Genomic DNA, 57,671 nt, shown 5'->3' with positions numbered 1-57,671 from the left:
TTTGGCAAAGTTAAGTGACCGATTGTGGCAGGCAGGCGTGTTGCCGTATTATTTGCACGTGTTGGATAAAGTGGCAGGGGCAAGCCATTTTTTGCTTGAGGATGAGCAAGCGGTGGCAATCCATCGCCAGTTACTTGCTAAATGTGCAGGCTATCTTGTGCCAAAATTGGTGCGTGAGATGCCTCAAGTGGCGTATAAAATGCCGATTCAGTGAAATAATAGCAAACCAATATGTTTTGATTCACAAGTTTTTGCTAAAAATGGGTTGGTAATGTCATTGAATTCATGGTATTTTATTATTTGACCAACTTATTTTTACTATGATGTGTTTTTACTATAATTAACAAGCTATTGGCAGGCAAGACGATGATTATTCGGGATACTGATTTACACGCTTTTTTGACAAGCCACGAAAGAAATGCGGTGCGTCCCCTTGAGTTGCAATTTATTGGCAATCAAGGTGAGGGATTGTTGCAATGGCAGGTGCATTTCAATCAGCTTTCTGTCACGGAAATGTATAATGAATATAAAATCGTGATTAATCAGTTGATGGTTGCGGAGATGGCTGAAGCCAAACGCTTGCAATTGATGAATCAAGTCAATAAAGTCGCCGTACGCTTGATGGGGCAGTTACGCCTAGAATATCAAAACCAGTTGGGTTTTTTGAATGAACGCCAACAGCAAACGTTGGATAGTGTGCTGTCGATTTATTATTTAGGGGTGATGTTTTATCATAGTGTGTGGCAACGTATCGCCGAGCAACCCCAAGCCGAGGCCAAAGGCTTTTTGGGAGGCTTGTTTGGGACAAAGTCTGATTCTAATGATGGGCTGATTGAGCAGTGTATTTATGGGATGGTGAATTGTTTACGCTTGGCGTTATTAGAAAAGCATGTGGGTTATCGCCGTGATACGCATATATTATGGAGTTATTTACACCAGTGTTATCGGTTGGTGTTGCTCAATCAGTGGCAACATTTTAGCGTTGCGTTAGTGAGTTTTGAAAAGTCCAATAGTGTATTGACGCAGTCACCATTACAATTGGGGCAGTTGTATCGGCATTGTATTTTGAATGAATTACTCAATCCTTATGCTTGTCGCCGTCCTGATTTGTTAGCACTGCAAGCTTTGAGCGAGCATTGGGTAGATGATATTCGTGTCGAAGCCGATAACTATAGTGAACCGTATATTTTTGTGGATTTGCAAGGCAATCAACCACCACAAATCATGCACACAGGGCTAGATATCAATCCATTTGCCAAACATAGCGAATGTCTATTTATTAGCTTAGATAAACTGGATCAAAAATTAAATAATATCATTGCCAAACGTGAACAAAGCGATGATATGGAAGTGATTTTGAATGCCCGCCATGCCAAGCTGATGTATGATAATTTGGTCAATGCGTTAAATCCACCCATTCAATATAAACCTGTCGATGAGCCGTATCAAGTGGTGGTTGGCTTTAAGCAGATTCATTATATGGTCGCCAATCGTACCAGTCTTGGCAATTTAATCCATGCCCATGAATTACCAGAACGCTACCGTCCTAGCCACCAAAACATTGAGAAACTCAATAAATCCAAAGCCGTTAGCTTAGTCGGACAGCAAGACAACCATTATCATTTTACCCATGATTATCATTATGAAAGTGATGAACTTAGTCAACATATTAGTCAGTCACGCACCGCACAATACACAGCGATTGGTCAGTTGCAAGTCAAATCACTGATTGCTCTTCGGCATACCAATGACCCACAAAAAACATGGTATTTAGGTTATGTACAGTCTGTCTGTCAATCACTACAACGTAGCCCTTCAGACGAGCGTTCGGTGAAGGTCAGTATTGATACATGGGTAGACATCTTTGCCAGTAATATGGTTGCCTGTGGCATTCGTATCCAAAAACATGGCAATCGTCAGCCAAACTTTATGCCAGCCTTGGTTATCCCACAAAATGTAAGCTTAAACCGCCAAAAAACTACCATCATCATGGCTCGTTATGGTTATAATCTTGAAGATAAGTTAATTTTACGTATTGATAATAAAGAAGTCATTATTCGACTGACTAAATTAGTCAGCCACACAGATGATATCGAAGAATATATGTTTGTAAGGGTGCAATAACATCTTACAGCGGATTATCTCAAGTTACCATTTGTGTGATGTAAGTTATAATATTAGCAAAAAACTTACACAGTTAATGGTAGGTGTTTGTTAAAATGAGAGGGGGGAGCGTAGCATCCTAACAATATTACCTCTGTCAAAAATATTACGATTGTAACAATTAAAAAGATTGGATAATTATTTTATGAAATCACCCAACCAGCTGAATTTATTGATTATTGATGATAATCAACTATATGCTGAACAACTGATTGATTTATTACAGACCAGTTATTATAAAAAAGTAAATCTGGGATTTTTGGATGCCAAGGATGAGCTTCTAAAATTACTGCGTCAGTCATGGGATGTACTGATTATGGGTAAGGCGTATGATTTGTCCCTAGCAGAAGTTGTGCAAATTCTTAAAGAACAACAAATCGACTTGCCTGTGATTGGTATTTTACCAGAGGCTGGCATCGACACCCATGCCCTTACTGCCAAAGAGCAAGCACAACTTGCGTTTATTAAAGAAGACGACCTGACCAACCCTGCTCAAGTTTTATTTGAATATTGGGGGGCAGTGGACGTGTTACCCAAAACCAAACTCATGGCAATGGCAATGCGAGTATATCGTGAACATTATCAACTTCAGACCCGTGAGGAGCTGGCAAGCCTTAAAAACGTACTCAATGATGCCGAACAACGTGCCAATATTCTCATCAAAAACTCCAAAAGTGCCGTTGCCTATATTGAAGATGGTTTGCATATCTATGCCAATGACCCCTACCTTGAAATGTTTGGCTTTAAGAGTCTTGAGGACTTGATGGGCGTGCCAGTGGTGGATTTGATTGCCAGTAACAACATCAAAGACTTTAAACATTTCCTTAAAGATTTTGAAAAGGGCAATCGTAATAACGTAGAATTTAAATTTGAAAGTGTGCGAACTGATAGCTCGACCTTTGCTGCCAAACTGCAACTTGCCGCCGCCACCTATGAAGGTGAACCTTGTCAGCAAGTTATCATTCAGCCCAATGAGCAAGGCAATAGTGCCGAACTTGCCAAAAAAATTGCCATTATGGAGCGTATTGACCCACTTACAGGTATGTATAATCGCCGTGGCTATGAGCAAGTGCTAAATGCCATCCGTGATACCGCTGTTCAGCAGTCTTTAACTGTGGGCTTGCTAGCCATTCGTATTGATAATATGGGTAAAATTAGCTCCAGTGTGGGTATTCAAGGGGTGGATACCACCGTTATTGCCATTGCCAATCTACTAAAACAAAAAATTATTGCCATACTCGGTGAAGATAGCGTTAAAAAAGGCTATATCAGTCGCTTTAGCGATAGCCACTTTATGCTATTTATGCCCAACGCCATACAAGAGCAGGTGGAAGCGTGGGCAAAACAACTATTAGAAGAAGTTGAAAATAGCCTCATCGAGGTTGGACATCGTACCATTAAAGTGACGGTGACGATTGGTGCGACTATGATTAACTCTAGCTCGCCAGATAGTGATACTTTGACCAATCGAGTCACACAAGCGGTAAATATCGCTGTCAAAAATAACAATAACGAAGGCAATGCGTTTTATTTATATGACCCATCCGCCTTTGCCAGCAGTGATGATGCTTCACTACTCGAAGCATTGCGTACCACTTTAGAGCAGGGTAAATTCAACCTTATGTATCAGCCCATCTATGATGTGGAAAAAGATACCAGTAATATGTTTGAGGTGTTTTTACGCTTACCATTGGCAGATGGCACACTGATGCCCCCTGATAAGTTTTTGGCAGTGGCAGAGCAACATGGACTGATGGACAAAATTGACCGTTGGGTGTTGATTCGAGCGTGTAAAGACTTAAAGCAGTACCGCAGTCAGGTAGACCCAACGGCTCGAATTTTGGTACACCTTAGCCCCAGTTCATTAGTGGATGAAACCTTGCCTGCCTTTATCTCTCAATTATCCAAAGCAGTGGGTGGGCAAGACCGAGAAGTGATTGGGGTGCAGTTTAGCGAAGCCATGTTTAATGATTATTTGGCGGTTGGTGCGAAACAAACCGATGACCTCAAACAGGTGGGGTGCCAAGTGGGGATTTATAACTTCGGTTCGGCACTCAATGGCATCGAGTTGTTGGACTTTGTCAAACCTAATCTTGTGCGTCTTGACCGCAGTTATGTCAAAGATTTGGGTAATAGCGAAAATGTGGAAACCATTTCATCATTGGTCACACAGGTCAATGAACGTCATGTGAATTGCTTAATGGCATTTATTGAAGACCCAGCTGCCATGTCGGCGGCTTGGACGATTGGGGCAAGATATTTGCAAGGTAACTATTTACAAGCCCCTAGCGAAACCATGCACATTGAAACAGAGTCAGCCTAATTATCTCGGACTTATGCAAAAATGTCATTTTTAGGTTGGGTAAAAGGATGACACCCAAAAATTATTTTAGTGAGTGAGTGGTATGATAAAAAATTCATTGGGTATGGTGTGTGCCATATTGTTACCCATAGTCGGTCTAACGGCATGCCAACGTCCTGCACCGACTGAGCGTCCATCTGTAACCTTGCCTGTGTATACCCAAGGTAATGCCGAGCAAGGTAAAAAAGATTACCAACAACACTGCCAAAAATGCCATAAACTACAATTGGGTGACAATGAAAAAGGCCCACAACTTTCTCGTATTTATGGGGCGAAATCAGCGCTGTTGGCAGAATATCAATACACCGATGCCCTAAAAAATAGCCAACTGACGTGGACGGCAGATAATTTGGATAATTATATCGCCAATTCTAAGCAAGCCGTGACAGGCACACGTATGCGTTCCGACCCCATCGCCGACCCTAAAACACGTCAAGACATCATTGCCTATTTATCAACCTTGCGTTAATTAACCTGAGTTTGATGTAATGTAAGGTGCGTCATACGCACCAATTGAATATATTGCTTTGAATGGTGCGTAGAACGTACCTTACGATTTGAGATGTTATAGTAAAACGCTTTCAAAGTAGAATAAATCGTAGCGTGGGTTAGCCGTCTTTTTGGCGTAACCCACAGAATTTAATGTGCTATTGTGAACTTAAATGACGATAAAAATAAGAGAACTTGTAGAGGTGTATTGCATACGCCCTGTTTGAAATTACAAATATTGGGCGTATGCAATACGCCCCTACCTGTCTTATTGCTAACTTAAATGCCGATACAAGGACAGTCATGCTCCAAACTTCTTCCCATATTCAGCAAAATGCCACTGCCCCAAATGTTGAAACCAATGCTCAATTGCAAATGCGGTTTGCTCAGATGTTGGGCAGTATCAATCGGATTGTCCTTGATAAGTCAGAAGTCGTTAAGCTATCGGTGGCGTGTTTGCTTGCGAATGGGCATTTGCTGTTACAAGATTTACCCGGTATGGGAAAGACCACGTTGGCACACGCCATTGCCAATCATTTGGGCTTGGGGTTTAATCGGGTGCAGTTTACCAGTGATATGTTGCCTGCGGATATTTTGGGGATTTCGCTGTATAAAACCGACACAGGCACGTTTGAGTTTCGTGAAGGCCCGATTTTTTGTCAATTGTTATTAGCAGATGAGATTAACCGCTCTAGCCCAAAAACCCAATCCGCCTTGCTTGAGGCGATGGAAGAACGCCAAGTGTCACAAGATGGCATGACACGTCCGCTACCTAATCCATTTTTTGTCATTGCTACCCAAAATCCCACCCAACAAGCAGGGGTGTTTCCGTTACCAGAGTCACAACTTGACCGTTTTTTGATGTGTTTATCATTGGGTTATCCATCACGCCAAGCCGAGCGAGAGCTGTTGATGGGGCGAGATAGACGGCAAATGCTGACTCATATCAGCCCTATGCTGTCTGCCCATGAGCTATTAACCGCCCAACAACAGGTCAAAAATGTACACTTGGCGGATGTGGTGGTGGATTATTTACAGCGGTTGGTCGCTAAAACTCGTGAAAGCCGAGATTATCATGGCTTATCGACTCGTGGTGTGTTGGCTCTCAAACAAGCTTCGCAAGCCTATGCCTATCTTGGGGGCTATCAAGAAGTGACGCCAGAAGATGTGCAAGCGGTATTTTCTGCGGTGGTGAATCACCGTTTGGGACAGCCGTTTGTGCCGTTTAATCACCTTGGTGGCGGTGAGCCTGTGACGCTTGCCAGTGAGCTGTTACGCCAAGTGCCTGTGATGACCACGTTATGAGCTGTGAGGGCGTGTGATGTGGGATATGCGAGGGGAGTTGGCACAGCGGTTTGAGGGTTGGTTTAAACGCCGTTCACCCCGCACCACCGAGGCACAATTAAATTTACGCAATGTGTATATTTTTTTGAGCCGTGAGGGGGTGATGTATGTGCTGTTGTTGGTGATTACCTTTGTCGCAGGGATTAATTACGGCAATAACTTGGTATTGGGGCTGTGTTTTTTATTGGCAAGTTTGCTCGTCATTACCATTCATTATACCTTTGCTCATTTGGCAGGGTTGCACGTCAAATTAATCGACATTCAACACGCCACGGTGGGCGAAAAAGTCCAAGTACGTTTACAAGTCAGTAGCCAATCCAAACAACCGCACCGCCAAATTCGTTTTAGCTTTGGTAAAGCGTCATTGAATATCAAACAACCTTTGTTAAACACGGCTATTCCCCAAGCCTTGCCACAGTCATCATTTCAGTCAGCAAACGATACTTATATCGAAGTCGCCCAAATCAAAGAACCGCAAATCATCAGTTTATGGCTCGATGCCAGTCAGCGAGGGCGGTTGCCTTTACCAAAATTGACCATTAGCACTGTGTATCCGTTGGGGATTTTACAGGCGTGGTCGTATGTGTTTTTGGCAGGCGAGGCGTGGGTGTACCCAGACAGTTTGGCGTATAAGGTGCAAGGCAAGCAGTTCACGCTCACCGCCGATGAGCAACAAGCTTCACAGCAGACCCAAGCAGGGCAAGAGGATTTTGACCAACTTGACAGCTATGTGGCAGGTGAGTCGATGGGGCGGATTTCGTGGGGGCATTTGGCAAGAGGGCAGGGCTTGCTATCCAAACGCTTTGTCGATAATGTCGGACAGCAACAAGTATTAGATTATTACCAAATGACGGCTTTGACGCATGAAGATAAACTGCGTCAACTTCGCTATGGTGTGGATAGTTTGGCAACAGCTCAAGTGGCGTTTCGTCTGCGATTGCCAGATGGCGAGGGCGTAGTGGGACAGGGGCAAGCCTTTGTGCAAGATAGCTTGCTAAGGTTGGCAAAAACACCATGACCACACAGCCACTGATTTCACCAAGTTTATCCAAATCGACTTTACGCAGTCGATTCGCCAGTTTATCTGCCTACCAATGGGTGCTGATTTCACAATTATTTGTGGTGATTCCCCATGCCAAAAATTTACCTGCTTGGCTATTGGGTTATGCGTTGGTGATTATTTTGATGCAATTACCGCCATTACGCCAGTGGTTTCCCTCAATATTGTACCGCCCTCGCACCTTGCGAATGATTCAATATGTGGGGTTTATTGGCAGTTTGTTTGGGTTGTATTTGACCTATCGCACCGCCTTTGGGCTGGATGTCGGCATTGCTTTTTTGTTGTTATGTGCGGTGAGTAAATTGCTAGAACTGCATACACGTCGTGATGCGTATGTGGTATTGAGCTTGTCGATGTTTGTATTGGCAGGGCTGTTTTTGGTTGACCAAAATCTCACCACCACTTTAATCGTGGCGTTGGGGGCGATGATGGTGTTGTTTGCCATGATTAGCCTCAATGATGATGGCACAGGACGCTATCGCACGCTTGGGCTATTGGTCGCTCAAGCCATCCCTTTGACCATCGTGCTGTTTTTATTTTTCCCACGCTTACCGCCCTTGTGGTCGGTGCAGTTAAGTGGCAAACAAGCCACCACAGGGATGTCGGACACCATGTCACCGGGAGATTTTGCCAATTTAAGCCAATCCACCGAATTGGCATTTCGAGTGGAATTTGCAGGTCAAACGCCCAATCGCAGTCAACTGTATTGGCGAGGCTTGGTGTTTAGCGATTTTGATGGTATAACGTGGCGAGCCAGTCGTTTGCCACCGCAGTTTTGGCTGGCACAGCAAGGCAAAGCCCCAGACTGGCTGACTCAAACCCTCAATATCGCCAAACCGCCACAGCCCAATGACGGTAAAAGCTACCGAGTGATACTCGAACGCACAGGGCAACCGTGGCTGTTTGGGTTGGATTATCCGATTACCCAACAGCGTGGCATTGGCTTGAGTTCGGATTTTACCTTGCGATATTGGGATAATGTCAACCAACGGCTGACCTATAATGCCTATCAAATCAACGATGCACCGATTGATTTGACCTTATCCGATACCCAACGCCAAATCAACCTCGCCCTACCCGCCACAGGCAATCCGCAAAGCCAACAGTTTGCTCGCCAGTTATTTGAGCAGGTGGGGCGTGACCCGATTCGCTACGTCAATGCCATTCAGCAATGGATACATACACAAAATTTCCGCTATACCTTGTCACCGCCTTTGTTAAAAGATAACCGCATTGATGAGTTTTTATTCGCCACTCGTGCGGGCTTTTGTGAGCATTACTCATCCAGTTTTACCTATCTCATGCGGTCGGCAGGTATCCCTGCTCGTGTGGTGGTCGGCTATCAAGGCGGTGAGTTGGGGCGTGATGGCAAAAGTTGGGAAGTGCGTCAAATGGATGCCCACGCATGGAGCGAAATTTGGGTTGAGGGTCGAGGTTGGGTACGCATTGACCCCACAGCATTTATCGCCCCAGAGCGAGTGGAAAAGGGCATGGATAATTTGACCCAAACCGCAGGGGCGATGATGTTTGGTGATGGCGTGGCAGGGCAAATCAGCTACCAACAATTCCAAATGCTTCAACAAGCCAGACGCTTATTTGACCAAGCCAGTTATTATTGGCAACGTGATGTGGTCGGCTATGACCAAGACAGCCAAAAATCGTCTATGCTAAAATGGTTTAACATCCAGTCGGTATATCAGCAAGTGATGATAATGTTTGGCGGTATCGTGATGTTGGTGAGTTTGGTCGCCTTGATGCTGTGGTGGCAACGCCGTAAAGTGTGGGATAAAACTGATGTATTGATGGTGCAATTGTCCCAACGCCTTGCCAAACAGGATAAAAGTTTGGCTCGAGCTGAAAGTGAGGGTGTTTTACATTGGCTGAATCGTATCCAAGGCGAAGTGACCGATGTGGATAATGTAAAACAACTCTCAACCATTTACCGTCATGCAAGATATGCCAAAGCTGTAGATATTGATAAAAATAATAAGGAAATCAAGACTTTGGTGGAAAAAATCAAATTAAGAGCAAGGTCGTGAGTTTAGTGTTAATAATAGGAAGTGTTACGTTTGTCTAGTTCAGAAATTTCTCATTCATCCAGCCTTGCCCTCATCGGTAGTTTACAGGTGATTGTTGCCTCAATCAGTTGGGGAACGTTAGGGATATTTACCACTTATTTGCACCAATTGGGCTTTGATAGTGTGCAAATTGCGATACTGCGGATTGTGACTTCGGCAGTGATTTTATTGAGTTTATTGCCGTCATTGTGGTCAACACTCAAGCAATTAACCCCTGTCGAAATTATCCAAATGGCGGTGCAGTCATTGGTCGGTGTGTTGGGGATGACCCTCAGCTATTTTATGGCGGTGAATTATGTGGGGGCAGGGATAGCGGTGTCTTTGCTGTATATGGCCCCTGTGTTTAGTTTGGGTTTGGCGTATGTGTTGTTAAAAGAGCAAATCACCACCAAGGCATTGATTTTGGCGGTGGTGGCGGTATTGGGCGTGATGCTCACCATGATGGGGAATACCGTTAAATTTAATTGGGGCATTGTATTTGGATTGTTGGCAGGGCTATTTTATTCGTTGTTTGGTATTTTGGGCAAAAAGATGATGCACAAAAATTATCCATCGAATTTGGTATTTTTTAGCTCAGTGATGATTAGTGCGATGGTGTTATTATGTTTACCAAAAACCTATCACACCTATGCCATGTTATTAAATATGCCCATCAAAACATGGCTGTGGGTGTTGGGGCTGACCTTTCTCGGTACGATTATTCCGTTTTTTTTATATATGTCAGCGTTGCACAAACTACCTGCCACCAAAGTATCGGTATTTACCGTATTTGAGCCATTTACGGCGATTGTATTATCCATAGTGTTATTACATCAAAATTTGAACGCCACACAATATGTGGGCATGGGCTTGATATTATTTGCAACTTTGGCAAATGCGATGCCAGCCAAAAATAATGCAAAAACGTGATAAATACAGCGTCTAAAATTGCAAAAATCCTATAGTCTTGTAAACAAAATTAGGCTATGTTTAATATTTTAACCGAGCAAGTGATGTTATGGCAATCGACCTATCCAATACCCTCATTGTGGCAATTTCTGCCACCGCCTTATTTGATTTGACGGACGCAGAACAGCATTTTCAACAACTGATTTTGGACGACCCAGATACCGCCATTGAGCGATTTCGCAGTTATATGTACGAGCGAGAAAACCTACCCCTCAATACAGGCACAGGCTATCCGCTGATTCGAGCATTGCTAAACCTCAATCGCTACCAACCGCACCATCCCAGTGAGGCGGATAAAAAGACCATTTCACCGTTGGTCGAGGTGGTGATTATGTCAAAAAGTAGCCCAGACACAGGCATTCAAGTGCTAAATGCGTTACGCACACATGGCATTCCCATCAGCCGTTCGGCATTTACCTCAGGTGAGCCAGTGGCGGATTATGTGGAAGATTTTAAGGTGGATTTATTTTTGACCACCAATCATGCCGATGCCCAAAGCGTCACGGATAAAGGCGTTTGTGCCTGTGCGATTTTGGACGCACCGCCTGTGGATATGAAAGAGCTAGATACCGAACAGCTTCGCATTGCCTTTGATGGCGATGCGGTGCTGTTTGATGAACAAGGCGAATTATTGTCGCAAACCAAAGGGCTAAAAGCTTTCCATGATTATGAAGCCAAATTTAGCGATACGCCCATGCAAAAAGGCCCATATGCCGACTTTTTGATTAAGCTATCGAAATTACAAAAACGCTTGCCCACGGTGTTGGATAATCCACCGATTCAGATTGCCCTTGTCACTGCACGCAATGCCCCTGCCGATTTGCGAGCGATTAAAACCTTGCGAGCGTGGGGCGTGAATGTGGATTTGGCATTTTTCTTGGGCGGACTGGATAAAAGTCATGTGTTGCAGACCTTTGCTCCACATATTTTCTTTGATGATTCGATTAAAAATTATGACTCTGCCAAAGGCGTTGTACCGTCTGGGCTTGTGCCGTATAAATCAGAATCGGCTTTGTATAAACCTGTTGAAAAAGAAAATCTTGTTGAGGTGAGTAAAAGTTGAGCTAGAAACTCGGGGTGCAATTGCGTGATGCAATAAAAAACGAATGACAGAAAGTACTAGAAACTGTCATTCGTTGATACCAGTATAACACAATTGATAATAATTATCATTATTATTTAAAAATTCAAGTAATACTTGTGTAAGATTGCTAAAGGTCTTACGTACCATTTTGAGATTTCAAATATTGGGCGTATGCAATACGCCCCTACAATTTTCTGAAATTAAGCTGTTAAAGGTAAGGTGCGTCATACGCACCTATTGAAGATATTGATTTTGAATGGTGCGTAAAACGCACCTTACGAATTTAAATTATTTTAAAAATCATGGGTTTATCAATAATAATGGCATTTGTTATATCGAACTCAGGTTAGTTAGAGCTTGCCGTATCACTGACAAAGGCGATTTTTGTCAGTTGATATTCGCTTGCCGTGGCTAATACTTGGGCAATGGTGTCATAGCGACTGTCTTTATCGGCACGTAGTTGGATGGTGGGCGTATCGGCAGAATTTGCCTGTTGTTTCGCCTGCTGTTGTGCTTGTTCGGCAAAGCGAGTTTTGAGGGTGGCAAGGTCGATAGGCTGTTTATCCCAAAAGATTTGGGCATTTTTATCAATGCTAATTTGAATGATGTTAGGTGGTGCTTCATTGACCTGTGCCGAGGTTTTGGGCAAGCTTAACGGCACGGTCGGATTGAGTACCGTGGCAGTGACCAAAAAAATAATCATCAATACCAACATGATATCAATCAAAGGTATCAGATTAATTTCATTCATCCCCTGTGCTTCTTCATTACCCAATTGAAACGCCATACTCGCCTCCTGTTGATTGGGTGTTTTTGAGGTGTCCACTTGGCTGTGCATGGGCTGGCGTGTGGGCGGATTTTGGGGTCAAAGAGGTTTGTCCATTCGCTGATAAATGCGTTGATTGAGGGTGTGGTGCGGTTGTTGATGCTGATACTGATGGTCGCACAATCGCTTGGGCTAATAACGCATGAGCGGTGTCATTGCCAAGGTGTAAGGCTTTACGGTTTAGACGTACGGCAAGGTTGTAAAATACCACCGCAGGAATTGCCACTGCTAGCCCCAAACCAGTCATAATCAAGGCTTCACCCACAGGCCCTGCCACTTGTCCAAGCCCTGCTTGTCCAGATTGACCGATACGGTGCAACGCATGAAAAATCCCCCATACCGTCCCAAATAACCCAACAAAAGGGGCAATTGAGGCAGTCGTTCCCAGTACACTCAAACCTTTTTCGCTATCAAAACGGTATTGATTAAGGTGTTTGAGTAAATACTGTTCGATGGCAGATTTACGTAACTCGGCAGGTTGGTCGCCGATTTGGCTTTGTTCGGTAGTGATGGCTTGACGCAAATCTTGTTGGATGGTTTTGGCAAGTTTTTGGCTATTGATAAGCCGTGTGATGCCGACTACCCAAGACAGTAGCGATAAGCCGATAAGGATAAAAAATAATACCTTGGTGACAAGGTCAGTGTATTGCCAGTAGTTTGCAAAATCCATAAGGTTCTCTTTATTCAAAATTCAAATTTTATTAGGTTGTTGCTCGAAGTTTAATATTCAAATTGCCTTTACCTGGTACGGCAATGCCATTTCGCATAAAGGGGGTAAGTTTCGCTGAATATAGGCGTTGACGTATGGCATTATCTACCTTGGTATTGCCTGAGGAGCGTGTAATGGTGACTTCGGTTACATTGCCTTTGGCATTGACAGACAAAGCCACACCCACACTACTAAGATTTTCCTCAATAATCATCTCACCAATGTTGCCAGAGAATTGTGTATTGGGATGGACTCGCCATTGTGCATCACCATTCCCAAATTTGACAGGTTGGTTGTTTTGCTGGGCTTCATGTTCGGCACGTTGTTGGTTGGCTTTATCAGCTTCTGCTTTTTCACGAGCGATTCTTTGTTGCTCACGTGCCTGTGCTTCCTGTCTTTCTTGGTCAGCACGTTGTTTTTCAGCCAGTTTTTCTGCTTCGGCTTGTTGACGAGCCAATTTTTCACGTTCAGCTTTTGCTTGTTCGGCTTGTTGTTGTTCAAGTTGGGCTTGTTTTAGCTTTTCTGCTTGAAGTCGTTGTTCTTTTAGTTGTTGTTCTTGAAGCCGAGCCTGTTCTGCTTGTGTGTCAGTTGCTTGTTTTTTAGCCTGACTGCTAATAATCGGTGGGGGTGGCTCATTGGTTGGTGTGGTAGGGTTGATTTTTGCCACCGTTTCGACTTTGTTAATCGGTGTTGGGGTTTCTACTTTGTCTATCTTTGTTACTTTTGCCACAGGTTTGGCAGGGGCAGGCGGATTATCCTCAACCATAGGTTTGGTGGTTTGTTTGGTCGGTTTTGGTGGTGTTGGCTCGACAGGCGTTGCCAGCGTTTCCTTAATAATGGGCTTTGCCATAGGTTTGGTGATGGGTGTGGGTTGGTTTTCGGCTAGGGGTTTGGGCGGTTCAATTGGTTTTGGTGTGATTTGTTCAAAACGAATCTCAAGCGGTGGCGTGATGGTGAGTGGCTTGATGGGGGTTGCCTTCATGGTCATTAACCCATAGCCTGCCATAGCGTGCAGTGCTAGCACTGAGCTTGCGATGAGAACGGTTTGTTGTGGGTTTTTCATCGGATTACTACCAAAAAACAAGCAAAAATAATAACTAAAAAATCAAAACTGTATATTAATGTAAATGAGAATTATTATCAATCAAAAAATACATTTAATTGGGTATATAAAATAAACTTACGTTTTCTATACATTCAATGTGTTGATATAATTAAAAATTGATAATAAACCAACAATAGGGAAAGAATATGTCAAATTCAACCTTGATTATTAACAATGCAAAAAACCAACAGAAATTTTCTTTAACACAAAGCAAAACCACCAAAATTTTGGCAGAGCTTAACACCCAATATCAGTTAACCAATGAAAAGGGTGAGTTAATCCAAAAACCACGTACCAAAAAAGTGGCGGATGATTTATATATTTTTGATGAACAAAATATCACTGATGTACCAAATGTTATTCTAGAAAGTTATTACTCATATTATCCTATCGAAGATAGTGCCTTATTAAGTCAAACGCATAGCACTTTTATCACCTCTAATCCAGAGCATACAGTTGCTCCATGGTATACCCTTAACCAAGGTGTAGATAAAGTGGGTAGTTCGTTGGCTATGTCAAAATTGGGGACTACGTTGGGATTGATTGGTGTCGGTGGGCTATTCGTGGCGAATAATCGTGATACTGCTGATGTAACGCCAACACCTACGCCAACGCCTACGCCAACGCCAACGCCTACGCCAACGCCTACGCCAACGCCTACGCCTACGCCTACGCCTACGCCAACACCTACGCCAACACCTACGCCAACGCCAACGCCAACGCCAACGCCTACGCCAACGCCTACGCCAACACCAACGCCAACGCCAACGCCAACGCCTACGCCTACGCCTACGCCAACACCAACACCAACGCCTACGCCTACGCCTACGCCTACGCCAACGCCTACGCCAACGCCTACGCCTACGCCTACGCCTACGCCTACGCCTACGCCAACGCCTACGCCTACGCCTACGCCTACGCCAACGCCTACGCCTACGCCTACGCCAACGCCAACGCCAACGCCAACGCCTACGCCTACGCCTACGCCTACGCCAACGCCAACGCCAACGCCAACGCCAACACCTACGCCAACGCCAGCACCTACGCCAACGCCTACGCCAACGCCTACGCCAACGCCTACGCCAACGCCTACGCCAACGCCAACGCCTACGCCAACACCAACGCCAACGCCAACACCTACGCCTACACCAACACTAAAACCCCTAACCGCAACCGTAGATATTGACCCAATAGCCACGGTCAATAAAGCAACAGCTGATGGTCAAATCACCCTCACAGGAACGATTAGTACCTCAGACAATGCGACCAATAAAGAAGTGGTACTAAACATAAATGGCACAACCATAACAGCCGTAGTGAATGGCAACACATGGTCAGCCGTGGTAAGTGGTAAAGCGTTAGCGTTTGCACAAGGCAATGCCTCAATAACTGCCACCGCCACTGTCAAAGACGGTACAGGTCAGATAGCCACCGCCCAAAGCACCGAATCGTATAGTGTTGACACACTTATTGACACACCTGTTATCACCATCAATGCCATCACCGCAGACAACCTCATCAACTTTGATGAATCAAAACAAGCCACACAAACAGTATCAGGTACAGTCAGCCATGCCAATAATGGTGACATTGTCAAACTCACCATCGGCACACAAATCATAGAAGCCCCAGTGAGCAATGGCATCTTCTCAGTTGAAGTTGCCTCAACCCTATTGGCTGAAAACAAAAACATCACAGCCTCTATTACCACCACTGATACCGCACAAAACACCGCTACAGGCACAGCAACCCATACCCATAACGTTGATATTACCCCACCCAAAGCCACTGACCTAACTCTTACCTTACTTAAAGTTTCAAACGATAATTTAATTAACGTGAATGAAGCCAAAGGCATGGTCAGCGTATCGGGTAGTGTTGCAGGTGCAGATAAACTCAGCTCTGGGCAAACCGTTGATTTATTGGTGAATAACACCAAAATTGGTACAGCGAATGTCAATGCTGATGGTAGTTTTACGACACTTGTCAAAGGTAGCGACCTTGTTCAAAACACAGGTTATAACTTAACCGCCAAGACCGTTGGGGCAAACAATGCCACAGCGATAGCTACACCACTTAATTATGATGTATCCGCTGATGTCGTGGCACAAGTGAACATTACCAATATTGATACGGATTTTAACATTGATGCCTCTCAAGCCTCACCAATGGTCAATATCGTAGGCACAGCAAGTTTCCAAGATAGATATCAAAGTGGTGATAATGTTAAGTTGGTTCGTCAAGCGGAGGTTATGGTTAATGGTCAACTTTATACCACTGTTGGCGTGAGAAATGGGGTATTTAGTTTAGACATCCCAGCGGAAGAATTGAAAAAATTGGATACCGCAAAAATTTCCTTCGCCTTTAAAGCCGAACCTTGGTATCTCGATGCAGAAGGCAATCCACAGCCTTATTTTGACCTAAATACAGGTATGGTGGATGTGAAAGCCTCCAGCGTGACATTCAATAGCCCATACATTAAGTCGAATGGGCAAGATAATGTGATTTCTGCGGTAGAAGCCATGTCTGAAATCAGTGGTACAGTCGCTGGCTCTGCCAAAGTCGATGATATCATTAAAATTGATGTCAATGGTGTTATTTACCAAACCAAAGTATTGGCAGGTAATACATTTAGCACGTTGGTGAAGACAAGTGACTTACAATTGGATAAAGACGAAAAAATAACCGCCACCCTTACCACAAAAGACCTCGAGAATAATGTCATTACCGTACAAGATAATGAATTTTATACCGCAAGTGAAAAAGATCCCGTGGTATTTAAATCTTCGCATGACCAAGACCAAGCCATTAATGATACCTATTTTGTCAAAGATTTAGGTCATGGTGGTCAGAATTATCCTCAACCATCCAGATATGACCTTTCGGTCTACGATATTCCACTGGGGGCAGGTACAGGTGAGCATGCACCTTATGAAATTAAATACCACTTTGCGACCGCAACCGATTTTAATACCTTGCGTAATAGCCCTAATGCCAGTATCCGTGCAAAAGCGATTCAAGATAGTGATTTAGGTGAAGTGGATAGCCGTACAGTCACCGCTCATCCAGAGGTAGTTAAACAGGTTATTAAAGATGCCTATGCTCAATTTGAAAGCTACCTAAATATCAAATTTGTTGAAGTATCAGACCCACTCAAAGCTGATACCAACCTGTTCTATGCTGATTTAACGGCAGGTGAAGGTGTACTGGCATTCGCTTATAATAGTGGTCCAATGTGGTGGAATGCCCTATCAGCAACAAATGATAAAGCTGAAATGATGTACACCGCATTGCATGAGCTAACCCATACTTTTAACATGACGCACTCCAGTGACACATTTACAGGTATATTGAATAAAGAAGAAACATCTGAATTTACCTATATGAGCTACCGTGCAGAAGTTAACGATCAAGCCTTTAAAAAACTTGAAAATATCCGTATGTATGACCTAGCTTATCTGCATTATCAATTGGGTGTTAATCAAAATGCACGTGCAGGCAATGATGTCTATACCTTTAAAGAATACAATATGTTTAAAGATGATGCCGACCGCTATATTTGGGATGGTAATGGTTTAGATACCTTTGATGCTTCCAAAGAAACTCAAAATGTCTATGTTGACTTAACACCGGGTTCATGGATTTATGTGGGTAATAAGTCAGACCTGTTTGCCGTACAAAATCAGAAATTACACACTGAGTCCTACACCGACTTAGACTTTTATAATGCGGCCCATACCGAAAACACCTATACATTCGGTCAAGCATTTATTGGTTATGGCACACAAATTGAAAACCTTATCGGTGGTAAAGGCAATGATACACTGACAGGTAATAAAGCAAATAACACCATTTATGGTGGCGAAGGCAATGACACCATCAATGGTGGTCTTGGCGATGATTATCTTGATGGTGGTGCTGGGACAGACAAGCTGATGGGTGGTGAAGGTAACGATACCTATATCGTTGATAATAGCAATGACCAGCTCACAGAATTATCAAACCAAGGCATAGATACCATCTATAGCACGGCCAATTTTAGCTTAACTGAGAATCTTGAAAACATTGCTTTGCTTGGGGCAGTCGCTACTTCAGCCACAGGTAATAGTGCCAATAATATCATGCAAGCCAATAATATCGGCAATACCCTAACAGGTCTATTGGGTGATGACCGATTGATTGGTGGGCTAGGGGCAGATACCTTTATCGGTGGTGCTGGTAAAGATACTTTTGTATTTAACACCGCTTTCAACGGTACGATTGACACGATTACGGATTTTAACAATGATATCATTGAGCTATCAAAATCTATCTTTAGCAAGTTAACCAGTACAGCTGATATTTCAACTTATTTGAAATTTGATAATCAAACCCATATGCTATCTTATGATGCGGATGGTACAGGTATTGCTGATGCGATTGATTTTGCAAAAATCGAGGGTACGTTTAGCTTAGATAGCAAATATATTACCATCGTTGATAATTCAAGCGTGATTCTATAGTAAGTTAAATCAGAAATAATCTTGAAGGATGTAGGGCGTAAGCATTACGCCCTACAAATTTTTGATAACTATTAATCAAAAAAATACCGCTTAACAATAAGCGGTATTTTTTATTCAGCTAGTTTTAATCATGGGTTAGTGGTCAGACGCTGCCGCCGCACCGATACCCGTCAATGAACGAACATACTGTGCATCAAAACCTTGTTTGTCTAGCAATGCACGAGGTGATTTATCCGTGATAGACACAATCCAAGCCATCAAGAAGGTCACAGGCATACTAAACAACGCAACATTTTTGTATGGGAAGGCAGGTGCTTCATGTTTCATCACATCAACCCATACCGCAGGCCCTAGGATGATAAGCAATACAGCCACAGCCAAACCAGAGAAACCGCCAACAACTGCACCACGAGTGGTTAAACCTTTCCAGAACATCGCCAAGAATAGGATTGGGAAGTTAGCAGACGCTGCCACCGCAAATACCAAACTGGCAATAAAGGCTAAGTTTTGTTTCTCAAACATCACACCCATCACCATCGCAAGCACACTCAATACAATAACGGTGATACGAGATACACGCATTTCTTCTTGATGGGTACTGCGACCTTGCTTGATAACACTGGCGTACAAGTCATGGCTTACCGCTGACGCACCAGACAATGTCAAACCTGCAACCACCGCCAAAATCGTAGCGAAGGCAACCGCTGAGATAAAGCCTAGGAATAAGTTACCACCCACTGCATGAGATAAGTGAATCGCAGCCATATTCGCACCGCCAACTAACTCAACCTTGCTAAAGCCATCTTTGACCACGGTGGTGAAGTATTGTGGGTTTTCGCCCAAAATAACAATCGCACCCATACCAATGATAAAGATTAAGGTAAATACATACGCAATACAACTAGCTGCTACTAATACAGATTTACGAGCTTGTTTGGCATCAGGTACAGTAAAGAAACGCATCAAGATATGAGGCAAACCTGCTGTACCAAACAATAAACCAAGACCTAAAGAAATTGCCTCTACAGGGTTGTTGACCAATTTACCGGGGGCTAAAATTGCTTCGTGTTTAGCATGAGTCGCTACTGCTGATTTGAATAAATTATCAAAGCTAAAACCAACATGGTTCATTACCATGAACGCCATAAAGGTCACACCTGACATCAATAATACCGCTTTAATGATTTGTACCCAAGTGGTGGCAAGCATACCGCCAAACAGGACATACATCATCATCAAAATACCAACGGTCATCACAGCATAGATATAATCTAGACCAAATAACAACTCAATCAACTTACCTGCACCAACCATCTGAGCGATAAGGTATAATGACACTACTACCAACGTACCAGATGCAGCGAAAATACGCACAGGGGTTTGTTGGAAGCGATACGAAGCCACATCAGCAAAGGTAAATTTACCCAAGTTACGTAGACGCTCTGCGATTAAGAACAAAATAATTGGCCAACCAATCAAGAAGGCAATCGCATAAATCATCCCATCATAACCGATGGTAAACACCATGCTCGAAATACCCAAAAACGTCACCGCTGACATATAGTCACCTGCAAGGGCGATACCGTTTTGTGTACCCGAAATACCACCACCAGCAGTATAAAAGTCACTGGCGGTTTTGTTTTGTTTGGAAGCCCAATAGGTAATACCCATGGTGGCAGCCACGAAAATTAAAAACATGATAATCGCAGAAATATTCAGCGGTTGTTTTTTTACTTCGCCTTCCAATGCCCCAGCCGCCCAAGCAGGCATCTGAGCCATCAAGCCCAATAACGTCAAGCTTAAGGCAGTCGAAACCTTACCCACACGCTTTGCAACGCCCTTATAATTTTGTTGTAACATGACACCCTCCGTGGTGTAAAAATAGCTACTAAAATTCAATACTTACGCTGTATAACCGAACACAATCCTTGTGCAGTTATATCTTACCGTTATTGATATCGTCAATGACTTTGCGGGTCAAATTGTCAAACTCACCATTGGCTTTACTCACATAAATAGCGGTGATAATGACCACAAAAATCATAATGCCAACACCAACATAAAAGCCAACGGTGGTCATCGAACCTTCAAACATGGGTGCTGCGAACATAGCTGGATTCATACCAACTAACAACAAATAGCTAAACCAAACGATGAGCGTAATGACAGTGAATATCATACCAATACTGCCCTTTTTTTGAGCCATTTGTTTAAAATTTGGATTATTCATGATGCGTTGAACTTGTGATTCGTCCATCATCGATCTCCTTATCTGATCCAATAAGTGTGCTAAACACACGAGGTAATAATCAAAATAAAGGAAGATGGCAATACATGACAACGTTGGATGGGAGGCAACCATTCGTGAAGTAAAACACCCCACTCAAGGTATAAAGGCATGACGCAAATCCGCTTGCATGATTTTGTAATGTTAGTCACTGAATCCTTCACATTACAAATAAACTCATCTTCCTAATGATGTCCTATTATTAAACGAAAACGATAAAAAAATCTAGCATTTTTTTTGAAAATTGCAAAAATCTTTCGTTTATGTTAACGAAATGTTATTTCAAGAGTTGTAAAAATCGCTGATTATCCGCTGTATTGCCTTGTTCTAATAAAGTTAAGCTATCCACACTTACCATATCGCTAAAGTTTTGTAAAATACTGGCGAAAAATTTTGCCAAACCCATTGGCATTGCCACAATCTTTGGCTTACCTTTACCCAAAATAGTCATTCTTAACTCGGTCAAATAGTCTGCCAAGGTCAAGACCTTTTCCCCAGTGAAATCAATGACATTAGGTAGATTATGGTTTTCGGTAGCGAATTTTACCAGTCCCAAAGCTACATCATTCACATGAACAGGTTGAATGGCGAAGTTACCACCATTCGGTAAAACAAGTATTGGTAAATTGGCAAGTTTTAAAAATAACTCGGTACTTGCACCGCCTTTTTTGCCATTTTCTGCCACTCCAAACACCAGTGACGGACGGGCGATTTTTACCTTAAAATTATCATCAGCTAACGCCAAAATTGCTGTATCGCCACGCCCTTTACTACCAACAAAGGCGATATCGCTGTTTTCATCTGCTCCCAGTGCCGATAGATTGACCCACTTTTTCACCCCTTGGCTTTTGGCAATGGTCGCTATTTTAACAGATGAATGGTGATGAACGTTTTCCGTTACCGTTTTGTCATTGCTCATGATACCGACTATATTTATCACCACATCCACGCCTTGCATTAATGTGGTGATTTTATCAAGGTTGATTGCATTGGGTTTGGTAAAATCGACATCACGGCTAGACGTTAATACCAACTCATACTCAGTCAATCGCTCTACTAATCGCTGACCGATAAAACCGTTTGAGCCGAAAATAAGGATTTTCATTTTCCTATCCTGTTTTAGGTTCTTTTGGTAGGCGGAATATGACACACGCCATCTTTACAGTTATCGGCTTCTGCCACTTTGCCAAACACCAAGTGAGTGAGCCAATCTGGGAAATAATAACGATTACGAGCAAAAATCGGATACACAACATCACCGACTTGCTTAATCACTGGCAAATGTAATACCCATGCAAAATTCGCCCCAGTCGTAGTGTAAAGCAAGCGTACCGCATCCATGTGGGTGTGCATTTTCCCATCTTCATCTTGCACGCATAAATAAGTCATGGCATCGGTGCGAGAAATCCCCGCCTGTTGCAAGGTGTCTAACGCATCATCCACCGCCACGATTTTGACTTTATCGGGGCTTTTTTCATTCAGGTGATAGGCTTCGGTACGGCAAATCGGACATTCGCTGTCATAAAACATGGTAAGCATGATGATTTCCTTTTTTAACGTTTAGCAGGGGGAATGTGGCAAACGCCATTTTTACAAGTATTCATATCGGCTAATTTGCCATACATAAGTTTTATCGCCCATTTTGGGAAATAGTAGCGGTTGCGAGCGATATAGGGATAGGCAAAGTCGCCCAGTTGCTTGATGATTGGCAAGCCAAGGACAAAATTAAATGGCACGTTAGCGGTTTTGTAGAGTAGTCTGACCGCATCCATACCTTTGTGCATGTTGCCTTGTTCGTCTTCGACCACGACATAGGTCATGGCATCGACTAGGCTAATACCTGCTTTTGCCAAAATTGCTTCAGCTTGTGATACAGGCATGATGTTGATTTGGCTTGGGTTTTTGGCTTGCATGACTTCTGCATTGGTCGTGCAAAGTATGCAAGTTTCGTCATAGTACATCGTGATTGACATTGGATTGTTCCTTATTAACAGCTATTTTTGGTTCAACAAATAATGATAACAACAAACCTGCACAGCCCCCTGTAATCGCCATTGATAAGCTAAATTTGATGGATAAACCTGAAATGATGAAGCCAATGAACGCTGAAATCATTACCCCAAACAATAGACCGTCTAACCAATTATATTTTGAATGAGGTATTATTTTGCTGTCTAAAGCTATCCAAGTTAGATAAATAACCAACCAACCCACGACCAATGCTAAAGGTACAGCAATCATAAAAAATAAAAACATAATCGCTAGAATACTGGCATCTTGATAAACTAAACCACTGGCTAAGGGAAAAATGACCAAAAAACAGAGAATATCAATCGCAAAAATCATGGATTTTGGCATCGTGTTTTCGGATTTTTCGTTAGCTATCATGACGTTTGCCTTATCATTCAAAGGTTGAGTTTTTAAACTTATATGGGCTTCAAAACCATTAAAAAGAAGATGATTAATACAGCCGTAAACGCAGGGTAGCCCAGCATTTCCCACTTTTTCGCCAATTGCCAATAACGTGGTGGGGCAGTGGTTTCGCCTTTTGCCAACGCCTCATTGGCGATATCTCGTATTTGTAATTGCCACTTCACCACAGGCAACCAACACACCCCAGCAAACACAAATAATCCAAGCGTTACCCAAATCCAAGTAGCGGTCAAAGGCATCTTTAACTGGTGCATCATCCACAGCCCAGACAACGGCTGAAAAATCACCGCAGGCGTGGTAAACCACCAGTCGGCTTTGCACACGATACGGCTGACTACCGCTTGCGAGGCTAGGCTGTCAGTGCGATTGACCATAAACAGATAAAACGCCGTACCAAACCCTGTGCCTGTGATAATCACGGCTGATAAGATGTGTAAGGTCTTGACGATAAGGTATAAATGAATATCGGTCATGGTGATGTCCTCTGATTGGGATGATTATAACCTATAATTACGGTAATTTCTGTTAACACAGAAATAAAAACATAAGAAATTTTGTAACGAATGTTGTTCAGAACGGCTATGCCTGTAAGGTGCGTCATACGCACCCAATTAACTTAGCACATGGTTTCTAATGGTGCATAGAACGCACCTTACGGCTCATTACAGTTGTTTGCCATAAGAAGCCAATGATTGCCAAAATCGGCAAATTTTTGATAACTGGGGCGAATGGGTGAAGTAAGTTTTGCCAAAGTGATTCATTGGGTAGTAGCAATAAAATCAATAGGTTATAGATGATAATGGTAAAAAACTGCACCCCCCACAATAGCGGATTGTGGCGGAATTTGCTTAAAATCAATACGGCAAACGCTATATCTAGCCCACTTGCACCGATAAACAGTAGCCATGCCAAATTATCGCTAAAACCCATGCTGTGTAGCAAGGCAAGCGAGGGCGATTGGGCGAATAGTAGCGGTACGATGCCACTATACGCCCATAAAATCGCAAGGCTGTAGTATAAATAGTTTGGGATTTTCATTTTTAACCTTTTGTCAAAGCATCCAAAACCGTCAAATCTTTAAACTCAAACCCTTTATCCATCAACGCCTTCGGCACGACCCGTTGCCCATCAAGCAACAACGTCTGCCCCATTTCCCCAAACATCGCCTTTACCACACACGCAGGCATGGTCATAAAAGTCGGACGGTGCAACCATTCGCCCATCGCTTTGGTAAATTCATAATTGGTCGCAGGTGTAGGGGCGGTGAGGTTGTAAACTTGGACGTTTTGTTTATGTTCATGGTGAGCCATCGGAAAATCCTTACCCTTCGACACGCTCAGGGCGAACGGATTTTCGCTTAAATTCTGCTCAATCACAAAAACTACCGCACGCACCCAGTCATTTTTACTGATAAAACTCATCATTTGCTTGCCATTACCAAGCTGTCCGCCTGTACCCATCTTAAATGGCGTGACCAGTCGAGTGACCATACCACCATTGGGGGCAATGACCACGCCTGTACGTATGATAGTGACTGGCACGATATCGCTCACGGTTTTGGCGAGATTTTCCCATTTTTCACACAGTTCATGGGCGAAGTCAGTTTTGACCGTAGGGCTATTTTCGTCAAGGGCAGTGCGGTCGCTTTCATCTTGCACGCCATACCAACCAATCGCCGAACCGCTAATCAATAGCTTTGGTTTATCTGCAATCCGCTGGATATAATCGACAACGGCTTGGGTAGGCTTTAGGCGACTATCGAGCAGTTCTTGTTTGCGAGTATCTGTCCAACGGCTATCGGCAATCCCTGCCCCTGCAAGGTTAATGATGATGTCGTAGGTTTCGTTAGTAGTTGCCAAATTGCTGTAGCCAATGGTATTTACATTGCCTTGGGTGGCAGAGCGTGATACCCATGTGACGGTTGCGGTTTCACCATTTACACCGTTTTGGGTGAGGGCGTTGGTTAACGCTGTGCCAAGAAAGCCTGAACCGCCTGTGATTAAAATTTTCATCTTTTCTATCCTTTTGTTATTTCTGTTAAAAGTGAAATTTATGGGTAAAAAATTTTAGGTTTTGGGTTTATTAAAAGTAACAAAGCCAGTTAATAAGCAAATTAGACCACTGATAAAGCTTGCTACTACTTGCCAAAAAGCGAAACGCAAAGCAACCGCTAAATCTATACCAGTTATTCCATCAGTCCAAATAGTAAATAATGTGCCGACAAATAATGAATTTAAAAAGCCACTGATGAATAAATTTAAGGGGTTAAAAACCGAAACTTTTTTTAGGTAAATCCAAAAACTAAGTAAACTAATAGGTACAATACCTAATATGACAAAGCCAATGATAACAATCATCATGATTGAAATATCCATGACTTTCGCAAAACCCAAGCCGAAAAAAATCACCAAAAAAAATAATAAACTGATGAAAAAACCTTTGGTGAAAAACATTAGGCTTGTTTTAGCTACACTCATCACATCATACCTATTTTAAAAACTTCTGAATTGTCGCCCCAAGTTTCAAAATCCGATTTAGTGTGCCAGTCGAAAGTTTTAGCATCTCATTCGCCCAACTGGTCAGCGTATCCACAAAATTATGGGTATCTTTAATGCGTTGTTGTACTTCTTTATTTTCCTGCTGAAACTCTGGGGTTTCCATCAATTCCTGCAAGAATGTCACCGTTGGGGCAAGCTCACGGCGGTAGCGTTCTTCCACAATCACCTTTGCCAATTCCCACACATCGGTACTGGTGGTGAAGTAATCTCGTCTATCGCCCATTGTATGCACGGTTTGCACGAGGTTTAGCATTTGCAACTCTTTGATACTGTTACTCACATTCGAGCGAGCCACGCCCAGTGTTTCTTGGATTTCTTCGGCATTCATCGGCTTACCAACGAGATAGAGTAGGGCATGGATTTGGGCAACCGTGCGGTTTACGCCCCATTTACTGCCCATTTCACCCCAGTGAAGGACGAATTTTTCGGTCGTTGGATTAAGTTTCATATTTGCCCCTATTTAAGTTTTACAAGCATTTGTAGGGTGCGTTATACGCACCTTTTAAGAAGTAGATTCAATTATTATAGTTTACTATTTTAATTATTTCTGTCAATACTGAAATTTATAAAAATAACAATTTGACTTGTGAGGCTAAAATGCTTTGCCAAAAATATGCTAAGATAACCCTCAAATCTTGTCAAAAGGTAAGAACAATGACGACATTAACCATGTTGGACAATGGATTTGTCCAAATCCCACCCAGTATTTTGCAATTATTTGGGCTAAAAAAAGGCGATACATTAGAAATTAATACCTCTGCGAAACATCTGATTATTGAGCCAAAACAAGTCGAATGGTCAAATAATAAGGATTTTGTACTTGATGAAGAAACCAAAAAACTTATTGAACAATCCGCAGGAATGATTAAAGTAAAAGCAGAAAATATGCCAAATCAACATTTCGCTGACATTGATGTTGCGGATTACGTCACCTTATTTGATGAAAGCCCCTAGGGAAGGATAAATAATGAACACATTGGATACCAATGTTTTGGTACGATTTTTTGTTACTTTCCCTGATGATGATGAAACTACGCTACAACAGCAAGAAATTGCAAGCCAATTAATATTACAGCCCAGTTTTATTCCTATTACCATTATCTTGGAGTTGGTTTGGATATTGGATAGGGTCTATAAAATGACAAGGGAAGAAGTGGGTGATTGTTTGCAAACTTTGTTAAGGTTTAAGCATTTTACGATTGAAAATATAGATATCGTGAAACAAGCTTGTGACTATTATTTACAGGGCATGGACTTTGCGGATGCGTTGCATTTGTTAAAATCTAGCCAAAGTCAGCATTTTTATACCTTTGATAAAAAATTTATCAATAAATCCAATCAATTAGGCACAGTCTTACTTGCCACTAACCCTAATCTATAGTTTGAAACATTCAATAGAAGCATTCAACAAAGGAACTATCATGTCAAACACTACCCCCACTTACCAAAAAGTCATTTACCAAGTTGCTGACGGTGTTGCCACCATCACTCTCAACGACCCAGCTTCACTTAACGCCCTCGACAGCGTGATGAAAGCCGAACTTTACCAAGCCCTACGCCATGCTGACTATGACAGCGAAGCCAAAGTCATCGTATTGACAGGGGCGGGCAAGGGTTTTAGTAGTGGCGGTGATATCCGTGAAATGCTCGGCAGTACCGAGAGCCGTGAAGCCGTGCTAAACATGGCAAAAAACCTCACCTCAGGCGTGGGCGATGTCACTCGTTTGATTCGCAAAATCAGCAAACCCATCATCGCTCGTATCAATGGGGCGTGTGCTGGGGCAGGGATGAACATTGCGTTGGCGTGTGATTTTCGAGTGGCAAGCGACAATGCCAAGTTTGTCCAAGCCTTTGTCAATATTGGACTTGTACCAGATGCAGGCGGTATTTATCTATTGAGCCAGTTGGTTGGGGTCGCCAAAGCGACTGAACTGGTGATGTTGGGTGAACAAATTGACGCCCAAAAAGCCCAAGATTTGGGGTTGGCGAATGCCATCGTGCCAATGGATGAGCTTGATAATGCAGTGAAAAAAATCACTGACCGTTTGACTGGTTTGCCAAGTCTAGCCCTGTCAGCAATGAAGCAATCTATCAATCAAGTGGCATTTGCAGGACTGGATATTGCCCTTGACCAAGAAGTGATTTATCAAATGCAAATGGCATTAACCGAAGACTTCAAAGAAGGCGTAACGGCATTTATGCAAAAACGCCTTGCGAAGTTTACAGGCAAATAATATCAATTTATCATGCGTGTTTGGCAAATTCGTATCACAGGTCAAGTACAAGGCGTGGGCTTTCGTCCATTCATTTATACGTTGGCAAAACAATTTGGGCTAGTGGGTTGGGTAAAGAACGATTTGGCAGGGGTGCTAGTCACTGTGCAAGCACAAGATGCTGATTTACAAGCATTTTTACAGACCCTACAACAACGACCACCACCATTAGCCAAAATTGTGTCTGTGAGCGTAAGCCAACTACCACCCCCATCCCAATCATTTGATGACTTTCAAATTATGGCGACTGACCAAACTTTTGTGTCAGTCGATGATTCTCAGACGTTCGTGCCTGTCGATGCCCATGTATGTGAGGCGTGTTTGGCAGAGCTACATGACCCCAATGACCGCCGTTTTGGTTATCCGTTTATCAATTGTACCGAATGCGGGCCTCGCTTTTCGATTATTCATCACTTACCGTATGACCGTGAGCATACCAGCATGGCGAAGTTTGTCATGTGTGAGGCGTGTTGGGCGGAGTACCATGACCCTAACTCAAGGCGATACCATGCCCAACCGATTGCTTGTCCAGATTGTGGCTGTCATGTGTTTTGGTATCGTGATGGTGAGGTGAGTTTGACCGCAGAGCCTGCGATTCAGCGTTGCCGAGAAGCCCTTAAAAATGGTGATATCGTGGCAATCAAAAGCGTGGGTGGGTTTCATTTGGCAGTGGATGCGACCAATGAGCAAGCCGTTAAACGCCTGCGTGAGCGTAAAAATCGCCCTCACAAGCCATTGGCAATCTTGTTAAAAAATCTTGATAACGTTCGCCAAATTGCCCATGTTTCACCGATAGAGGCAGAACATTTGACCGCCACAGGTCGCCCAATCGTGTTGTTAAATAAGCGTGGGGCGATGACGTTTGAGTCGTGTGTGGCTCAATCGGCTGAACTGACCGTTGATTCAATTGTTGAGCCGACTACCAAATTGATTGCCCAATCAGTCGCACCGCATCAAGCCTCAATTGGCGTGATGTTACCGTCTGCACCCTTGCATGAGTTGTTGCTAGAGGATGGTTTGACAGCCTTGGTGATGACCAGTGGGAATGTGGCAGGCTATCCGATTGAATTTGATAATACTGAGGCGATACAGCGATTGGCTGGCGTGGCGGATGGGTGGTTACTTAATGACCGAGATATCGTCATGCGAGTGGATGATTCGGTGATGCGGTGTATCACCTTGCCAAATTCATTGTCTGTGGCTGTGTGGCTACGCAAAGGGCGAGGCTATGCCCCTTATCCTGTGACATTGGATTTTTTGCCATTAAGGTCAGATTTGGTGATGGTGGCGTATGGCAGTCAGCTCAAAAATACCGTGGGTTTTTTGCAAGGCTCACAAGCCTATATTAGCCAACATATTGGGGATTTGGATAGTCCTGCCAATGTGGACTCACAGCATCAAGTATTGCGTCATTTAATGGGATTGTATGCGGTGCGTCCTAACGTGGCGGTGGTTGATGCTCATCCTGAATTTGGCAAAAATATCGGCAATTTTTCGCCAATTTCTCAAGCGGACTTTGCCAATGCTGATTTTCCCAGTGCTAACTTTCCCAGTGCCAATTTTCCCAATGAGGCTAACGTAATAAAGGTGCAACACCACCACGCTCATATGGCAAGCTGTATGGCGGACAATCAACTGACAGGGCAGACATTGGGCGTGATTTTTGATGGGTTAGGGTTTGGTGGCTGTGATGATACAGGTACGGTTGAGCCTAATATTGCTGATGGTGAATTGTGGGGTGGCGAGTTTTTATTGGGGGATTATCGCTCAGTCAAGCGAGTGGCTCACCTTGCCTCACTGCCGTTGATTGGTGGTGATAAGGCGGTACATGAACCGATTCGCACGGCATTTGGCTTGGTTTATGAGGCACAACTGGGGGATTGCATTGACAAGATTCCCAGTTTAGCAATGCTCACGACTACCGAACGCACGATTTTTACCCAAATGCTGAATAAAAACCTCAATACCTTTGCCACGACCAGTATGGGGCGGTTATTTGATGGGGTATCTGCTTTATTGGGGCTGTGTCGTTATAGCCAGTATGAGGCTCAAGCACCGATGATGCTTGAAGATGCCTTGCTTTATAATAAACAGCTTGATAATAGAAAGTTTGACAATAACGAGCTTGATAATAGTCAATTTGAGCCGTCACAATTCGCATTGCCTTTGCTTGAAGGGTATGAATTTGAATTAGTACGTCAACATTCTGATGATAATTTTGTCCCATTGATGTTGGATTATCGCCCTGTGATTGTGGCAATGGTGGCGGACATTATGGCACAACAATCGGTGGCGGTGATTAGCCATAAATTTCATTCTGCGGTGGTGCGAGCTGTGGGGATGGTTTGCCAAGCCATTCAAACTCAAGTCGGTGTTCGGCAGGTGGTGTTATCGGGGGGTGTGTTTAGCAATGGGTTTTTATTATCAAATACGCTACAGCATTTGCAACAATTGGGCTTTGAAGCATACGCTCATCAGCAAGTGCCGACTGGTGATGGCGGTATTGCGTTGGGGCAGTTAGCGGTGGCAAGTCAGCAATTATGATAATTCAGTGACAATAAAAATCTCCGTATCATTGTGCCATTGTAATCATAATGTTATATAATGTAATATTAATTTGACAAGTTATATATTTTAATGATAAGCATTCGCATTTGGTAATGGAGTGAGTGAATGGAAACTTTTTATGAAGTGATGAAGCGTCAAGGTATTTCAAGACGCAGTTTTTTGAAGTTTTGTTCGTTGACGACTGCAGCGTTAGGGCTGAGTCCTGCTCATGCCGAAACCATTGCCAAAGCGATGGAAACCAAGCCTCGTATTCCTGTGCTATGGCTTCATGGGCTTGAATGTACTTGCTGTTCGGAGTCCTTTATTCGTGCGGCTCACCCATTGGTCAAAGATGTGGTTTTGTCCATGATTTCATTGGATTATGATGATACATTGATGGCATCCGCAGGGCATCAAGCCGAGGCGATTTTAGATGAAATCATGACTAAATATAAAGGCAATTATATTTTGGCAGTGGAAGGCAATCCACCATTAAATGAAGATGGCATGTTTAGCATCCAGTCGGGCAAGCCATTTGTCGAAAAGCTCAAGCACGTTGCCAAAGATGCCAAAGCTATTATTGCGTGGGGGTCATGTGCGTCATGGGGCTGTGTACAATCTGCCAAACCCAACCCCACCCAAGCCACGCCCATTCATAAAGTCATCACCGACAAGCCCATTATCAAAGTCCCAGGTTGCCCACCGATTGCCGAGGTGATGACTGGGGTCATTACTTATATGCTGACCTTTGATGCCATGCCAGAGCTTGACCGCCAAGGTCGCCCAAAAATGTTTTATAGCCAACGTATTCACGATAAATGCTATCGCCGTCCGCATTTTGATGCAGGGCAGTTTGTCGAGGCGTGGGATGATGAATCGGCTCGCAAAGGCTTTTGTTTATATAAAATGGGTTGTAAAGGCCCGACCACCTATAATGCTTGTTCAACGATTCAATGGAATGCAGGCACGAGTTTCCCAATTCGTGCAGGGCATGGCTGTATTGGCTGTTCTGAAGAAGGATTTTGGGATAAAGGCTCATTCTATAACCGTCTGACCAACATTCCTGCGTTTGGGGTAGAGGCGAATGCCGATAAAATTGGCGGTACGGCTGCCGTTGTCGCTGGGGCTGCCATTGCTGCCCATGCTGCCATGTCGATGCTCAAAAAAGCCTCCTCGAATAAAAAACCCACCGCACCGACCGCAGTCGCACCCACGACCACTGTCACACAAACCACAACCGAAACGACCGTGACCACGGTGGATAATCAACAAGTTGTGGATAAGACGTAATTATCGTTGTTTAAATTAGAACTTTTGTAGGGGCGTATTGAATACGCCCAAAACAGCAAAATATGATTTCTAATTTAATTTACGAAAAATACCCATAATTCTTAACATTGGTACAATGATAAACATTTAGGAGCAAGCATGGCGACTACCACACAAGGGTTTAATTTGGACAATAGCGGACGGCGAATTGTTGTTGACCCAGTGACTCGTATCGAAGGCTATATGCGTTGTGAAGTCAATGTGGACAGCAACAACATTATCCGCAATGCCGTATCCACAGGCACGATGTGGCGTGGGCTAGAAGTGATTTTAAAAGGGCGTGACCCTCGTGATGCGTGGGCGTTTGTTGAGCGAATTTGTGGGGTCTGTACAGGAACGCACGCCTTGGCTTCGGTGCGTGCGGTCGAAGATGCGTTGGATATCAAAATCCCAACCAACGCCCATTTGATTCGTGAAATGATGGCAAAAACCCTGCAAGTCCATGACCATGCGGTGCATTTTTATCATTTACACGCCCTTGATTGGGTGGATGTGATTTCAGCCCTCAAAGCCGACCCCAAAAAAACCTCCGAATTACAACAGTTGGTATCGCCCTCACACCCTTTGTCATCAGCAGGGTATTTCCGTGATGTGCAGAACCGCCTCAAAAAATTCGTGGATAGCGGACAATTAGGGCCGTTTATGAATGGTTATTGGGGCAATAAATCGTATGCCTTGCCACCAGAAGCCAATTTGATGGCGGTGACGCATTATTTGGAAGCCCTTGATTTACAAAAAGAATGGGTCAAAGTGCATACGATTTTTGGTGGTAAAAATCCGCACCCCAATTATTTGGTGGGTGGCGTGCCTTGTGCCATTAATATGAATGGCGACTTGGCGGCAGGAGCTCCCATTAACATGGAACGCCTAAACTTTGTCAAAGCCCGTATCCAAGAGATGATTGACTTTAACAATAATGTCTATCTGCCTGACGTATTGGCGATTGGTACGATTTATAAGCAAGCAGGTTGGCTGTATGGCGGTGGCTTGGCATCGACAAACGTGGCGGATTATGGGACTTATGAAAAAGTCGCCTATGACCCAACCACTCAGCAAATGCCCGGTGGGGTGATTTTGAATGGTAATTGGGATGAAATCCACCCAATCGACCCTCGTGACCCAGAGCAAGTGCAAGAGTTTGTGACGCACAGTTGGTATCAATATGCCGATGAAAACAAAGGCTTGCACCCTTGGGATGGCGTGACTGAGCCAAAATTTGAGCTAGGGGCAAATACCAAAGGCACACGCACCAATATTGAAAATATTGATGAAGCAGGCAAATATTCATGGATTAAAGCCCCACGTTGGCGAGGTCATGCGGTCGAAGTTGGACCTTTGCCACGCTATATTTTGGGCTATGTTCATGCCACCAAAGGCAATCCGCATTGCCAACGTATCAAAGAACAAGTCGATTATTCGGCACAAATGATTAACCATGACGTGCCAAAATTATTGGGTTTACCAGAAACTGACTTGACCCTTAAACAACTACTACCAAGTACCATTGGACGCACCCTTGCACGAGCATTGGAATCGCAATATTGCTCTGAAATGCTGATGGATGACTATAACGCCCTTATTGCCAATATCAAAAATGGCGATACCGTCACCGCCAATGTCGAAAAATGGGACCCAAGCACTTGGCCAAAAGAAGCCAAAGGCGTGGGGGCTGTGGCAGCACCTCGGGGTATGTTGGGGCATTGGATAAAAATCAAAGATGGTAAAATTGAGAATTATCAATGTGTTGTCCCAACGACTTGGAATGGTAGCCCTCGTGATGCCAAAGGACAGATTGGGGCGTTTGAAGCGAGTTTGTTAAATACACCGATGTCAAACCCAGAAGAACCGCTAGAAATTTTGCGTACCCTACATTCATTTGACCCATGTTTGGCGTGTTCGACCCATGTGATGAGTGAAGATGGGCAAGAAATGGCAAAAGTACAAGTGCGATAAGTTTTTAATTATTAGATATGATAGGAATGACCATGAAAAAATTTGGCTGTTTATTGGCACTATTGGCATTAAGTCCGCTCGCACAGGCCCACACAGGGCATTTGCATGGCAGTTTTATGGATGGCGTGGTACATCCCTTTGGGTTTGACCATTTATTGGCGATGTTGGCGGTGGGGCTATGGGCATCTAAGTCATTAACAGGTATGCGTCAATGGCTTGCACCTTTGGCATTTGTGGCAAGCTTGTTGGTTGGTGCGGTGTTTAGTCATTTGACAGGTACGGCATTTGGTTGGACAGAAGGGCTGATTGCAGGTAGTGTGATTGCTTTTGCAGGGCTGTTGGTCGTACCAAATGTCCGTCAAGCGTTGGGATTTGCCTTGATTGTGTCAGCAGGCGTGGCTCATGGCTTTGCTCATGGGCTAGAGGCGACCCAAGGCGGTGTATTTACCTTGTACGCCATTGGCTTTATGCTGACAACCATTGCTTTGCACATTGTCGGATTGTTGGCAGGTCAGCGTTTGCTAAAACAAAACTGGCAATGGCAAGGTGTGGGTGCGATGATGGCAGGCTATGGCGTGTATGCCTTGGGTATGATGGCAGGTTAGTTTTATTTTATAATATTTTTAGTTTGTGTTTACAGTAAGGATGCCCACCATGACGACAACGCAATCAGTCAGTTCCGTGAATTCTGCTACGCTTGCGAGTGATACTTTAATGGATTCACCTCGCATGCTGGATGGCAGTGAGGGAAATGCGATGGATAATTATCATAACGATGAACAAGAGATTCGCACAGGCTTGATGACGCAAGCGGTATTTGTATATCCGTGGGCGATTCGTGTTTGGCACTGGGTGAATGCGTTGGCGATTGTGGTGCTATGTGTGACAGGCTATTTGATTGGTAAGCCGTTACCGACCCAGCAGGGTGAAGCCACGTTTTTGTTTTTGATGGGCTATATCCGTTTTATCCATTTTACCGCAGGCTATATCATGGCAATAGGGTTTTTATTGCGGATTTATATGGCAATTGTCGGTAATCATCATGCTCGTGAGATGTTTAGCATTCCGTTTCGCAATCGCCAGTTTTGGCAAGAGTTATTGTATGTGATGAAGTCGTATGCTTTTATGCGTACGCTCAAGCATCGTTATGTGGGGCATAATCCCATGTCACGCTTGTCGATGATTGGCTTTGCAGGGTTAAGTGTCTTTATGATAATGACAGGGTTTGCCTTGTATGGTGAGGGGACGTTGGCAGGGTCGTGGGCGAATACGTTGTTTAGTAGTTGGATGATTCCGCTATTTGGTGGCAATTCACAAAATTTACATACCTTTCATCGTTTGGGCATGTGGTTGGTGATTTTGTTTGTGATGATTCATGTGTATGCCGCTATTCGTGAAGAAATTGTTGGTCGCCAAAGTATGATTAGCACCATGATATCAGGTTGGCGGTTTTTTAAAGATTGATTTAGCGTTGGTTAAATTAGCAATAAAAACGGTTTATAGGGGCGTATTGAATACGCCCAAAATTTTATAGTGGATAAAAGATGACCATTCGTGTATTGGGAATTGGCAATGTGTTGTGGGCGGACGAGGGGTTTGGCGTTCGCTGTGTCGAAGCGTTATTGGCAAATTATCAGTTTAGCCCCAGTATTGAGCTGATTGATGGGGGAACGCAAGGCTTGTATCTACTTGAATATGTACAAGAATCTACCCATTTAATCATCTTGGATGCGATTGATTATGGCTTGCCCGCAGGTACGCTCAAAGTTGTCGAGGATGAAGACGTGCCGAAATTTTTGGGGGCGAAAAAAATGAGCCTGCACCAAACAGGCTTTCAAGAGGTTTTGCAGTTGTCATTATTGACAGGGCATTACCCACAGTCGTTGGTGCTGATAGGTTGCCAACCAGAACAAATCGAAGATTATGGCGGTAGCTTGACCGACACCGTCAAACAAGCGATTGCCCCTGCCTTACAGCTTGCTGTTGAACGCTTGCAATCATGGGGCGTGACCGTCACACCCAGAGCCTCCGCCAATCCCATACCGCTAGACCCTCGTGTCACCAATGTCAGTGAAACAGGTATTGGGGCGGAATTGGCGATGGATTTATATGAACAAGGGCGACCCGATGCCGATATCGCATGGCGACATGGCGATGACCGATTTCGTCCATAAGGTTGTTTGATAAAAGGATAAGCCATGTGTTTAGGTATTCCGATGCAGGTAGAACAAGTCAGCGAAGGGCGTGCGTGGGTGCGTACGACTGCCGAAGAGGCGTTGCAAGTGGTCGAAACTGCCTTGATTGGTACGCCCAAGGTAGGGGATTGGCTGTTGGTGTTTTTGGGGTCGGCTCGTGAGGTGCTAACTGTGGAGCGAGTGGCGGAGATTCGCCAAGCCCAAGCCTTGATTGTTCAAGCGATGACAGGCAATTATCAAGCAGATACGGCAGTGGATTTTGCCTTGCCGTCACAAATGAGCCAAGCTCAATTACAGCAACTTTTGGGTTTGGGATAGGTTAAATAGGTTTAAATAAACATATGAGTGAAAGTGAGCGACATCCGTTATTTTTACGGTTAATTGATAGCTGTCAAGCCAATGAGATTGATTTGGCAAATATTGAAGAATTTTTGGCAAGCCCAAGTGATTTGGCAACCGTGCTGTTTTTTACAGGCGACCCTGTGCGTCACCCCGAGGGGCTAGATGTGGCAGTGGTATTGCCAGAATTATGGCGTGAATTTCCCAATCAATGTCGTCTTGGGGTGGTGACAACGGAGGCAGAAATGCCCCTTGCAGAGCGATTTGGCGTGACGATTCGCCCTACCTTGGTATTTTTGCAAGGCGGTAGCGTGGTCGGCCAAATTAAAGGCATGCAAGATTGGGATGTATTTGTGCCAATGTTTGCTGAGGGGTTGGCAAAAGTGCGTCAAGCCTCCAATAAAATCACCCTTACCAGTATTTAAACAGACCCAATTTAAACAGACAAGGAATGGCAATGAGCGAGCCAAATGTATTTGACCCCATGCGGATTCCGATGGTGGCAGAAGCCTCCAAACTGACCGCAGGGTTTAATAGTGATGATGGGTTGGCGTATATGTCGATGCCAAACCAAATGTCGGTGTATCAAGCCCCCATTTTACCAGAGCCAGAAGAAATGGTCGCTCATCAAGGGGCGGTCGCTACGCTGAATGCGTTGATTGATATGGTTAAACAACAGCTTGCAGGCGAGGTGGTCGCACCGATGACGCTACGCCATTTGAGTGAAGCGGATTTGACGGTGGTCAATCAAGTGTTGGGCGAGGGCGAGGTGTCCGCCACCATTGTGGGTGATGATAGCCTTAATTTGGTGCAAATTGACATTCAAGAAACCGCCTTTGTTGGGGTGTGGCGAGTGATTGCCTTGGCTCAAGGGGTCAAGGTGTATGATGCGATTGAGGTGGGGACAATTCCTGCGTTGATTTGGCAGACCGCCCAACAAGATGCTCAAGTCACTCATACGCCCAGTCCATTGCCCAAAGAGTTGGTTAATATTCCCTCGATTATCCATGAAATTCAATCACATAGCCAAGCTAGTTTAGCAATGCAGGGGGAGGGACAAGGACAAAACGGCTTTGCCACGACCACGCCCCATGTGGTGAATTTGACGTTATTGCCTTTGACCGAAGTAGATATTGCCTATATTGATGACCAACTGGGGACAGGGCGGATTACGATTTTGTCACGAGGCTATGGCAACTGCCGTATTACCAACACTTTGACCGCTCATACATGGCGATTGGTGTATTATAATTCTCAAGATAATGTGATTCTCAACTGTATCGAAGTCACGGATGTGCCGTTGGTGGCGTGTGCCAGTGAGTCGGATTTGGCAGATACCTTGGAGCGGTTGGTGGAAGTATTGGCATGGTTGGAGTCGGACGCATGAATGATGACGCATTAACATCGCAAACCTCAACCTATCAAGGTTTTGAGGGCAGTTATTTGGGCGATGCCAGTCGCATTAGCGATGATAGCAAAATGGAATGTAAAATCTGTTGGCACGTGTACGACCCTGCCGAGGGCGATGATTATTGGCAAATCCCTGCTGGCACACCGTTTAGCCAGTTGCCTGCCCATTGGCGTTGCCCCAATTGTGATGGCGATGCCACGCAGTTTATGGTCGTCCATGATGACTGAGCAACATGAACGAGTAGGGGTATTGTATCGGCATTTTGTGGCGATTGCTGACACCAGTATGGCGGATATGCCACTCAATCATCCCAATATCACGGTAGAAACCATTGGCTTTCGTGTGGTGTGTGATAATGCCAATATAAATGCCAATGAATCGCAAGGTTTGCTCGGTGTATTAATCACACCGTGGGCGATGAATTTGGTGTGGTTGCCTACCGTTTATCAAGCCCTTACTCAGCCAGTCGGTGCGATTGTTCAGCATGAATTTGGTGAGATGGCGTTTGATTTTATCCAAGCCTTTGATGACACCTTGGGGGCGTATCAAACTTGCTCGCTAGAATCGCCATTAGAAAGCGTGCCAGACCAAGAGCAAGCCAGATGGTTGGCGTTAGGGGTGATGAGCCATTTATCGCAAGCGATGGCAAATCCTACAAAACATGATGCTACCACGGCTCGCCATTCCACCACCGCCCAACACACACCGTCAATCCCTATCACAGCGACAGATACGCCCAGTTTGTCACGCCGTAGATTGTTTACTGGTAGGTAGTCATGTTAGCAATGGCAGGCGGTTATCAGCTTGATTATCCCACTCCAAATGCAGTATCGCCAAATCAGCGATTGATTGACGGTGGTCGTCCAATATTGGCAGATGGGGTGCTGGATAAATTGTTGGCAAATCAGCCATTGGCGACCGTGCCGACTGTGCTAGGGGCGGTGTTTAATCTATGCTCACACGCTCACCGCCATGTCAGTCAATTAGCCATTCACACCGCTTGCCAAACAGATATTAAGCAGTTTAATTCGGATGTTAGCATTGACCGACAATCGTTGTATTGGCTGACCCTTAAAGACCATTTACAAACCATGGCAATGCAATGGCGAGCCACAGACGATAAGGCACAGGCAGTCAAGCCGATAGATTGGCAAAGCTGTCCGTTATGGGAGCAATCAGCGACATCGCAATTTTCCGATACCGCATGGCAAAACCGTGTGCGAGATTGGTTTGTTGAGCAAATTTTGGCAATAGAAACGAATAAAACAGCCGATGTGACGACTGATGCACAGCCCACAAGCCAACAGGTTTTGCTAGATTGGTGGCAACATTGGCAGATGGAGGGGGAAACATGGCTTTATCAATGGGTTGCACAACAGGCAGAAAAACACCACCCCATTGCCTTGTACGCCCAACAGCAATGGCAACTTTGTCAAAGCATTGCCCCAAACGATATTAACAATGAAAGCTTAATCGTTGAGTTAAAGGCTACCCCCACCTGTTTAACACAGTTGAGCGAACCACAATTACAGCAACTATGGCACGCTTGGCAAACTGAGGGTAATTTTTGCCAATATCCGCATTTGGCAGGGCAAGTACCAACCGTAGGTATTTGGGGGCGAGTGGCACAAACCCTTTTCACAAATCAACCAGAGAATCAACCAACGGCATTGAGCCTGTGGGGGCAAATCATGGCTCGGTTGGTGGATAGTGTTGCGTTGTTATTACATGAAACGTTTGTTGGGCAAGATTTATTTTATCAGCCGAATTATTTACCGATGGGGGCATTGCCCATTGTAACTGACGATACAGCCACACGAGGGGCGGTGGCGTGGGTGGCGATGGGGCGTGGGATTTTGGTGCATTTGGTTGAATTGGTGCGTGCTGATGGCGATTATCGAGTGCAACGGTATGGCGTGATTGCACCGACTGAATGGCATTTTCATCCCAAGGGTAGGCTTTATCAGCAATTAATGGCATTGCAGTTTGCCAATGTTTCCTTGACAAAACAACAGCTTATGGCTATGGTAACGGCTTTTGACCCTTGTGTTGGCGTGAGCGTCAATGGTGAGGGGTTGTAGTTACGGCTTACGCAAAAGACACTAGATTCCTGCATTCGCAGGAATGACGACACTGTTTTGATTTTCGTCACCCCTGCGTAGGCAGAGGTCTAGCGTCTTTATATAGCAATATAAATTTAAAATTTGTGTAAACCCTAATGGTAAAAGAGCTTTAATTGAGGTGTACAGGTTATGCACGAGATGAGTTTAGCCCAAGGCATTGTCGAAATGGTCGAACGTACCGCCCAACACGAGCAGTTTAGCCGTGTCAAGCAGTTGCATTTGCAAGTGGGGGCGTTGGCAGGCGTGGAGGTGCAAGCGTTACGTTTTGCCCTTGACAGCATGAGCCATGAGGGCGTGTTGCAAGGGGTGACGGTGCTGATTGACACACCCAAGGCGACAGCGTGGTGCTTGCATTGCTCCAATGCGGTGGAAATCACCGAGCGAGGGCAGGCGTGTCCGCTGTGCGGTAGCTACCAAATTCAGCCGACCAGTGGCACAGAATTAAAAGTCGTAGATATGATTGTGATTTAATTGTTTGGATAAAAGGAAAAATTATGTGTACTGTTTGTGGTTGTGGCACGGCTACCCTTGAAACCCCTGAACACGTGACGATTGATGCCAAAACAGGCGATATGCACTTTGGGCTAGGCTCAGCACACGTCAGCCTACCGCATGTAAGCCAAGAACGCACCATTAAAATTGAGCAAGACGTGCTATCCGCCAATGCCAGTATTGCCGAACGCAATCGCCGTCATTTTGTATCGCATGGCGTAAAAGTGTTTAATCTGGTGTCAAGCCCCGGCTCGGGCAAAACCACGCTATTATGTGCCACCATTCAAGCGTTGCGTGAGCGTTATCCCAACTTGCCTGTGGCAGTGGTGGAGGGCGACCAACAGACCAGTAATGATGCTGACCGTATTCGTGCCACAGGTGTGCCTGCGATTCAAGTCAATACAGGCAAAGGCTGTCACCTTGATGCCATGATGATTGAACACGCTTTTGCTAATCTACCTATCCATGACCATAGCCATGCCTCTGACCACAGCCATGAGCGGAATGACAGCCATGAGCGTAATGATAGCCATGAGCCAAGCGATAGTGATAATGGTGAGAAAGCCAAGTCTGTTGCCCCCAATTTGACAGGCTTGCAGTTCGCCCCAGTCAATAAAGCCTTACCCAATAGCCTATTGTTTATCGAAAATGTCGGTAATTTGGTCTGTCCTGCCATGTGGGATTTGGGGGAAAAAGCCAAAGTGGCGATTTTATCCGTCACAGAGGGCGAGGATAAACCCATTAAATACCCAGATATGTTTGCGGTAGCCGAGGTGATGGTACTGAATAAAATTGACCTATTGCCCTACCTTAATTTTGACGTAGCCAAATGTATCGATTACGCCAAACGAGTGAATCCAAATATTCAAATCTTGCAAGTATCCGCCACCACAGGCGAGGGGATGCAAGCGTGGTTGGATTGGTTGATACAGGCTTGATGTTAAACTGTTTTCTGAGTGTAGTATCTAGTCAAATTTTTTATTTGACCCCACCCCAGCCCTCCCCTTAGCAGGGGAGGGAGTGGTTCTCCCCCTGGTAAGGGGGAGTTAGAGGGGGTATTGTTAAAAGAGATATATTATCTCTGAGTAAAAAGCGAGTCATTTATGTGTTTGGCATTACCTGCAAAAGTCATTGCAATTCACGCCAGTCAAGCGACTATCAACCTTGGCGGTGTGCAAAAAACTATCTCGATTGAGCTTGTGCCGACTGTGGCAGTGGGGGATTATGTGGTGGTACACGTTGGCTATGCCATTGGTATCATCGACCCTGTGCAAGCCGAACAAACGCTCCAATTATTCGCCAATCTCGAATCAGATACCCAAAATCTGCCACCGACTAGCCCAGTCACAGGAGTCAGTGTATGAAATATATTGACGAATACCGTGACCCTGCTACCGCCAAGGCAATCGCCCAACAAATCCACGCCCATGCTGACCCCAAGCGTCAATATGCCTTGATGGAATTTTGTGGGGGGCATACCCATGCCATTGCTCGGTATGGCATTAGCGAGCTACTCCCCAACAATGTGCGAATGATTCATGGGCCAGGTTGTCCTGTGTGCGTGTTGCCGATTGGGCGGATTGACCAAGCCATTGATTTGGCATTACGTCATCAAGTGATTTTATGCACCTATGGCGATACCATGCGAGTGCCTGCCAGTGGTGGCTTATCGCTGATGAAAGCTCGTGCCAAAGGGGCGGATATTCGCATGGTGTATTCTGCCAGTGATGCGTTGCAATTAGCCATTGATAAACCTGATAAACAAGTGGTGTTTTTTGCCATTGGCTTTGAAACCACCACACCACCGACAGCGATGGTTATCCAAAATGCCGACCGTCAAGGCATCCGCAATTTTTCGGTATTATGCTGTCATGTCCTTACGCCCCCTGCGATTGGGCATATTTTACAATCCGCCCCCAATGATAGCCATGAAAAAGGCGTGAATTTGGATGGATTTATTGGTCCTGCCCACGTCAGTATTATCATTGGTTCACAAGCCTATCAGCCGTTTGTTGAGCAATACCAAAAACCTGTGGTGGTGGCAGGGTTTGAGCCTGTGGACGTGCTACAGGCGATTTTGATGTTAATTAAACAAATCAATGACAACCGTGCCGAAGTCGAAAACGAATTTATGCGTACCGTCAGTTTACAGGGCAATGCGGTGGCACTTGAGGCGATGGCAGATGTGTTTGAACTGCGAGAAAGCTTTGAATGGCGAGGTTTGGGCGAAATGCCAAACAGTGCGGTGCGACTGCGTGAGCGATATCGTGCCTTTGATGCCGAATATAAATTTGATTTGACGTATCAAGCCGTCCCTGACCATAAACAGTGCGACTGTGGGGCGATTTTGCGAGGTGTCAAAACCCCCACCGATTGCAAATTATTCGGCACAGTTTGCACGCCAGATAATCCGATGGGGTCATGTATGGTGTCATCAGAAGGGGCGTGTTCGGCACATTATTCGTATGGACGCTTTCGGAGTTAGTACAATGTCAAAAAAACCGTATATCCGCCCCCTTGACCTCAAGCATGGGGTGATTGACATGAATCATGGGGCAGGGGGTCGAGCCTCTAAGCAACTGATTGACGAGCTATTTGCCAAATATTTTCACAACCCTTATTTGGGGCAAGGTGATGATGGGGCAAGGCTACCAAGTTTGGGCGAGGGTGAGCAGTTGGTGATGAGTACCGATGCCCATGTGGTTCAGCCGTTGTTTTTTGCAGGCGGTGATATCGGCACATTGGCGGTGAATGGCACGGTCAATGACCTTGCGATGATGGGAGCAAAGCCGTTATATTTGACCTGTAGTTTTATTATCGAAGCAGGGTTTGCTTTAGCGGATTTACAAAAAATCATTCAGTCGATGGCAACTTCTGCCAATATCGCCAATGTCGTCATCGTGGCAGGTGATACCAAAGTGGTGGAACGTGGCAAAGCCGATGGCGTGTTTATCAGCACCACTGGGGTTGGGGCGGTGACTGCCAAGCACCAACCAAGCGGACGCAATGCAGAAGTCGGTGACGTGGTGATTTTGTCGGGGAGTATCGCTGACCACGGTATGGCGGTGCTGTCCCAACGTGAATCGCTTGCCTTTGACAGTGCTATCGAGTCAGATTGTGCATCATTGGCTCAAGTGGTGGGTGAGTTGTGTGATGCCTTGCCAAGTGGGGCGATTAAGGTGTTGCGTGACCCTACACGAGGCGGACTTGCCACCACCTTGAACGAAATTGCCGAGCAATCCCAAGTCGGTATGCGACTACAAGAATCCGCCATTGTCATTCATCCGCAAGTGTATGGGGCGTGTGAACTATTGGGGCTTGACCCATTATATATCGCCAATGAAGGCAAGTTTATTGCCATTGTATCGCCTGCGTACCAAGAGTTGGCATTGGCGACTTTGCGAGCCAACCCACTGACCCAACAAGCCAGCGTGATTGGTGAAGTGGTGGCTGACCCCAATCATTTTATCCAAATGCAAACCCAAATTGGGGGATTACGCATGGTGGATTGGCTTAGTGGTGAGCCGTTGCCGAGAATTTGTTAAACAGCACGCATTTTGGCAAATACTTCTTTTGCTTTGGCAAGTGTTTCATCCAAATCCGCTTGACTATGCTCACTGCTCATAAAGCCCACTTCAAATGCAGACGGTGCAAGATAAATCCCACGCTCCAGCATACCATGAAAGAAGGTGGCAAATTTTTCGGCATCGCACTGCATGACTTGTTGGAAGTTTTGTGGCAATTCACCATCTGTGAAATAAATACCAAACATACCGCCCAAACGGGTGGTTTTTAGCCCAATGCTTGCTTCTTTGGCAAGTTTTTCTAAGCCATCGGTAAGATACACGACTTTTTCGCTTAACGCTTCATAAAAACCATCCACTGCCAGCAAGTCAAACATCGCAATCCCTGCTCGCATTGCCAATGGATTGCCTGCCAATGTGCCTGCTTGATACACACCCCCTAGCGGTGCAATGTGTTCCATGATTTCACGTTTGCCACCAAATGCCCCCACAGGTAAGCCTGCCCCAATGATTTTGCCAAAGGTGGTCAAATCTGGGGTGATGTTAAAGTGGGCTTGAGCCGATTTTAGACCAACACGAAAGCCTGTCATCACTTCATCAAAAATCAATACCGCCCCATTATCGGTACAAATCTGACGTAACGCATCATGGAAGGCTTGGGTTGGGATAATCATGTTCATATTACCTGCCACAGGTTCGACAATCACCCCTGCAATCTCTTGCCCAAACTTGGCAAAACATTGCTGTAACGCCTCGATATCGTTATATGGCAAGGTGATGGTATGTTTGGCAAAGTCAGCAGGTACGCCTTTCGAGGTTGGCTCACCGATATCGAGCATCCCAGAGCCTGCTTTTACCAAAAGGCTATCGCTATGACCGTGATAACAGCCCTCAAATTTGACAATTTTATCACGCCCTGTATAGCCACGAGCGAGGCGAATCGCTGACATGGTGGCTTCTGTACCAGAGCTGGTCATGCGAATCATTTCCACACTGGGAATAATCTCACAGATTTTATCCGCCACCGTGGTTTCATAAGTCGTTGGTGCGCCAAAGCTCAAGCCGTCATCGGCGGCATTTTTGACCGCTTCGATGATATGCGGATGGGTATGCCCCAAAATCATCGGCCCCCATGAACCCACATAGTCAATGTAAGGATTGCCCTCGGTGTCGTAGATTTTTGAGCCTTTGGCACGGCTGATAAACACAGGCGTACCACCCACCCCTGCGAATGCACGCACAGGCGAGTTCACGCCCCCTGCGATATGGGCTTTGGCTTGTTTAAATAACAGTTGATTGGTGGCTGAATTCATAGGGTTCTCGTGTTGGTAACAATAAAATATGCGTTAGTGTAACAAAAAATAGCGAAGTTGGGGAAATGGAAATTTTTAGCCAAAAACCCATTAGCTATCCGCAATAGCGTCATCAAGCTGTTGATAGGCAAAGTTTACGCTACGTTCCTGCTCAAAAAAATCCACCCCAATCAAATAAATTTGCCCAAACTCAGCTTGATATTTGGCAAAATAATTTTTCTCTTTAATCTGTTGTAATCCTTGATGATTTGGGGTGGGATCACTGGATTTGGTCAGCACTTTAAACTCAAAAATATACAGGCGATTGGCAAAGCTCACGACCATATCCATACGCCCTTGACTGGTGGTATCTTCCACTCGAATCGGCAAGCCAATACTGGCAAAATACGCATAAAAAACCGATGCCCAATACCCTTCAAAATGGGCAATGTTATTATTACGATGCCAATCATGCGGAATACTGGCAAAAAAACTGCGAATGACTGCAAACAATTGCTCAATATCATCATGCACAAAACTTTGATACAATCGGCTTTGGCTTTGGGTGATTTCACTGGGTTTTAATGGCAGGTATTTACCCAAAATCGCATGATTTAGGCTTTGCTGAACTTCGATATTGGGCAATTTAAGCGTATAAAAAACCCCATACGGTAATTGATGCCATGCCTCAATGGTCAGATAGCCTGTCTGAAATAGCAAAGCAATAGGGCTAATATCCCCCACATCAAATTGTGATAGCAACGCCCCATCCGTCAAGGTATTTTGTATTTGCGTGATATCCACTGCCTCAGACCACAGTTTATCCAATAAAAAGGTCGGCGAACCTGTGGCAAACCAATGTGCTTCATAGCGATAATTGGTCAAAAACAACAGCACATCAAAAGGATTATACACACGCTCACCTGTCCAATTATAGCCGTTATACCAATTTTTGAGCTGATTCAAATCCACGTTAGCCAATAAGTCAGCAAACGTTGCTTGTAGCTCAGCTTGGGTATAGCCACAAATCGCAGAAAATCGGCTGTCTAACGTGACATCCAGCAAGTTGTTTAAGCCAGAAAATAAATTTACCTTACTAAACTTTGACACCCCTGTCAGCATGGCAAAGTGAATATTGCGGTCTTGGGCTTTAATCACCGAATAAAAACTGCGTAACGTATCACGTATCGCCCGAGCCACGCTGGGATTTGTCAAATTATCTAAAATGGGCTTGTCATACTCATCAATCAACACCACCACACGTTGCTGATAATGTTGGCTAACGGTGCTAATTAATGCCTCAAACAACCAGCCGACATTCGGCTCATCAGCTAAACCAATCCCCAGTCGTTGGGCGTTTTGTTGTAACTGTAAATGAATACCATGCTTTAACTGCTCAACACTCTCGATGCCATCAATCACAAAACTAAGCCGTATCACTGGATAAGCGATAGACCAATCCCATTGATCATAGATGATCAAGCCCTTAAACAAGGCTTGATTCGCTTGAAACAACTCGGCAATGGTATCTAACGTCAAACTTTTACCAAACCGTCTAGGGCGAGATAAAAAGATAAATTGCTCTTTTACCAGCTCAAAAATATAGCCTGTTTTATCGACATAATGATAATGACCTTCTCTGATTTTTGCGAATGTCTGAATGCCAATGGGCAAGGCTTTTTTATCGGTGAGCATAGGGTTCTCCAAGTAAGGCGTTTTATGCACCATTTTATATATTTTGCCACACCGATTTATCATGGAAATCAGGCGGACTGACATGATGACTTGCCCAATAGCTTAACACAGGTTTATCCGCTTGTGACTGATACACCCAGCACGGATTGACCAACAATTCCCCTTTTGGTATTGGTAAAATTGTTGTTAATGCCTCCAATCGCAACACCATCGCTGTACGATGATGCAAAGAGGCGAGCGGATAAGCTTGTGCCAGCCATTGCACTTCATCGAGCATTTCACGACTGGCAGACTGCCAAAATCCCAATGAGCTGTCCATTGGCTGATTAAAAAAATTGATGTCCTTGCCATAATCCAATGCCTCGACTGGCAAGCGTCTAGGGGGCATTTGGCTAGGTGTGCGGTAGCTGTCAAAATAATACAGATTAAACGCCCCCTGCGGTGCAAGATTGATTTCTAAATAAGGGCTGTTGGCTCTGTCCTCAATAGGGCTATCACCACTGATAAAACATTCAAAACAAGTTTTTTCCCACAAATAATCTTGCCTTAATTCTCGCTCTAACGCCAACGGATTGACGGTAGCAAAATGACTGGCAATGCCTGCTTGAATCGCTGTCGATGAATCGGTTGCCATTGGGCTTGCCGTGTCAAATAATACAAATAAAAACTGGGTAGTTTTGACCAATTTGACATAAATGGTGGGTAAATTTGATGGGGTGATTTGTTCATCACTGGCTCGGCAATCACTGGCTTGGCAATCGTTGATTTGACCATCATCCGCACCCTCAAACATAGGCTTTAATAAGGTAGCAACCTCCGCCATTAGTGTGACGTTGGTTGAGGGCGTGGGTGATTTGTCAAATAATTGCATAGGGATTTCCTTGATTTTGATAATAAAAAACCACTGTTTAGTTTAACAGTGGTTTTGATAAAAACAATGATTTGTCATTAATTATTTTGACTGAATGGGGCTGTACGGCACTGCCAATTCAGAATGTTCGCCTTTTTCGTATAATGCCCCTGCACGACCGACAATCAATGGGTCAACTGTGCCGATGACTTTAGGGTCTTTGTTGTCATACGGTAGTTTATTTAACACATAACGCATGGCATTGAGTCTGGCACGTTTTTTGTCGGTAGACTTGATGACAATCCAAGGGGATTCGGCACTGTCGGTATTAAAGAACATGGTTTCTTTGGCAAGGGTATAGTCATCCCATTTATCCAATGAGGCTTTATCAATCGGTGATAGTTTCCATTGTTTGAGTGGGTGGGCTTCACGTTCGGCAAAACGGCGACGTTGTTCTTCACGGCTGACCGAGAACCAGAATTTGATTAAATGAATACCAGAGCTAATCAAATGTTTTTCAAATTCAGGTACTTGACGCATAAAGTCGTTGTATTGTTCTTCGGTACAAAAGCCCATCACACGCTCTACGCCTGCACGGTTATACCATGAACGGTCAAACAATACAATTTCACCTTTGGTAGGTAAGTGGTTGATATAGCGTTGGAAATACCATTGACCTGCTTCTTGTTCGGTTGGTTTTTCGAGGGCGATGACTTTCGCACCACGAGGGTTTAGGTGTTCCATAAAGCGTTTGATTGTACCACCTTTACCAGCGGCGTCACGTCCTTCAAAGATGATGACAATTTTTTGTCCTGTTTCTTTGACCCATTTTTGTAGTTTAAGCAATTCGACTTGTAGTTCATATTTTTGGGCTTCGTAGTTTTTACGTGACATACGATTTTTGTAGGGATAACCGCCATCACGCCAGTTACTAGCCAGTTCATCGTCTTTATTGACTTTGCCATGATACACAGGGGTAGGCGTGCCAAATAATTTTTTGACTTCGTTCACTTCATCTGCTGACATACCATCCAAGATAGCTTGTAAATGCTCTGTCATTTTTTCGATGTTACCTGCTTTCAAATCTGCTGTCATCACGCTTTCCATCGCACGTTTTTTGGCGTTGGCTTTTTCGCTGACGCCTGCTTGTTGTGATTGTTCTAGCAAGGCTTTTGGGTCGGTTTCGTAGGGTTGTTCAACCGCTTCGACTTTTGGGGCTGGTTTACGAGAGGTGGTACGGCGGTTATTAGGGGTGGTAGCCATAAAAATACTCCTGTGATAAAAAACCTAAAAGTGTAACAAATTATGTGATTAACTATAGACTATTTTTGGGATTAGGACAATCATTTATTGGTGTACGCTGATATATTGTTATGCACTTGCAAAATCTGTCAAAACAGCGTTTAATACAGGTAATAATACGTTGAAATAGAACTAAGGATGGTTCTGTATGGCACAGTTGTCTTCGCAACGGCAGGTTGCTTTATTTGACAGTATCAATACCAAGATGGCATTGGCACTGTTGTTGTTATTTTCATTGGTGACGATTGCGGTTATTTATACCATTAAGGTTGAAAATTATCCGCAAGTTCGCCTTGAGTCCGAAAAGCGTATCATCGAAAATGGTGAGCGTACCGTCAATATTTTATCCCAAGACCTCTATCGTACTGAGCAGATTGCCCTCAAAATGCAAAGCTTTGCCGAAGTTTTGCCATTGGATGATGCGTTGTTTGAAGCAGGGATGAGCCGTATTTTTACCAAAGCCCCTAAGCAGTATGTCACCAGTGGCGGTATTTGGGTGGATAAGGGGCAGTTTAATGGCAAAGACCAACAAACCTTTGTCAAAACCCTCAATAATGGTCAGTATGTTTCAGCCAATCCAGCACAGTTTGACCAAAGCCATTATCTCAATCAAGTGTGGTTTAATGCCATGCGTCAATTGCCTAGTCAAGGCTGTATTTGGGGCAATGTCGCCCCTTCGCAAGCCCAACAGGTGATGACGGTCAGCTGTAGCAGTCGTATTGACCGTAATCAACAGTTTTTTGGGGCATCCACGGTCAATATCACGTTGGGGCAAATTCAGCAAACTTTGGCGAATTTACAAAAAAACATTGGCAGTGGCTATATGTTGTTGGTGGATAATGGCGGGCAAATTATTGCTAGCTCAGACACCCAAAAAATTGCCGTGTTAAGTTCAACGGGTAAGCCTGCCACGCTGAATGATATTGCCCAAAAAAACCCTGCGTTACAACCTGTGGTCACTCGTCTTAATCAAGAAGTCACCACCTTAAATGGGTCGCTTGCACAACTGGCAAAAACCTATGGGGCGGATAGCCATATCTTGGAAGCGAGTAGTGACTATGATAGCCAAAATAACTTACCCAAAGGCTCAACGTTACAAAATTTATTGGCATTTTATGAAAGTAACAATGAGCAAATGGCGACTGATAAAACGCTTGAAAATAGCAGTGCTGATGCCAATACCAGTGCAAATGCCAGTGCCAATGCCAGTGACAAAAATGCCCTCAAGTCACATTTATTAGACAATGTTACCTTGAGTAGCGACAAGTTTTTGGGGGATGATGCCCAAGCCTATATTTTCCAATTACCCCAAACCCATTGGAAGCTTATCAGCGTCAGACCGAATCGAGGGGTGAATGCGTTTGCTGATGCCTTTACAGGGCGATTATTGACCGCTTTGTTATTCTCATTGGTGGCGATGGCAGGCTTTGTATATTTGTTATTACAAGCGATGATTTTATTGCCATTAAAACGCTTTAGTAACCGTGTGGGGATTGCCGAGCAAGTCATCGGTAAACAACAATACAATCAATTAAGCGATATCCGATTTAGCCAAGGTCGTGATGAAATCGGTGTGTTAAATCAATCTACACGCAACCTGCTTCAACGGATTCAAGACAATGAGGGGCAATTGGCGACCATTAACCAACAACTTGAACAAAAGGTCATCGAACGTACCCAAGATTTGCAAACGGCATTATCTGACCTAAAAGCCTCACAAGTGCAATTGATTCGCTCCGAAAAAATGGCAACACTGGGGCAAATGGTGGCAGGTGTGGCACATGAGGTCAATACGCCATTATCTTATGTACAAAATAACCTCGAATTGATTCAGATGCTCACCCACCAATATGAAGGGTTAAGCGTTGGTTTGCAACAGCTTACCGAAGCCATTCAAGCCGAAGATGATGAGGCAATACAAACGGTATTGGCGGATGTGCTACAAATTAATGAAGAATTGAATGAAGACCAAATCAATGATGAGCTAGAACAATTGGTCAAAGATTCGCTATTTGGTATCGAACAAATCTCGGATATGGTGGTCAATTTACGTAACTTTGCTCGGATTGATGAAAGTAAAGTCAAAAGCGTGAACATTGAAGACTGTGTCAATACCGCATTAACGATGGTGAGAAATAACCTTAAATACCATGATGTCAGAACTGACTTTGGCTCTACACCTTCGATTACCTGCTCGCCTTCGCAGATGAATCAAGTATTGCTAAATCTGTTTAACAATGCCCACCAAGCCATTGCGACAGGTAAAGAAGGGAAAATTTATATTCGCACCCATGCTGATAATGACTGGGTTTATATTGATGTCAAAGACAATGGTCATGGTATGAGTGAAGCGACTTTAGCACGGATTTTTGAGCCATTTTTTACCACCAAAAAAGCAGGTGAAGGCACAGGATTGGGTATGGCAATTAGCCAACAAATCATGGAACAGCATCACGGTGGCATTGAGGTCAAATCCAAAGAAGGAGTTGGTACAGTATTTCGTTTACGTTTGCCAATCCATTCGGCATTAACCCCACAAGAACAGTCAATCATTGATGAAAATGATGAATAAACTGTCAGGAAATATCAACGTATATAAAGGATTTGCATTATGGATATGAACTTAACCAATACGATAGATAGCAATAGCCATAAACCCAAAGTAGCATTTATTGATGATGAAAGTCGCATTTTACGTACTATGTCGCTACTATTTCGCCGTAGCCATGACGTGTTTATCACCACTGACCCCAATGAATATATTAACTTTATCAAGACCCATAAAGTCCATGTGGCGGTGAGTGACCAACGCATGCCAGAGCGTGAAGGGGTGGATATTCTGCGAGAAGTTAAAGAAGTATCGCCTGATACTATTCGTATTTTGTTGACAGGTTATGCAGATTTACAAGCTATCCTAGGCTCTATTAATGATGGTGAAATCTATCGCTACCTAACCAAACCCTGTAAATCCGAAGAGCTACTTAAAGTCATCGGTCGAGCCACAGAAATCGCCCTGTCAAGCCAACCAACCACCCAAACGCCACAGATTTCAACGGATGAACGAACCAAAAAATTACTAATCATTGATGACAATCCGCACGTACCCGAAAAGGTGCAGGCGTGTTTTGGTAATCGTTATGAGTTTTTTTATGCCAGAACATTGGATGAGGCGTATGAATACCTCGGTAGCCATGATATTGGCGTTTGTTTGACGGATGTCACGGTTGGCGGTGAAAATATCGCCCCTGTGATTTATACCCTCAAACAATATGCCCCCAACCTCATCGTATTGGTGCAGACGCAATTTCAAGATGCCCATTTATTGATTGATTTGATTAATAAAGGGCAGATTTATCGCTGTTTACCCAAGCCGATTCGCCCCAATCTATTGCAATTAAGCCTTGATAGGGGATTTGAGCAATATCAAAAACTGATAGACAGCCCAACACTGACCCAACGTTATGAAGTGGAGGTGGATAATTCCGAGCAGACCCAAGCAAGTATTTCGAGCAAAATCAAAGGTTTTATTGGTCGGTTGCGTCTAAAATTTGGCTAATAAAAAAATTGTAAATAATACTTGCAAATCTATAAAAAATTGGTAGAATAGCAACCCACTGAATGCAGTAACTGTTAGTCAGTAATTTTAGGCGTATAGCTCAGTTGGTTAGAGCACCACCTTGACATGGTGGGGGTCGATGGTTCGAATCCGTTTACGCCTACCACATTCAAAAAACCCCAATCACACGATTGGGGTTTTTTATTGCGTGTGTTTTCAAGGGTTTAGCCGTCATTTAAGGAAAAGTGATTATGACCACTTTTCTCGTTTTGGGCACAGTTTTTTGGCTGAAATTTTTTATGTGCCCATTTTGTGCCCAAATTGTGCCTTGATGATTTTTTGAGCAGATTTTTGGTGACACCCACCCAATTACTTTAAATACCCTGAACCGTACCGAGATTGTCGGAGACCTCAAAATCTGAGAGAATACCGACATGAAAAAACCACCATACCCAATAGAAGTTAAGTAATCAGCACAGAATTCGAAGCATATTGTACGCTAATGAATTTTTTTGGGTTTTATCCCATTTTTATGCAAAAAATGAGCCAAATTTTTAATAATTGATAAAAGAAATCCTACATCAAACCCTTTTAATCATAAATTTATGCAATTTGATTCTCTTGGTTTTAGTAGATAGCGGAAAGCCAATAAATAGGCAGAAGCTTAAGAAAATAAAAAGCTCTATGGAAAATATATGTTTTCCATAGGTTACTCCCATTATCACGCTAATTTATATTAGTATGATACTCGACAAAATTCCTTAGCGTACAATATGCTTCGAATTCTGTGCTGACCCCTATAAGTCGAGCTAAACTAGATTATCATATAAAAAATTTCGTTTAAGAGTCTTTCTGCAAAAGAGACTGTAAAATATTTTGTGTAAACCCCGTTTAGCTACATAGGTTTACACAAAAATTTTTGCAACCTTCTTTTTAAAACACCAACTAATTTAGAAAAACCCCATCGCTTTTGGTGAGTAACTGACCAATAAGTTTTTGGTTTGTTGGTAATGCTCAAGCATCATTTTGTGGTTTTCACGTCCGATGCCTGATTTTTTGTAGCCACCAAATGCCGCATGAGCTGGGTAATTGTGGTAGCAGTTGGTGAATACTCGCCCTGCTTCGATACCACGCCCTACACGATAGGCTGTATTAACATCTCGTGTCCACACGCCAGAGCATAGTCCATAATCACTGTCATTGGCAATCGCTAGAGCTTCGTCAATATCTTTAAAGGTCGTGACGGACAACACAGGACCAAAGATTTCTTCTTTAAAAATCCGCATCTCATTAGTACCTTTAAAAATCGTTGGCTCAATATAGAACCCTGCACCGACTTCTTCACGAGCATTACCGCCTGTAAGCAGTTCTGCCCCTTCTTGCTGACCGATATCGATGTATTTCAAGATTTTGTCTTGCTGTTCTTGTGAGGCTTGAGCCCCCACCATGGTATCGGTATCGAGCGGATGCCCGAGCTTGATACGCTTGACTCGCTCAACGGCTTTTTTGATAAATTCGTCTGCGATGCTTTCATGCACTAACGCACGAGATGGACAAGTACAAACCTCACCTTGATTGAGGGCAAACATACTCAAGCCTTCGAGGGCTTTGTCCAAAAACTCATCGTCTTTATCCATCACATCGGCAAAGAAAATATTTGGTGATTTACCACCCAATTCGAGCGTGACAGGGATGATATTTTTGCTAGCGTATTCCATGATATAGTGACCGACTTCGGTCGAACCTGTAAACGCCACTTTGCCAATACGAGGGCTAGAGGCAAGGTATTTACCCACTTCTGCACCCATACCATTGACGATATTTAAAATACCTTTTGGTAATAAATCAGCAATCAACTCCATCACAATCAGCACGCTAACAGGGGTTTGCTCGGCAGGTTTTAGCACGATACAGTTGCCTGCGGCGAGGGCTGGGGCGACTTTCCACGCCCATAATAGAATCGGGAAATTCCACGCAATAATCTGTCCGACCACACCAATCGGCTCATGGAAATGATACGCCACGGTGTCATCATCAATCTGACTGATACCGCCTTCTTGAGCACGGATACAGCCTGCAAAATAGCGGAAATGGTCAATCGCCAATGGAATGTCCGCCACCAATGACTCACGAATCGGCTTGCCATTGTCCCACGTTTCGGCAACCGCAATCATCTCAAGATTTTGCTCCATGCGGTCGGCGATTTTGAGTAATAGATTTGAGCGAGTGGTCGGTGAAGTTTTGCCCCATTCGATTTTGGCATTATGGGCGGCATCTAAGGCAAGCTCAACGTCTTCGGCAGTCGAGCGAGGGGCTTTGGTAAAGACTTTACCATCCACAGGCGACAGATTGTCAAAGTATTGACCTTTGACAGGGGCGACCCATTCGCCATTGATAAAGTTTTCGTATTGCGGTTTAAAATTGACTTTTGCACCGTCAGTATTGGGGTTGGCATAACGCATGATACACTCCTTGTGTTTTATAATAAACTGACCTTGAGGTCAGGGGTTGAGTAAAATCCATTTTTACTATGCTTTAATAATAGGGCTTACACAAAAATACCATTTGTAGGTTGGGTCGAAGTATGAGACCCAACATAAGCTATTAATAACGTTGGGTTTCGCACGCTCAACCCAACCTACAATTTCTGCAAATGTGTAAATCCCAAATAAAATTCTTTAACTCACCTACACTTCCCTTGCCGATTTTTTTAGGGCGTTGGCAATTTCTTCGAGTAGTGGTGGAATATCGAGTTTGTCAGTCATTACTTCAATAAATATCAGTTTATCACGGGTATTATTGGCAGTATCAAGGGCTTGTCGTAGCTTATTGGGGGTGGTGACTTTTAGGGTTAGACAATTTTCATCCGTTGCCCCAAATGCCTTTGGCATCAGTTGCCAATCGCATTGCGGAATGTCATTGTACATCTCAAGTTCGCCATGAATCGCTCGCTCGACCGTGTAGCCATCATTGTTAATCAGCAGAATCACAGGGTGGGTTTTTTCTCGTAACATAACCGCCAAATCTTGAATCGTTAGCAAAGCTGACCCATCACCAATCAATAGTACGCTACGTTTGCTAGGCGAGGCAATCGAAGCCCCAAGACTGGCAGGTAAGGTATAACCTATCGAACCCCACATTGGCTGTCCATAAAAGGTCACGCCTTTTGGCATTCGCACATCACACATCCCAAAATACGACGTACCTTGCTCGGCAAAAATCAGATTACGCCCATCAAGGCTTTCAGCGATAATTTCCCATAAATCCACCTGTCGCAATGGTTCATCATTGCCACCTTGTTGGACATGCTCACCCACTTTGCCAATCAATGGCTTTGGCACAATGTTGATGCCTGAAGTCATCACTTCGTGTAGCACTTTTAGCGAATCTTTAAGAGCGATGGGGGCAAAGGTTTTATCACCCACACTCGCTCGCTCAAAATGCAACTCTAGCACACGGCTCGGCTCAATTTTCATGCTAAAGCCTGCGGTGGTGGTATCGGTATAATTCACGCCAATTTTTATCAAACACTCAGCATTTTCGACAGCATCTTTGACCACAGGGCGAGAAGCGACCCCTGCATACGTCCCTGCCCAACGCTCACTATGCTCATCTAGCAAGGTCTTGCCCCAAGATAGCGTGGTAAAAGGCACATCAGTATCATCAATCAAAGCTTTAAGCTTCGACTGCAAGCCCATACGATGCACCATCAAATCAGCGATTAACGTGGTGGTCTTGTTGGGTAAAAACTCAGTAATGGCTTGGCGAAAATCCGCTAAGGCTTGCTCACTGGTGATATTTTCAACATCTTCTATCAGCTTGGTAGAAGGCAGATAAATCGGCGTACGAGCCACATCAGGCGATAGTAAGAGATAACCAGGGCGATGTTGCTTTAGAATTGCCCGAATCACACGGTCAATTTCGGAGGTGGCATTTTCGGGGGTGATTTTGGCATGAGCGACCGTTACTGAGCGTATCATTTCCATAAAATGATTGAACACGCCATCGCCTAGCGAATGGTGAATACGGCGTTTACTATCTTGTAACGCCATTGAGGGTGCACCCACGATATGTAGCACAGGGGCATATTCAGCAAACGAGCCTGCGGTGGCATTGACTGCTGACAATTCGCCTACCCCAAAGGTCGTCACCATCGCTGCAAAGCCACGCTCACGGGCGTAGCCGTCAGCTGCATAACCTGCATTGAGTTCATTAGCATTACCGACCCAGCGTAGTTTATCAGAGGCGACAATATTATCTAAAAAGGTCAGGTTAAAATCGCCTGGCACACCAAAGACTTCACTTGCCCCTGCTTCAGCGACACGGTCAAATAAATAATCAGCGATGGTATAGGTGGGTTTGGTATTAGAGGCATTAATAGATGATGAGACAAGCATAATTATTTTCTTCCTTGAAAAAATTTTGCGATGATTTATATCAAAAAGATACCGTAACTTTAAAACATAATCAATCGTTTTTTTTCATATTCCAAAAAGTTTAACAAAATAACTAACGGCTCAAACTAGATAGTGAATTTTACGACTCGCTAATGAAAAACAGAATACCTTGGTTTATTAGACATTACTACATCACTTAAAATACTCGACAAAACTACTTACCGCCGTGTTTTTTCCGTTTTCTGTGGTGACCCCTAATAAGTTATTCGATAGGGCAATAATTGTCACAAGCTTACCTTTCAATTATCACAAGAAATTTTTTGGTATTTTAGAAAAATTAAATAAGGTTGAATCGAGGATAAGTTATGAACTGAAGTTACGCACTTCAATAAAAACAAGGTATTATAAAAAAAAGCAAGTCACTAAGAGCCGACAAATGAATAGA

The 57,671-nt window shown here is 44.2% G+C and carries 52 protein-coding genes and 1 tRNA gene (1 of these 53 running past the window's edge); 33 read left to right on the top strand and 20 right to left on the bottom strand.

From position 1 onward, the window contains the following. The 9 genes from epmB to ACK1U4_RS08755 all read left to right on the top strand — a co-directional run. Positions 1–214, top strand: the end of a protein-coding gene (gene epmB, locus ACK1U4_RS08795; RefSeq protein ID WP_419401155.1) for an EF-P beta-lysylation protein EpmB. It extends 776 nt beyond the left edge of the window; 214 of the gene's 990 nt are visible here — the last part of the coding sequence; its start codon lies beyond the left edge, outside the window; its stop codon occupies positions 212–214. A gap of 152 nt (positions 215–366) precedes the next feature. After that, entirely contained in the window at positions 367–2,124 is a 1,758-nt protein-coding gene (locus ACK1U4_RS08790) for a hypothetical protein (protein WP_419401154.1), read from the top strand. Positions 2,125–2,308: 184 nt separating this feature from the next. Continuing rightward, the gene (locus ACK1U4_RS08785; protein WP_419401153.1) at positions 2,309–4,486 is read left to right on the top strand and encodes an EAL domain-containing protein; all 2,178 of its coding nucleotides are present in this window, start codon (positions 2,309–2,311) and stop codon (positions 4,484–4,486) included. An 82-nt stretch (positions 4,487–4,568) separates the two neighbouring features. Next, positions 4,569–4,994: a c-type cytochrome gene (locus ACK1U4_RS08780; RefSeq protein ID WP_419401152.1), complete on the top strand. Its 426-nt coding sequence runs from the start codon at positions 4,569–4,571 to the stop codon at positions 4,992–4,994. A 323-nt stretch (positions 4,995–5,317) separates the two neighbouring features. Further along, entirely contained in the window at positions 5,318–6,319 is a 1,002-nt protein-coding gene (locus ACK1U4_RS08775; RefSeq protein ID WP_419401151.1) for an AAA family ATPase, read from the top strand. 16 nt (positions 6,320–6,335) lie between these two features. After that, complete coding sequence (locus tag ACK1U4_RS08770; RefSeq protein WP_419401150.1) at positions 6,336–7,376, top strand: DUF58 domain-containing protein; 1,041 nt, start codon at positions 6,336–6,338, stop codon at positions 7,374–7,376. Continuing rightward, a complete protein-coding gene (locus ACK1U4_RS08765; protein ID WP_419401149.1) occupies positions 7,373–9,457 on the top strand; it encodes a transglutaminaseTgpA domain-containing protein in 2,085 nt (694 codons plus the stop codon). Before ACK1U4_RS08770 ends, ACK1U4_RS08765 begins: the two co-directional genes overlap by 4 nt. Positions 9,458–9,487: 30 nt before the next feature. After that, positions 9,488–10,405, top strand: a complete 918-nt coding sequence (locus ACK1U4_RS08760) for a DMT family transporter (RefSeq protein WP_419401148.1) — start codon at positions 9,488–9,490, stop codon at positions 10,403–10,405. An 88-nt stretch (positions 10,406–10,493) separates the two neighbouring features. Beyond that, entirely contained in the window at positions 10,494–11,507 is a 1,014-nt protein-coding gene (locus ACK1U4_RS08755; RefSeq protein ID WP_419401147.1) for a 5'-nucleotidase, read from the top strand. A gap of 367 nt (positions 11,508–11,874) precedes the next feature. Here ACK1U4_RS08755 and ACK1U4_RS08750 read toward each other — a convergent pair whose 3' ends face one another. Genes ACK1U4_RS08750 through ACK1U4_RS08740 form a run of 3 tightly spaced genes read right to left on the bottom strand, consistent with a single transcriptional unit; the run spans position 11,875 to position 14,126 of the window. Then, positions 11,875–12,315 carry an ExbD/TolR family protein gene (locus ACK1U4_RS08750; protein ID WP_419401146.1) on the bottom strand — a complete coding sequence of 147 codons (441 nt, stop codon included), beginning with the start codon at positions 12,313–12,315 and terminating at the stop codon, positions 11,875–11,877. Next, the gene (locus ACK1U4_RS08745; protein ID WP_419401145.1) at positions 12,296–13,024 is read right to left on the bottom strand and encodes a MotA/TolQ/ExbB proton channel family protein; all 729 of its coding nucleotides are present in this window, start codon (positions 13,022–13,024) and stop codon (positions 12,296–12,298) included. The genes ACK1U4_RS08750 and ACK1U4_RS08745 overlap by 20 nt, the downstream gene beginning before the upstream one ends. A gap of 31 nt (positions 13,025–13,055) precedes the next feature. Next, positions 13,056–14,126, bottom strand: a complete 1,071-nt coding sequence (locus ACK1U4_RS08740) for an energy transducer TonB (RefSeq protein ID WP_419401144.1) — start codon at positions 14,124–14,126, stop codon at positions 13,056–13,058. 188 nt (positions 14,127–14,314) lie between these two features. On the opposite strand from ACK1U4_RS08740, the gene ACK1U4_RS08735 reads away from it, so the two are divergent. Beyond that, a complete protein-coding gene (locus ACK1U4_RS08735) occupies positions 14,315–18,670 on the top strand; it encodes an Ig-like domain-containing protein (protein WP_419401143.1) in 4,356 nt (1,451 codons plus the stop codon). A gap of 135 nt (positions 18,671–18,805) precedes the next feature. Here ACK1U4_RS08735 and ACK1U4_RS08730 read toward each other — a convergent pair whose 3' ends face one another. The 11 genes from ACK1U4_RS08730 to ACK1U4_RS08680 form a co-directional block, all read right to left on the bottom strand. After that, positions 18,806–20,449, bottom strand: coding sequence for a cation acetate symporter (locus tag ACK1U4_RS08730; protein ID WP_419401179.1), 1,644 nt, complete (start codon positions 20,447–20,449; stop codon positions 18,806–18,808). Positions 20,450–20,606: 157 nt separating this feature from the next. After that, on the bottom strand, positions 20,607–20,930 hold the full coding sequence (locus tag ACK1U4_RS08725; RefSeq protein ID WP_419401142.1) for a DUF485 domain-containing protein: 324 nt from the start codon (positions 20,928–20,930) through the stop codon (positions 20,607–20,609). A gap of 304 nt (positions 20,931–21,234) precedes the next feature. After that, entirely contained in the window at positions 21,235–22,062 is an 828-nt protein-coding gene (locus ACK1U4_RS08720) for an NAD-dependent epimerase/dehydratase family protein (RefSeq protein ID WP_419401141.1), read from the bottom strand. A gap of 14 nt (positions 22,063–22,076) precedes the next feature. Beyond that, positions 22,077–22,496, bottom strand: a complete 420-nt coding sequence (locus tag ACK1U4_RS08715) for a thiol-disulfide oxidoreductase DCC family protein (RefSeq protein ID WP_419401140.1) — start codon at positions 22,494–22,496, stop codon at positions 22,077–22,079. 14 nt (positions 22,497–22,510) lie between these two features. After that, positions 22,511–22,930, bottom strand: a complete 420-nt coding sequence (locus tag ACK1U4_RS08710) for a thiol-disulfide oxidoreductase DCC family protein (RefSeq protein ID WP_419401139.1) — start codon at positions 22,928–22,930, stop codon at positions 22,511–22,513. Beyond that, on the bottom strand, positions 22,908–23,345 hold the full coding sequence (locus ACK1U4_RS08705) for a hypothetical protein (protein ID WP_419401138.1): 438 nt from the start codon (positions 23,343–23,345) through the stop codon (positions 22,908–22,910). Before ACK1U4_RS08705 ends, ACK1U4_RS08710 begins: the two co-directional genes overlap by 23 nt. A 38-nt stretch (positions 23,346–23,383) precedes the next feature. After that, the gene (locus ACK1U4_RS08700) at positions 23,384–23,863 is read right to left on the bottom strand and encodes a DUF2269 family protein (protein ID WP_419401137.1); all 480 of its coding nucleotides are present in this window, start codon (positions 23,861–23,863) and stop codon (positions 23,384–23,386) included. Positions 23,864–24,020: 157 nt separating this feature from the next. Then, positions 24,021–24,428, bottom strand: coding sequence for a DoxX-like family protein (locus ACK1U4_RS08695; RefSeq protein ID WP_419401136.1), 408 nt, complete (start codon positions 24,426–24,428; stop codon positions 24,021–24,023). A gap of 2 nt (positions 24,429–24,430) precedes the next feature. Continuing rightward, positions 24,431–25,402 carry an epimerase gene (locus ACK1U4_RS08690; protein WP_419401135.1) on the bottom strand — a complete coding sequence of 324 codons (972 nt, stop codon included), beginning with the start codon at positions 25,400–25,402 and terminating at the stop codon, positions 24,431–24,433. Positions 25,403–25,456: 54 nt separating this feature from the next. Then, complete coding sequence (locus ACK1U4_RS08685) at positions 25,457–25,867, bottom strand: hypothetical protein (protein ID WP_419401134.1); 411 nt, start codon at positions 25,865–25,867, stop codon at positions 25,457–25,459. Between the two features lie 10 nt (positions 25,868–25,877). After that, positions 25,878–26,396: a GbsR/MarR family transcriptional regulator gene (locus tag ACK1U4_RS08680; protein WP_419401133.1), complete on the bottom strand. Its 519-nt coding sequence runs from the start codon at positions 26,394–26,396 to the stop codon at positions 25,878–25,880. Between the two features lie 206 nt (positions 26,397–26,602). On the opposite strand from ACK1U4_RS08680, the gene ACK1U4_RS08675 reads away from it, so the two are divergent. The 20 genes from ACK1U4_RS08675 (at position 26,603) to hypE (ending at position 44,155) form a co-directional block, all read left to right on the top strand. Further along, on the top strand, positions 26,603–26,902 hold the full coding sequence (locus tag ACK1U4_RS08675; RefSeq protein WP_419401132.1) for a hypothetical protein: 300 nt from the start codon (positions 26,603–26,605) through the stop codon (positions 26,900–26,902). A 13-nt stretch (positions 26,903–26,915) separates the two neighbouring features. Then, positions 26,916–27,329, top strand: a complete 414-nt coding sequence (locus ACK1U4_RS08670) for a type II toxin-antitoxin system VapC family toxin (protein ID WP_419401131.1) — start codon at positions 26,916–26,918, stop codon at positions 27,327–27,329. Between the two features lie 40 nt (positions 27,330–27,369). Further along, positions 27,370–28,182 carry an enoyl-CoA hydratase/isomerase family protein gene (locus tag ACK1U4_RS08665; RefSeq protein WP_419401130.1) on the top strand — a complete coding sequence of 271 codons (813 nt, stop codon included), beginning with the start codon at positions 27,370–27,372 and terminating at the stop codon, positions 28,180–28,182. Between the two features lie 12 nt (positions 28,183–28,194). Then, positions 28,195–30,765 (top strand): carbamoyltransferase HypF, encoded by a 2,571-nt coding sequence (locus tag ACK1U4_RS08660; RefSeq protein ID WP_419401129.1) that lies wholly within the window; start codon positions 28,195–28,197, stop codon positions 30,763–30,765. 129 nt (positions 30,766–30,894) lie between these two features. Beyond that, positions 30,895–32,058: a hydrogenase small subunit gene (locus tag ACK1U4_RS08655; protein WP_419401128.1), complete on the top strand. Its 1,164-nt coding sequence runs from the start codon at positions 30,895–30,897 to the stop codon at positions 32,056–32,058. Between the two features lie 138 nt (positions 32,059–32,196). Then, on the top strand, positions 32,197–34,050 hold the full coding sequence (locus tag ACK1U4_RS08650) for a nickel-dependent hydrogenase large subunit (protein WP_419401127.1): 1,854 nt from the start codon (positions 32,197–32,199) through the stop codon (positions 34,048–34,050). Positions 34,051–34,082: 32 nt separating this feature from the next. Then, positions 34,083–34,655 (top strand): HupE/UreJ family protein, encoded by a 573-nt coding sequence (locus ACK1U4_RS08645; protein WP_419401126.1) that lies wholly within the window; start codon positions 34,083–34,085, stop codon positions 34,653–34,655. Positions 34,656–34,704: 49 nt separating this feature from the next. Next, positions 34,705–35,514 (top strand): Ni/Fe-hydrogenase, b-type cytochrome subunit, encoded by an 810-nt coding sequence (gene cybH / locus ACK1U4_RS08640; protein WP_419401125.1) that lies wholly within the window; start codon positions 34,705–34,707, stop codon positions 35,512–35,514. Between the two features lie 80 nt (positions 35,515–35,594). Then, entirely contained in the window at positions 35,595–36,224 is a 630-nt protein-coding gene (locus tag ACK1U4_RS08635) for a HyaD/HybD family hydrogenase maturation endopeptidase (protein ID WP_419401124.1), read from the top strand. Between the two features lie 24 nt (positions 36,225–36,248). Then, entirely contained in the window at positions 36,249–36,563 is a 315-nt protein-coding gene (locus tag ACK1U4_RS08630) for a HypC/HybG/HupF family hydrogenase formation chaperone (protein ID WP_419401123.1), read from the top strand. Positions 36,564–36,586: 23 nt separating this feature from the next. Next, the gene (locus ACK1U4_RS08625; protein WP_419401122.1) at positions 36,587–37,009 is read left to right on the top strand and encodes a hypothetical protein; all 423 of its coding nucleotides are present in this window, start codon (positions 36,587–36,589) and stop codon (positions 37,007–37,009) included. 32 nt (positions 37,010–37,041) lie between these two features. Beyond that, entirely contained in the window at positions 37,042–37,971 is a 930-nt protein-coding gene (locus tag ACK1U4_RS08620; RefSeq protein WP_419401121.1) for a hydrogenase expression/formation protein, read from the top strand. Beyond that, positions 37,950–38,222: a rubredoxin gene (locus ACK1U4_RS08615; protein WP_419401120.1), complete on the top strand. Its 273-nt coding sequence runs from the start codon at positions 37,950–37,952 to the stop codon at positions 38,220–38,222. Before ACK1U4_RS08620 ends, ACK1U4_RS08615 begins: the two co-directional genes overlap by 22 nt. Next, positions 38,215–38,769 (top strand): [NiFe]-hydrogenase assembly chaperone HybE, encoded by a 555-nt coding sequence (gene hybE / locus ACK1U4_RS08610; RefSeq protein WP_419401119.1) that lies wholly within the window; start codon positions 38,215–38,217, stop codon positions 38,767–38,769. Before ACK1U4_RS08615 ends, hybE begins: the two co-directional genes overlap by 8 nt. 2 nt (positions 38,770–38,771) lie before the next feature. Next, positions 38,772–40,076 carry a hypothetical protein gene (locus ACK1U4_RS08605; protein WP_419401118.1) on the top strand — a complete coding sequence of 435 codons (1,305 nt, stop codon included), beginning with the start codon at positions 38,772–38,774 and terminating at the stop codon, positions 40,074–40,076. A 171-nt stretch (positions 40,077–40,247) separates the two neighbouring features. Then, entirely contained in the window at positions 40,248–40,589 is a 342-nt protein-coding gene (gene hypA / locus ACK1U4_RS08600) for a hydrogenase maturation nickel metallochaperone HypA (RefSeq protein WP_419401117.1), read from the top strand. A gap of 23 nt (positions 40,590–40,612) precedes the next feature. Continuing rightward, positions 40,613–41,548: a hydrogenase nickel incorporation protein HypB gene (hypB, locus tag ACK1U4_RS08595; protein ID WP_419401116.1), complete on the top strand. Its 936-nt coding sequence runs from the start codon at positions 40,613–40,615 to the stop codon at positions 41,546–41,548. 165 nt (positions 41,549–41,713) lie between these two features. Next, positions 41,714–41,974: a HypC/HybG/HupF family hydrogenase formation chaperone gene (locus ACK1U4_RS08590; protein WP_419401115.1), complete on the top strand. Its 261-nt coding sequence runs from the start codon at positions 41,714–41,716 to the stop codon at positions 41,972–41,974. Further along, positions 41,971–43,095 carry a hydrogenase formation protein HypD gene (gene hypD, locus ACK1U4_RS08585; RefSeq protein WP_419401114.1) on the top strand — a complete coding sequence of 375 codons (1,125 nt, stop codon included), beginning with the start codon at positions 41,971–41,973 and terminating at the stop codon, positions 43,093–43,095. Before ACK1U4_RS08590 ends, hypD begins: the two co-directional genes overlap by 4 nt. 4 nt (positions 43,096–43,099) lie before the next feature. Next, positions 43,100–44,155: a hydrogenase expression/formation protein HypE gene (gene hypE, locus ACK1U4_RS08580; protein ID WP_419401113.1), complete on the top strand. Its 1,056-nt coding sequence runs from the start codon at positions 43,100–43,102 to the stop codon at positions 44,153–44,155. On the opposite strand, the gene hemL is transcribed toward hypE, so the two are convergent. From hemL to ppk2, 4 genes are all read right to left on the bottom strand, one after another. Further along, complete coding sequence (gene hemL / locus ACK1U4_RS08575) at positions 44,152–45,447, bottom strand: glutamate-1-semialdehyde 2,1-aminomutase (RefSeq protein ID WP_419401112.1); 1,296 nt, start codon at positions 45,445–45,447, stop codon at positions 44,152–44,154. The genes hypE and hemL overlap by 4 nt on opposite strands. A 90-nt stretch (positions 45,448–45,537) precedes the next feature. Further along, a complete protein-coding gene (locus tag ACK1U4_RS08570; protein WP_419401111.1) occupies positions 45,538–47,121 on the bottom strand; it encodes an ATP-binding protein in 1,584 nt (527 codons plus the stop codon). A gap of 34 nt (positions 47,122–47,155) precedes the next feature. After that, complete coding sequence (locus ACK1U4_RS08565) at positions 47,156–47,992, bottom strand: hypothetical protein (RefSeq protein ID WP_419401110.1); 837 nt, start codon at positions 47,990–47,992, stop codon at positions 47,156–47,158. Between the two features lie 81 nt (positions 47,993–48,073). After that, positions 48,074–49,234 carry a polyphosphate kinase 2 gene (gene ppk2 / locus ACK1U4_RS08560; RefSeq protein WP_419401109.1) on the bottom strand — a complete coding sequence of 387 codons (1,161 nt, stop codon included), beginning with the start codon at positions 49,232–49,234 and terminating at the stop codon, positions 48,074–48,076. A gap of 187 nt (positions 49,235–49,421) precedes the next feature. Between ppk2 and ACK1U4_RS08555 the strand changes: the two genes are divergently transcribed. From ACK1U4_RS08555 to ACK1U4_RS08545, 3 genes are all read left to right on the top strand, one after another. After that, positions 49,422–51,845 carry an ATP-binding protein gene (locus ACK1U4_RS08555; RefSeq protein ID WP_419401108.1) on the top strand — a complete coding sequence of 808 codons (2,424 nt, stop codon included), beginning with the start codon at positions 49,422–49,424 and terminating at the stop codon, positions 51,843–51,845. A 39-nt stretch (positions 51,846–51,884) separates the two neighbouring features. After that, positions 51,885–52,829, top strand: coding sequence for a response regulator (locus ACK1U4_RS08550; RefSeq protein ID WP_419401107.1), 945 nt, complete (start codon positions 51,885–51,887; stop codon positions 52,827–52,829). Positions 52,830–52,918: 89 nt separating this feature from the next. Further along, positions 52,919–52,995: transfer RNA gene (locus ACK1U4_RS08545), tRNA-Val, on the top strand. A 784-nt stretch (positions 52,996–53,779) separates the two neighbouring features. Here the strand turns inward: ACK1U4_RS08545 and ACK1U4_RS08540 are convergent. Together ACK1U4_RS08540 and ACK1U4_RS08535 are read right to left on the bottom strand one after the other, a co-directional pair. Further along, complete coding sequence (locus ACK1U4_RS08540; protein WP_419401106.1) at positions 53,780–55,291, bottom strand: aldehyde dehydrogenase family protein; 1,512 nt, start codon at positions 55,289–55,291, stop codon at positions 53,780–53,782. A 225-nt stretch (positions 55,292–55,516) separates the two neighbouring features. Next, positions 55,517–57,226 (bottom strand): alpha-keto acid decarboxylase family protein, encoded by a 1,710-nt coding sequence (locus ACK1U4_RS08535; protein ID WP_419401105.1) that lies wholly within the window; start codon positions 57,224–57,226, stop codon positions 55,517–55,519. Positions 57,227–57,671: the final 445 nt, after the last annotated feature.

This window comes from Moraxella sp. TY6, assembly GCF_048551375.1.
Taxonomy (GTDB): Bacteria; Pseudomonadota; Gammaproteobacteria; order Pseudomonadales; family Moraxellaceae; genus Faucicola.
This window is presented reverse-complemented; position numbering and strand designations above follow the sequence as displayed.

Bases quoted from the DNA above. Each gene is read 5' to 3' on its own strand.
- ACK1U4_RS08550 (WP_419401107.1), top strand. From the start codon at position 51,885: ATGGATATGAACTTAACCAATACGATAGATAGCAATAGCCATAAACCC.
- ACK1U4_RS08650 (WP_419401127.1), top strand. From the start codon at position 32,197: ATGGCGACTACCACACAAGGGTTTAATTTGGACAATAGCGGACGGCGA.
- ACK1U4_RS08555 (WP_419401108.1), top strand. From the start codon at position 49,422: ATGGCACAGTTGTCTTCGCAACGGCAGGTTGCTTTATTTGACAGTATC.
- ACK1U4_RS08720 (WP_419401141.1), bottom strand. From the start codon at position 22,062: ATGAAAATCCTTATTTTCGGCTCAAACGGTTTTATCGGTCAGCGATTA.
- ACK1U4_RS08770 (WP_419401150.1), top strand. From the start codon at position 6,336: ATGTGGGATATGCGAGGGGAGTTGGCACAGCGGTTTGAGGGTTGGTTT.
- ACK1U4_RS08565 (WP_419401110.1), bottom strand. From the start codon at position 47,992: ATGCAATTATTTGACAAATCACCCACGCCCTCAACCAACGTCACACTA.
- ACK1U4_RS08785 (WP_419401153.1), top strand. From the start codon at position 2,309: ATGAAATCACCCAACCAGCTGAATTTATTGATTATTGATGATAATCAA.
- ACK1U4_RS08740 (WP_419401144.1), bottom strand. From the start codon at position 14,126: ATGAAAAACCCACAACAAACCGTTCTCATCGCAAGCTCAGTGCTAGCA.
- ACK1U4_RS08685 (WP_419401134.1), bottom strand. From the start codon at position 25,867: ATGAGTGTAGCTAAAACAAGCCTAATGTTTTTCACCAAAGGTTTTTTC.
- ACK1U4_RS08605 (WP_419401118.1), top strand. From the start codon at position 38,772: ATGTTAGCAATGGCAGGCGGTTATCAGCTTGATTATCCCACTCCAAAT.
- ACK1U4_RS08690 (WP_419401135.1), bottom strand. From the start codon at position 25,402: ATGAAAATTTTAATCACAGGCGGTTCAGGCTTTCTTGGCACAGCGTTA.
- ACK1U4_RS08655 (WP_419401128.1), top strand. From the start codon at position 30,895: ATGGAAACTTTTTATGAAGTGATGAAGCGTCAAGGTATTTCAAGACGC.
- ACK1U4_RS08635 (WP_419401124.1), top strand. From the start codon at position 35,595: ATGACCATTCGTGTATTGGGAATTGGCAATGTGTTGTGGGCGGACGAG.
- ACK1U4_RS08590 (WP_419401115.1), top strand. From the start codon at position 41,714: ATGTGTTTGGCATTACCTGCAAAAGTCATTGCAATTCACGCCAGTCAA.
- ACK1U4_RS08570 (WP_419401111.1), bottom strand. From the start codon at position 47,121: ATGCTCACCGATAAAAAAGCCTTGCCCATTGGCATTCAGACATTCGCA.
- ACK1U4_RS08625 (WP_419401122.1), top strand. From the start codon at position 36,587: ATGAGTGAAAGTGAGCGACATCCGTTATTTTTACGGTTAATTGATAGC.
- ACK1U4_RS08620 (WP_419401121.1), top strand. From the start codon at position 37,042: ATGAGCGAGCCAAATGTATTTGACCCCATGCGGATTCCGATGGTGGCA.
- ACK1U4_RS08645 (WP_419401126.1), top strand. From the start codon at position 34,083: ATGAAAAAATTTGGCTGTTTATTGGCACTATTGGCATTAAGTCCGCTC.
- hypD (WP_419401114.1), top strand. From the start codon at position 41,971: ATGAAATATATTGACGAATACCGTGACCCTGCTACCGCCAAGGCAATC.
- hemL (WP_419401112.1), bottom strand. From the start codon at position 45,447: ATGAATTCAGCCACCAATCAACTGTTATTTAAACAAGCCAAAGCCCAT.
- ppk2 (WP_419401109.1), bottom strand. From the start codon at position 49,234: ATGGCTACCACCCCTAATAACCGCCGTACCACCTCTCGTAAACCAGCC.
- ACK1U4_RS08735 (WP_419401143.1), top strand. From the start codon at position 14,315: ATGTCAAATTCAACCTTGATTATTAACAATGCAAAAAACCAACAGAAA.
- ACK1U4_RS08700 (WP_419401137.1), bottom strand. From the start codon at position 23,863: ATGACCGATATTCATTTATACCTTATCGTCAAGACCTTACACATCTTA.
- ACK1U4_RS08615 (WP_419401120.1), top strand. From the start codon at position 37,950: ATGGTTGGAGTCGGACGCATGAATGATGACGCATTAACATCGCAAACC.
- ACK1U4_RS08715 (WP_419401140.1), bottom strand. From the start codon at position 22,496: ATGCTTACCATGTTTTATGACAGCGAATGTCCGATTTGCCGTACCGAA.
- ACK1U4_RS08680 (WP_419401133.1), bottom strand. From the start codon at position 26,396: ATGAAACTTAATCCAACGACCGAAAAATTCGTCCTTCACTGGGGTGAA.
- hypB (WP_419401116.1), top strand. From the start codon at position 40,613: ATGTGTACTGTTTGTGGTTGTGGCACGGCTACCCTTGAAACCCCTGAA.
- ACK1U4_RS08710 (WP_419401139.1), bottom strand. From the start codon at position 22,930: ATGTCAATCACGATGTACTATGACGAAACTTGCATACTTTGCACGACC.
- hybE (WP_419401119.1), top strand. From the start codon at position 38,215: ATGACTGAGCAACATGAACGAGTAGGGGTATTGTATCGGCATTTTGTG.
- ACK1U4_RS08670 (WP_419401131.1), top strand. From the start codon at position 26,916: ATGAACACATTGGATACCAATGTTTTGGTACGATTTTTTGTTACTTTC.
- ACK1U4_RS08705 (WP_419401138.1), bottom strand. From the start codon at position 23,345: ATGATAGCTAACGAAAAATCCGAAAACACGATGCCAAAATCCATGATT.
- ACK1U4_RS08675 (WP_419401132.1), top strand. From the start codon at position 26,603: ATGACGACATTAACCATGTTGGACAATGGATTTGTCCAAATCCCACCC.
- ACK1U4_RS08730 (WP_419401179.1), bottom strand. From the start codon at position 20,449: ATGGCTCAGATGCCTGCTTGGGCGGCTGGGGCATTGGAAGGCGAAGTA.
- ACK1U4_RS08695 (WP_419401136.1), bottom strand. From the start codon at position 24,428: ATGAAAATCCCAAACTATTTATACTACAGCCTTGCGATTTTATGGGCG.
- ACK1U4_RS08775 (WP_419401151.1), top strand. From the start codon at position 5,318: ATGCTCCAAACTTCTTCCCATATTCAGCAAAATGCCACTGCCCCAAAT.
- ACK1U4_RS08780 (WP_419401152.1), top strand. From the start codon at position 4,569: ATGATAAAAAATTCATTGGGTATGGTGTGTGCCATATTGTTACCCATA.
- ACK1U4_RS08660 (WP_419401129.1), top strand. From the start codon at position 28,195: ATGCGTGTTTGGCAAATTCGTATCACAGGTCAAGTACAAGGCGTGGGC.
- ACK1U4_RS08535 (WP_419401105.1), bottom strand. From the start codon at position 57,226: ATGCTTGTCTCATCATCTATTAATGCCTCTAATACCAAACCCACCTAT.
- ACK1U4_RS08755 (WP_419401147.1), top strand. From the start codon at position 10,494: ATGGCAATCGACCTATCCAATACCCTCATTGTGGCAATTTCTGCCACC.
- ACK1U4_RS08745 (WP_419401145.1), bottom strand. From the start codon at position 13,024: ATGGATTTTGCAAACTACTGGCAATACACTGACCTTGTCACCAAGGTA.
- hypA (WP_419401117.1), top strand. From the start codon at position 40,248: ATGCACGAGATGAGTTTAGCCCAAGGCATTGTCGAAATGGTCGAACGT.
- ACK1U4_RS08765 (WP_419401149.1), top strand. From the start codon at position 7,373: ATGACCACACAGCCACTGATTTCACCAAGTTTATCCAAATCGACTTTA.
- hypE (WP_419401113.1), top strand. From the start codon at position 43,100: ATGTCAAAAAAACCGTATATCCGCCCCCTTGACCTCAAGCATGGGGTG.
- ACK1U4_RS08540 (WP_419401106.1), bottom strand. From the start codon at position 55,291: ATGCGTTATGCCAACCCCAATACTGACGGTGCAAAAGTCAATTTTAAA.
- ACK1U4_RS08725 (WP_419401142.1), bottom strand. From the start codon at position 20,930: ATGATGGACGAATCACAAGTTCAACGCATCATGAATAATCCAAATTTT.
- ACK1U4_RS08750 (WP_419401146.1), bottom strand. From the start codon at position 12,315: ATGGCGTTTCAATTGGGTAATGAAGAAGCACAGGGGATGAATGAAATT.
- ACK1U4_RS08630 (WP_419401123.1), top strand. From the start codon at position 36,249: ATGTGTTTAGGTATTCCGATGCAGGTAGAACAAGTCAGCGAAGGGCGT.
- cybH (WP_419401125.1), top strand. From the start codon at position 34,705: ATGACGACAACGCAATCAGTCAGTTCCGTGAATTCTGCTACGCTTGCG.
- ACK1U4_RS08790 (WP_419401154.1), top strand. From the start codon at position 367: ATGATTATTCGGGATACTGATTTACACGCTTTTTTGACAAGCCACGAA.
- ACK1U4_RS08665 (WP_419401130.1), top strand. From the start codon at position 27,370: ATGTCAAACACTACCCCCACTTACCAAAAAGTCATTTACCAAGTTGCT.